At 58.9% G+C, this 57,671-nt stretch carries 54 protein-coding genes and 1 other RNA gene (1 of these 55 running past the window's edge); 13 read left to right on the top strand and 42 right to left on the bottom strand.

The features are described from left to right. Positions 1 to 139, top strand: partial view of a C-GCAxxG-C-C family protein gene (locus tag ACTQV4_RS01865; RefSeq protein ID WP_195838525.1) — the 3' portion only. The gene continues 380 nt to the left of window position 1, outside the view; 139 of the gene's 519 nt are visible here — the last part of the coding sequence; the start codon falls outside the window, past its left edge; its stop codon occupies positions 137 to 139. A gap of 67 nt (positions 140 to 206) precedes the next feature. Here ACTQV4_RS01865 and ACTQV4_RS01860 read toward each other — a convergent pair whose 3' ends face one another. The 3 genes from ACTQV4_RS01860 to rpsA form a co-directional block, all read right to left on the bottom strand. Beyond that, on the bottom strand, positions 207 to 845 hold the full coding sequence (locus ACTQV4_RS01860; RefSeq protein ID WP_195838524.1) for a YigZ family protein: 639 nt from the start codon (positions 843 to 845) through the stop codon (positions 207 to 209). Positions 846 to 1,200: 355 nt separating this feature from the next. Next, positions 1,201 to 1,562, bottom strand: an RNA gene (gene rnpB / locus ACTQV4_RS01855) — RNase P RNA component class A. Between the two features lie 343 nt (positions 1,563 to 1,905). Further along, a complete protein-coding gene (rpsA, locus tag ACTQV4_RS01850; protein ID WP_154515317.1) occupies positions 1,906 to 3,072 on the bottom strand; it encodes a 30S ribosomal protein S1 in 1,167 nt (388 codons plus the stop codon). A 313-nt stretch (positions 3,073 to 3,385) separates the two neighbouring features. Here rpsA and ACTQV4_RS01845 point away from each other — a divergent pair, with 313 nt between their 5' ends. Next, positions 3,386 to 4,144 carry an HAD family hydrolase gene (locus ACTQV4_RS01845; protein ID WP_441016252.1) on the top strand — a complete coding sequence of 253 codons (759 nt, stop codon included), beginning with the start codon at positions 3,386 to 3,388 and terminating at the stop codon, positions 4,142 to 4,144. Here ACTQV4_RS01845 and ACTQV4_RS01840 read toward each other — a convergent pair. After that, positions 4,141 to 5,460 carry an L-cysteine desulfidase family protein gene (locus ACTQV4_RS01840; RefSeq protein WP_441569161.1) on the bottom strand — a complete coding sequence of 440 codons (1,320 nt, stop codon included), beginning with the start codon at positions 5,458 to 5,460 and terminating at the stop codon, positions 4,141 to 4,143. The two genes, ACTQV4_RS01845 and ACTQV4_RS01840, sit on opposite strands and share 4 nt — an antisense overlap. A 13-nt stretch (positions 5,461 to 5,473) precedes the next feature. Between ACTQV4_RS01840 and ACTQV4_RS01835 the strand changes: the two genes are divergently transcribed. Together ACTQV4_RS01835 and rpiB are read left to right on the top strand one after the other, a co-directional pair. After that, positions 5,474 to 5,734, top strand: a complete 261-nt coding sequence (locus tag ACTQV4_RS01835) for a hypothetical protein (protein WP_441569159.1) — start codon at positions 5,474 to 5,476, stop codon at positions 5,732 to 5,734. Continuing rightward, the gene (rpiB, locus tag ACTQV4_RS01830) at positions 5,731 to 6,198 is read left to right on the top strand and encodes a ribose 5-phosphate isomerase B (protein ID WP_427719257.1); all 468 of its coding nucleotides are present in this window, start codon (positions 5,731 to 5,733) and stop codon (positions 6,196 to 6,198) included. Before ACTQV4_RS01835 ends, rpiB begins: the two co-directional genes overlap by 4 nt. A 177-nt stretch (positions 6,199 to 6,375) precedes the next feature. Here the strand turns inward: rpiB and ndk are convergent, their stop codons facing one another. From ndk to ACTQV4_RS01810, 4 genes are all read right to left on the bottom strand, one after another. After that, positions 6,376 to 6,780, bottom strand: a complete 405-nt coding sequence (ndk, locus tag ACTQV4_RS01825; RefSeq protein WP_441016258.1) for a nucleoside-diphosphate kinase — start codon at positions 6,778 to 6,780, stop codon at positions 6,376 to 6,378. A gap of 385 nt (positions 6,781 to 7,165) precedes the next feature. Further along, positions 7,166 to 8,596 (bottom strand): argininosuccinate lyase, encoded by a 1,431-nt coding sequence (argH, locus tag ACTQV4_RS01820; protein WP_441031859.1) that lies wholly within the window; start codon positions 8,594 to 8,596, stop codon positions 7,166 to 7,168. A 118-nt stretch (positions 8,597 to 8,714) separates the two neighbouring features. Continuing rightward, a complete protein-coding gene (locus tag ACTQV4_RS01815; RefSeq protein ID WP_154515301.1) occupies positions 8,715 to 8,885 on the bottom strand; it encodes a hypothetical protein in 171 nt (56 codons plus the stop codon). A 234-nt stretch (positions 8,886 to 9,119) separates the two neighbouring features. After that, positions 9,120 to 10,346 carry an argininosuccinate synthase gene (locus tag ACTQV4_RS01810; RefSeq protein WP_035138001.1) on the bottom strand — a complete coding sequence of 409 codons (1,227 nt, stop codon included), beginning with the start codon at positions 10,344 to 10,346 and terminating at the stop codon, positions 9,120 to 9,122. Between the two features lie 554 nt (positions 10,347 to 10,900). Between ACTQV4_RS01810 and ACTQV4_RS01805 the strand changes: the two genes are divergently transcribed. Beyond that, a complete protein-coding gene (locus tag ACTQV4_RS01805; RefSeq protein ID WP_427795799.1) occupies positions 10,901 to 11,728 on the top strand; it encodes a Cof-type HAD-IIB family hydrolase in 828 nt (275 codons plus the stop codon). A gap of 272 nt (positions 11,729 to 12,000) precedes the next feature. Here ACTQV4_RS01805 and polA read toward each other — a convergent pair whose 3' ends face one another. Then, positions 12,001 to 14,751, bottom strand: coding sequence for a DNA polymerase I (polA, locus tag ACTQV4_RS01800; protein ID WP_441031860.1), 2,751 nt, complete (start codon positions 14,749 to 14,751; stop codon positions 12,001 to 12,003). A 166-nt stretch (positions 14,752 to 14,917) separates the two neighbouring features. Here polA and ACTQV4_RS01795 point away from each other — a divergent pair, with 166 nt between their 5' ends. Then, entirely contained in the window at positions 14,918 to 16,315 is a 1,398-nt protein-coding gene (locus ACTQV4_RS01795) for an aminopeptidase (protein ID WP_441031862.1), read from the top strand. Positions 16,316 to 16,418: 103 nt separating this feature from the next. Then, positions 16,419 to 17,228, top strand: coding sequence for a YaaA family protein (locus ACTQV4_RS01790; RefSeq protein ID WP_441569157.1), 810 nt, complete (start codon positions 16,419 to 16,421; stop codon positions 17,226 to 17,228). Positions 17,229 to 17,268: 40 nt separating this feature from the next. On the opposite strand, the gene ACTQV4_RS01785 is transcribed toward ACTQV4_RS01790, so the two are convergent. Beyond that, entirely contained in the window at positions 17,269 to 17,784 is a 516-nt protein-coding gene (locus ACTQV4_RS01785; RefSeq protein WP_427719236.1) for a hypothetical protein, read from the bottom strand. Between the two features lie 171 nt (positions 17,785 to 17,955). On the opposite strand from ACTQV4_RS01785, the gene thiC reads away from it, so the two are divergent. Together thiC and thiD are read left to right on the top strand one after the other, a co-directional pair. Next, on the top strand, positions 17,956 to 19,290 hold the full coding sequence (thiC, locus tag ACTQV4_RS01780; RefSeq protein WP_441554562.1) for a phosphomethylpyrimidine synthase ThiC: 1,335 nt from the start codon (positions 17,956 to 17,958) through the stop codon (positions 19,288 to 19,290). Positions 19,291 to 19,467: 177 nt separating this feature from the next. Then, positions 19,468 to 20,298 carry a bifunctional hydroxymethylpyrimidine kinase/phosphomethylpyrimidine kinase gene (thiD, locus tag ACTQV4_RS01775; protein WP_427719233.1) on the top strand — a complete coding sequence of 277 codons (831 nt, stop codon included), beginning with the start codon at positions 19,468 to 19,470 and terminating at the stop codon, positions 20,296 to 20,298. Positions 20,299 to 20,371: 73 nt separating this feature from the next. Here the strand turns inward: thiD and ACTQV4_RS01770 are convergent, their stop codons facing one another. Further along, positions 20,372 to 20,533: a hypothetical protein gene (locus ACTQV4_RS01770; RefSeq protein WP_441569155.1), complete on the bottom strand. Its 162-nt coding sequence runs from the start codon at positions 20,531 to 20,533 to the stop codon at positions 20,372 to 20,374. A gap of 1,077 nt (positions 20,534 to 21,610) precedes the next feature. Here ACTQV4_RS01770 and ACTQV4_RS01765 point away from each other — a divergent pair. Then, complete coding sequence (locus ACTQV4_RS01765; RefSeq protein WP_002584949.1) at positions 21,611 to 22,831, top strand: MFS transporter; 1,221 nt, start codon at positions 21,611 to 21,613, stop codon at positions 22,829 to 22,831. 80 nt (positions 22,832 to 22,911) lie between these two features. Here ACTQV4_RS01765 and ACTQV4_RS01760 read toward each other — a convergent pair whose 3' ends face one another. The 4 genes from ACTQV4_RS01760 to ACTQV4_RS01745 form a co-directional block, all read right to left on the bottom strand. Continuing rightward, positions 22,912 to 23,124 (bottom strand): hypothetical protein, encoded by a 213-nt coding sequence (locus tag ACTQV4_RS01760; protein WP_441540647.1) that lies wholly within the window; start codon positions 23,122 to 23,124, stop codon positions 22,912 to 22,914. A 78-nt stretch (positions 23,125 to 23,202) separates the two neighbouring features. Next, the gene (locus ACTQV4_RS01755; protein ID WP_441569153.1) at positions 23,203 to 24,318 is read right to left on the bottom strand and encodes a TIGR02452 family protein; all 1,116 of its coding nucleotides are present in this window, start codon (positions 24,316 to 24,318) and stop codon (positions 23,203 to 23,205) included. 136 nt (positions 24,319 to 24,454) lie between these two features. Further along, positions 24,455 to 25,150 (bottom strand): Bax inhibitor-1 family protein, encoded by a 696-nt coding sequence (locus ACTQV4_RS01750; RefSeq protein WP_154515280.1) that lies wholly within the window; start codon positions 25,148 to 25,150, stop codon positions 24,455 to 24,457. 80 nt (positions 25,151 to 25,230) lie between these two features. Continuing rightward, positions 25,231 to 25,533, bottom strand: coding sequence for a hypothetical protein (locus tag ACTQV4_RS01745; RefSeq protein WP_195838523.1), 303 nt, complete (start codon positions 25,531 to 25,533; stop codon positions 25,231 to 25,233). Between the two features lie 285 nt (positions 25,534 to 25,818). On the opposite strand from ACTQV4_RS01745, the gene ACTQV4_RS01740 reads away from it, so the two are divergent. The 3 genes from ACTQV4_RS01740 (at position 25,819) to ACTQV4_RS01730 (ending at position 28,370) form a co-directional block, all read left to right on the top strand. Further along, the gene (locus ACTQV4_RS01740) at positions 25,819 to 26,868 is read left to right on the top strand and encodes an inorganic phosphate transporter (RefSeq protein WP_427719222.1); all 1,050 of its coding nucleotides are present in this window, start codon (positions 25,819 to 25,821) and stop codon (positions 26,866 to 26,868) included. 66 nt (positions 26,869 to 26,934) lie between these two features. After that, on the top strand, positions 26,935 to 27,558 hold the full coding sequence (locus ACTQV4_RS01735; protein ID WP_427719219.1) for a DUF47 domain-containing protein: 624 nt from the start codon (positions 26,935 to 26,937) through the stop codon (positions 27,556 to 27,558). Between the two features lie 281 nt (positions 27,559 to 27,839). Further along, a complete protein-coding gene (locus ACTQV4_RS01730; protein WP_441569151.1) occupies positions 27,840 to 28,370 on the top strand; it encodes a nitroreductase family protein in 531 nt (176 codons plus the stop codon). A gap of 165 nt (positions 28,371 to 28,535) precedes the next feature. Here the strand turns inward: ACTQV4_RS01730 and ACTQV4_RS01725 are convergent, their stop codons facing one another. The 27 genes from ACTQV4_RS01725 to ACTQV4_RS01595 all read right to left on the bottom strand — a co-directional run bounded on the left by ACTQV4_RS01725 (position 28,536) and on the right by ACTQV4_RS01595 (position 57,465). Then, positions 28,536 to 29,204: a DivIVA domain-containing protein gene (locus tag ACTQV4_RS01725; RefSeq protein ID WP_154515270.1), complete on the bottom strand. Its 669-nt coding sequence runs from the start codon at positions 29,202 to 29,204 to the stop codon at positions 28,536 to 28,538. Between the two features lie 62 nt (positions 29,205 to 29,266). Next, entirely contained in the window at positions 29,267 to 29,512 is a 246-nt protein-coding gene (locus ACTQV4_RS01720; RefSeq protein WP_427719264.1) for a YggT family protein, read from the bottom strand. A gap of 57 nt (positions 29,513 to 29,569) precedes the next feature. Further along, positions 29,570 to 30,298 carry a cell division protein SepF gene (sepF, locus tag ACTQV4_RS01715; RefSeq protein WP_154515266.1) on the bottom strand — a complete coding sequence of 243 codons (729 nt, stop codon included), beginning with the start codon at positions 30,296 to 30,298 and terminating at the stop codon, positions 29,570 to 29,572. 60 nt (positions 30,299 to 30,358) lie between these two features. Next, positions 30,359 to 31,096: a YggS family pyridoxal phosphate-dependent enzyme gene (locus tag ACTQV4_RS01710; protein WP_441569149.1), complete on the bottom strand. Its 738-nt coding sequence runs from the start codon at positions 31,094 to 31,096 to the stop codon at positions 30,359 to 30,361. Positions 31,097 to 31,216: 120 nt separating this feature from the next. Beyond that, entirely contained in the window at positions 31,217 to 32,074 is an 858-nt protein-coding gene (locus tag ACTQV4_RS01705) for a phosphate signaling complex PhoU family protein (protein ID WP_441569147.1), read from the bottom strand. Positions 32,075 to 32,166: 92 nt separating this feature from the next. Next, entirely contained in the window at positions 32,167 to 32,970 is an 804-nt protein-coding gene (gene pstB / locus ACTQV4_RS01700) for a phosphate ABC transporter ATP-binding protein PstB (RefSeq protein ID WP_089571588.1), read from the bottom strand. 12 nt (positions 32,971 to 32,982) lie between these two features. Further along, on the bottom strand, positions 32,983 to 33,888 hold the full coding sequence (pstA, locus tag ACTQV4_RS01695) for a phosphate ABC transporter permease PstA (RefSeq protein ID WP_427727613.1): 906 nt from the start codon (positions 33,886 to 33,888) through the stop codon (positions 32,983 to 32,985). A gap of 3 nt (positions 33,889 to 33,891) precedes the next feature. Continuing rightward, positions 33,892 to 34,818, bottom strand: a complete 927-nt coding sequence (gene pstC / locus ACTQV4_RS01690; protein ID WP_427719203.1) for a phosphate ABC transporter permease subunit PstC — start codon at positions 34,816 to 34,818, stop codon at positions 33,892 to 33,894. A 1-nt stretch (position 34,819) separates the two neighbouring features. Next, complete coding sequence (locus ACTQV4_RS01685; protein WP_154515256.1) at positions 34,820 to 35,656, bottom strand: phosphate ABC transporter substrate-binding protein; 837 nt, start codon at positions 35,654 to 35,656, stop codon at positions 34,820 to 34,822. After that, complete coding sequence (locus ACTQV4_RS01680; protein WP_154515254.1) at positions 35,653 to 36,453, bottom strand: polyphenol oxidase family protein; 801 nt, start codon at positions 36,451 to 36,453, stop codon at positions 35,653 to 35,655. The genes ACTQV4_RS01685 and ACTQV4_RS01680 overlap by 4 nt, the downstream gene beginning before the upstream one ends. A gap of 210 nt (positions 36,454 to 36,663) precedes the next feature. Next, positions 36,664 to 37,815 (bottom strand): cell division protein FtsZ, encoded by a 1,152-nt coding sequence (gene ftsZ / locus ACTQV4_RS01675; RefSeq protein WP_427719199.1) that lies wholly within the window; start codon positions 37,813 to 37,815, stop codon positions 36,664 to 36,666. Between the two features lie 200 nt (positions 37,816 to 38,015). Next, complete coding sequence (locus ACTQV4_RS01670; RefSeq protein WP_441016687.1) at positions 38,016 to 39,050, bottom strand: cell division protein FtsQ/DivIB; 1,035 nt, start codon at positions 39,048 to 39,050, stop codon at positions 38,016 to 38,018. A gap of 187 nt (positions 39,051 to 39,237) precedes the next feature. Beyond that, on the bottom strand, positions 39,238 to 40,149 hold the full coding sequence (gene murB, locus ACTQV4_RS01665; protein WP_154515248.1) for a UDP-N-acetylmuramate dehydrogenase: 912 nt from the start codon (positions 40,147 to 40,149) through the stop codon (positions 39,238 to 39,240). Positions 40,150 to 40,154: 5 nt separating this feature from the next. Then, positions 40,155 to 41,573: a UDP-N-acetylmuramate--L-alanine ligase gene (gene murC, locus ACTQV4_RS01660; protein WP_154515246.1), complete on the bottom strand. Its 1,419-nt coding sequence runs from the start codon at positions 41,571 to 41,573 to the stop codon at positions 40,155 to 40,157. A gap of 96 nt (positions 41,574 to 41,669) precedes the next feature. Then, entirely contained in the window at positions 41,670 to 42,785 is a 1,116-nt protein-coding gene (gene murG / locus ACTQV4_RS01655; RefSeq protein ID WP_441559891.1) for an undecaprenyldiphospho-muramoylpentapeptide beta-N-acetylglucosaminyltransferase, read from the bottom strand. After that, positions 42,775 to 44,268 (bottom strand): putative lipid II flippase FtsW, encoded by a 1,494-nt coding sequence (gene ftsW, locus ACTQV4_RS01650; RefSeq protein WP_441569145.1) that lies wholly within the window; start codon positions 44,266 to 44,268, stop codon positions 42,775 to 42,777. The genes murG and ftsW overlap by 11 nt, the downstream gene beginning before the upstream one ends. A gap of 36 nt (positions 44,269 to 44,304) precedes the next feature. Continuing rightward, positions 44,305 to 45,711 (bottom strand): UDP-N-acetylmuramoyl-L-alanine--D-glutamate ligase, encoded by a 1,407-nt coding sequence (gene murD, locus ACTQV4_RS01645; RefSeq protein WP_441566428.1) that lies wholly within the window; start codon positions 45,709 to 45,711, stop codon positions 44,305 to 44,307. A gap of 9 nt (positions 45,712 to 45,720) precedes the next feature. Beyond that, positions 45,721 to 46,740, bottom strand: a complete 1,020-nt coding sequence (gene mraY / locus ACTQV4_RS01640; RefSeq protein ID WP_441540638.1) for a phospho-N-acetylmuramoyl-pentapeptide-transferase — start codon at positions 46,738 to 46,740, stop codon at positions 45,721 to 45,723. 3 nt (positions 46,741 to 46,743) lie between these two features. Beyond that, entirely contained in the window at positions 46,744 to 48,168 is a 1,425-nt protein-coding gene (locus tag ACTQV4_RS01635) for a UDP-N-acetylmuramoyl-tripeptide--D-alanyl-D-alanine ligase (protein WP_441540637.1), read from the bottom strand. A gap of 124 nt (positions 48,169 to 48,292) precedes the next feature. Next, positions 48,293 to 49,915, bottom strand: a complete 1,623-nt coding sequence (locus ACTQV4_RS01630; protein ID WP_441016675.1) for a peptidoglycan D,D-transpeptidase FtsI family protein — start codon at positions 49,913 to 49,915, stop codon at positions 48,293 to 48,295. Positions 49,916 to 50,175: 260 nt separating this feature from the next. After that, positions 50,176 to 50,646: a hypothetical protein gene (locus tag ACTQV4_RS01625; protein ID WP_427719178.1), complete on the bottom strand. Its 471-nt coding sequence runs from the start codon at positions 50,644 to 50,646 to the stop codon at positions 50,176 to 50,178. Between the two features lie 90 nt (positions 50,647 to 50,736). Then, positions 50,737 to 51,702 (bottom strand): 16S rRNA (cytosine(1402)-N(4))-methyltransferase RsmH, encoded by a 966-nt coding sequence (rsmH, locus tag ACTQV4_RS01620; protein WP_441540636.1) that lies wholly within the window; start codon positions 51,700 to 51,702, stop codon positions 50,737 to 50,739. Positions 51,703 to 51,722: 20 nt separating this feature from the next. Then, positions 51,723 to 52,157: a division/cell wall cluster transcriptional repressor MraZ gene (locus ACTQV4_RS01615; protein WP_035137949.1), complete on the bottom strand. Its 435-nt coding sequence runs from the start codon at positions 52,155 to 52,157 to the stop codon at positions 51,723 to 51,725. 463 nt (positions 52,158 to 52,620) lie between these two features. Continuing rightward, complete coding sequence (gene xerD / locus ACTQV4_RS01610) at positions 52,621 to 53,562, bottom strand: site-specific tyrosine recombinase XerD (protein ID WP_441068155.1); 942 nt, start codon at positions 53,560 to 53,562, stop codon at positions 52,621 to 52,623. Positions 53,563 to 53,564: 2 nt separating this feature from the next. Then, entirely contained in the window at positions 53,565 to 55,226 is a 1,662-nt protein-coding gene (locus ACTQV4_RS01605; RefSeq protein ID WP_441540635.1) for a CTP synthase, read from the bottom strand. Positions 55,227 to 55,406: 180 nt separating this feature from the next. Next, a complete protein-coding gene (locus ACTQV4_RS01600) occupies positions 55,407 to 55,790 on the bottom strand; it encodes a hypothetical protein (protein WP_154515229.1) in 384 nt (127 codons plus the stop codon). A gap of 193 nt (positions 55,791 to 55,983) precedes the next feature. Continuing rightward, positions 55,984 to 57,465, bottom strand: coding sequence for a DUF1846 domain-containing protein (locus ACTQV4_RS01595; RefSeq protein ID WP_154515227.1), 1,482 nt, complete (start codon positions 57,463 to 57,465; stop codon positions 55,984 to 55,986). Between the last annotated feature and the right edge of the window lie 206 nt (positions 57,466 to 57,671).

The raw sequence follows: 57,671 nt of genomic DNA, 5'->3' as shown, positions 1-57,671 counted from the left end.
TAAAACGAAAAACACGACGACCGTCTGCGGCACGCTCAAGGGCATCGGATCGGACAATGGTCCGCTCCGCAGCTGCCCCGGCTGCATCGACGACGCCATCGAGATCGCCTGCGATGTGCTAAAGCAGCTCGCCGAGTAAACGGCGGCAACAGAAAACGACGGCCGGCGTGCTTGGGATTCATCCAAAAGCACGCCGGCCGTCGCCGTTAGAACTCGGCAAATTTGGGAGCGCCGACCTCAATCTCCTCGCGCCCCGCCATAAGCTCGCGCATCTTAGCGCAAAACGGCTCCTGCTCCCCCGCCTTAAACACCAAATGAATCGTCACGGCATCCGCGTAATCGGTATCCGAAACCTTGGCACCCGAATCCTGCGCCAAACGAAGCACCTGCTCATACTGCGGATAGGCCACGTGCACGTCAACAGGCACGACGCTCGTCATCTCAACGACCTGCCCTGCCTCCTGAGCAGCTGCCACCGCCGCCTGCGTCGCCGCGGTATAGGCGCGCACCAAGCCACCGGGCCCCAACAGCGTGCCGCCAAAATAGCGCGTCACCACGCAGCAAACATTTTTGAGCCCAGCGCCGCGCAACACCTCGAGCGTCGGCATGCCGCTCGTGCGGCTCGGCTCACCGTCATCACTCTGACGCTCGCGTCCATCGACCAAAATCCACGCGGGAACATTGTGTCGAGCGTCGTAATGACGCTTGCGAACCATCTCGATGAAGGCATTCGCCTCATCCTCGGATTCAATATGGACCAGCTGGGCAATAAACCGGCTCTTGCGATCCACAAACTCGCCAGAAGCCTCAATATTCGATCGCAGGGTAAAATAGCTGTCCAACAAAGCCCCTCAACAAAACTAAGCGCGGCAACAAACAGCCTCAATAATACGGCAAAGACAGCACCGTTGTCCTCGCCAACAAGAGCGAAAACGCCAATGATGCCGTCACCAACAGCGAGAACCCGTCAGCGCGAGCAAGGTGCCTTGAAAGACGAGATTGCAACAGGAATGAGGCTGCCGATGACCAGGCAAAAACAGCGAGATGCCAAGAACGGAACCGCCGATGATTCCGTCAACGAAAGCGAGAACCCGTCAGCGCGAGCAAGGTGCCTTGAAAGACGAGGGCATTGACCTTATGGTCATGCCCGAAGGCTTGAAAGGCAGATTGTCGCGCTGACGGGTTCGCAGCGTCAACAAAGTGCCGAGTGGGCCTATAAGCCGGGTTCTGTCGTGAACGGTCATTTATCTTGTCTGCACGTTACCGTGCAGCTCCACGCACGCTACCCGAACGCGGACCGGGCCGGCCCATAGCGTTCCTATTCGCGCTTGCTCCGGATGGGGCTTGCCAAGCCGCCGTGTTGCCACGACGCTGGTGGTCTCTTACACCACCGTTTCAGCTTTTCCCTTTACGCCTTGCGGCGCAGGTGGGAGTCTTCTTTTCTGCGGCGCTTTCCGTCGGATCACTCCGCCCGGCCGTTAGCCGGCATCCCGCCCTCTGGAGCCCGGACTTTCCTCACGCGTGCCGCAAGCAGCACATCGCGCGACCGTCTGGCCCACTCAGCAGTGCAAGAGTGTAACACACCGTTGCCGCAGGCAAAGGCACAACACAAGCGTTCGACACGATATACCAAGAACCATGCCATGCGGTACAATAGGGTCGTCGATGGGCAACGTCGCCAGTCGAGACGCGACCGCGCTCCGCACCCCTCCGTCTACTCGGTGCGTTCCCGCCTCCTCCCCGAGGCGGGATGTCGGCATTTTCATGCACCGACAACCCAATAGCCCCCGTGAACAGCCCGGACAGCGTTGCGCACGAGTAGCATTGCGCACCTCACCGGCAAACGCAAAAAGGGACCCGTCCATTGCGGACGGATCCCTTAAAGCAAGTGATCGTCAAACCGATTTACTCGGCGTCGGTCTCCTCGTCCTTCTTCTCGGAAGGCAGCGGGGTAACCTCGATCTCGACACCCAGAGTCTCAGCAGCGGACTTCATAGACAGGGAGATACGACGACGGTCGAGGTCGATCTCCATGACCTTGACCTGAACCTTGTCGCCCACGTGGGTGACCTGAGAAGGCTGGTCGACGTGCTTGTTGGCCATCTCGGAGATGTGCACCAGGCCCTCGATGCCCTCGCCCAGATCGACGAAAGCGCCAAACGGGACAAGCTTGGTCACCGTGCCCTCGACGATAGCGCCGACGGGGTACTTCTTGACCAGTGCGCGCCACGGATCCTCGGTGGTCTGCTTGAGACCCAGGGAGATGCGCTCGCGGTTGAGATCGACGTCGAGAACCTCGACCTCGACCTCCTGGCCGACCTTGACAACCTCGGAAGGATGGTTGACGTGGTTCCAGGAGAGCTCGGAGATGTGGATGAGACCGTCGATACCGCCGAGGTCGACGAAGGCGCCGAAGTCGACGATGGAGGAAACGGTGCCCTGGAGACGCATGCCAGACTTAAGCTTGGACAGGATCTCGGAACGCTCGGCCTTACGGGACTCCTCAAGCACGACGCGACGGGAGAGAACGACGTTGTTGCGGTTGCGGTCCATCTCGATGACGCGGGCCTCGATGCGGGTGCCCATGTAGGAGGTGAGGTCCTTGACGCGACGGAGGTCGACGAGGGAAGCGGGCAGGAAGCCACGCAGGCCGATGTCGAGGATCAGGCCGCCCTTGACAACCTCGATAACCTCGCCCTCGACGTTCTCGCCGGAGTTGAACTTCTCCTCGATGCGGTTCCAAGCACGCTCGTACTCGGCACGCTTCTTGGAAAGGACCAGACGACCGTCCTTGTCCTCCTTCTGGAGAACCAGGGCCTCGATGGAATCACCGAGTGCAACGATGTCTGCAGGGTTAGCGTCCTTGCGGATGGACAGCTCGCGGACCGGGATAACGCCCTCGGATTTGAATCCGATGTCAACGAGCACCTCGTCATGCTCGATCTTAACGACAGTACCGTTAACGAGATCGCCCTCATCAAAGTCGGTAATCGTACCGTCGATGAGGTTGTTCATCTCCTCCTCGTTGACATCGTCAAGAGAGAAAATGGACGAGTTCTGAATCTCACTCAAAGGTGGACCCCTTTCGAACTACGGGGCCCCGATTGCTAGGACCTACAGAAGGGTGCGACAAGCACACAACGTTTAGGAACACTCGGGAGCCGACAGATACTAATGTGACGCTTATGCAATCACGTTCGTATAGGTTACGTGGAAATCACTTCGATTTCAAGCGTGAACTGCGATTTTTTACTCGTATGGAGACTTTTTCGCAATCTTGTGAACGACCGTCTCCATAAGTTGACGATAAGCAGTTGAGTATACGGCTTTGGGGTAAAGTATCCGGAGCCAACGTTCTAAACGATTTTTCGAGAAAGGTGCCCGCGTGCTCAAAGCAGTCGTTTTCGATATGGACGAGACGCTTCTCAGCATCAATCTCAACGCGTTTATCCTTCGCTATTTTAAGGATGTCTCGTCAATGCTCGCGGATATCGGACGATGCAGCCGCGGTGGCACGATGGCACGCCTCGGCACCATCCTGGTCGACCTCAACGCCAATCGCCGAAGCGGCACGGACAATCGCACCAATCTTGAGTTTTACCGCACCGAGGTCGAGCGCAGGTGCGGCATCTGCCTCTCGGACCCACTCATCTACGAGGCGTTTACCTACTATGAACGCGAAGTTCTCCCGTACAAGAATGACGATGCCATCAATGCCCACGCCATGCCGGGTGCACACGCCGCACTCCAGGCTGTACGGGACGCAGGACTGCGTTGCGCACTCTTTACCAACCCCAGCTTTCCCCAGGGGGCCATCGAATGCCGCATGGGTTGGGGTGACCTGGCCGACGCCCCCTTTGAGCTCGTGACGCACATGGGAAACGCCACCCGTTGCAAGCCCGATGCCACCTATTACCTGGAGCAGCTGCAGGCCATGGGGCTCGAACCGCACGAGGTCCTTATGGTGGGCAACGACCCCAAGCGCGACTTCCCCAGCCCCGCCTGCGGTATTCAAACTGCCTATGTTGGCCAGGGAAAACCCAGTCGAGCCACCTGGCGCGGAACCATGGAAGACTTCGCCCGCGACTTTAACGCCGTAATCGATGCCTTCTACGAGCACCAAGTAGCCAACGAACGATCCTAACAAACCTGGGTTTTGCCGATCATGATGTTGAGGATTTCGACGTCGGTGTCCTTCATACCCACGCGACCCACATAGCCCATGCTGGCGATTGTCTGCTCAACGGTATCTTGGATCAGGCCCTCGCCGGCGCGGAAACCGCGGCCCTGCATGGCCATATCGTGGCCTAGAATCGCCGCATCAACGGCTGCGGAAATCTTGGCGGCACAGCTCGCCTTGGCGCCATCGCACACGATGCCGCCCACGTTGCCGAGCGTATTCGAGACCGTCGCGCCGATCTGATCACGCGTGCCACCGCACAGCCAGGTAATCGCAGCGCCGGCACCGCACGCGGCGCAAATAGCACCGCAAAATGCCGAAAGTGCACCAATATAGCTTTTGATATGCACGGCAATAAGATCGGACAGCATCACGGCGCGCACCAGGCGCTCGTGGTCGCAGCGCAGGTACTCGGCATATTCCATAACGGGCAATGCACAGGTAATGCCCTGATTGCCCGAGCCGCACACAATGGCGACCGGCAGTGCGCAGCCGTTCATGCGGGCGTCGGACCCGGCGGCTGCACGGGCACGGGCACGGCAGGCGACGTCATCGGCACGAGCGCCCAGCAGCGTACGGCCCACCTCGGCACCCCAAGCGTGCGCCAAGCCCTCTGCGCTAATGGCGCCGTTCAGCTCGATCTGACGCTCAACGGCAGCGCGAGCACCCTCAACATCGCCGTCCTCAATAAAGTCGATGATGGTCTCAATCGACATGGGCGTGTCGGCGCTATCTGCCGTGCGCTCGGCCACCACGCGTTCGGCGCAGGCGGCACACTCCCCCACCGACTTGCCGCATACCGGAATACCGTCGAGTGTATGGCACGTGACATTGGTGTGGTGGTCGGTAATCTCAACGACCGCGGTATGCCCCCCGGCCGTGGCAGTCACCTTGATGTAGAGGTTGGGCACGCCCTCGACAAGCGACACATCGCAGTAGCCGGCATCGGCGAGGAGCTCGGCCACGCGAGCACGGTCTTTATCGTCAACACTCTCGAGCACCTCGAGCGCGCTCTTGGCGTCGCCGCCCACGGCACCCAGCACGGCCGCGGCTTCAATACCATGCATACCGCCCGAGTTAGGCACGGTAACGCTCTTTACGTTCTTGATGATGTTGCCCGAGCAGGCAACATCCATATGATCGGGTTCGCAGCCGAGCGTCTGGCTCGCCAGCGCCGCTGCATAGGCAACGGCAATGGGCTCGGTGCAGCCGAGCGCACAGACAAGCTCGCGGTTCAAAACATCGCAAAACGCGGTATCACGAAGGGAATCGGCAGGCATAGGTATCTCCTACTTGTATAACGGGCTGGGCTCTCAAAATAGTTCGCTATTATTATTTGATAACAATGCATCAAAAACCACAACCATGGTTCCGGCGGACGGCGCTCAAGCACAAATTGGCGGCATTATTCATGAGAAGCCGGTCTTATTGCATGCTAAAGCGTTTGAGCAAAAAACGCCCGAGCGTTTACACAAAAGTCGCGCTATCATGCAGTCGAACGCGGTAAAACCTTTAGCAATCTCGCCGCACAGACCAGAGAGGAAGCATCCATGAAGATCGGTATCGGTAACGACCACGCCGCCGTCGAGCTCAAGAACATCATCTCCGAGCACCTGAAGGAGCGCGGCTGCGAGGTCGTGAACTTTGGCACCGACACCTCCGAGAGCTTTGATTACCCCATCGCCGGCTACAAGGTGGGCAAAGCCGTAGCCAACGGCGACGTCGATCTGGGCATCCTCATCTGTGGCACCGGTGTCGGGATTAGCTTGGCCGCCAACAAGGTCGAGGGCGTTCGTGCCGTCGTGTGCTCCGAGCCCTTCAGCGCCAAGCTCTCGCGCATGCACAACAACACCAACGTGCTCGCCTTTGGCGCCCGCGTCGTGGGCTCCGAGCTCGCCAAGATGATCGTCGACGAGTGGCTCGATGCCGAGTTCGAGGGCGGCCGTCACGAGCGTCGCGTCAATCTCATCAACGAGATTGACCAGACCCGCGGACTCAAGGTCGTCGACGAGGCTTAAAGACTTACAACACCATACGTTAACGACAGCCCCCGTCCGGAACACACATCCGGACGGGGGCTGTTTAGTAGATTTTTGGGATATACCTAGAAATCTACTGGAATAAAAAGGGCGCCGCGGATGGAATTCCGCGGCGCCAAAGCCACACGCTAACAGCTTTGAGGAGTCAAAGCTGGTTTAGCCAAAGAAGCGCTTGATCTCGATCTCGGCGTTCTCCAGGCAGTCGGAGCCGTGGATCACGTTGGCGTTGACATCGACAGCGAAGTCGCCGCGAATGGTGCCGGGGGCAGCGTCAAGCGGGTTGGTAGCGCCCATAAGGGTGCGCATCTTGGAGACAGCGGAGAGACCGGAAACGACCATCTTGACGACCGGACCGCTCGTCATAAAGTCGCAGAGATCGCCAAAGAAGGGCTTGTCGGCCAGATGGGCGTAGTGCTCCTCGACGGTAGCGCGCTCGAGCGTGGTCATCTCCATGCGCTCGATGACAAGGCCGCTACGCTCAATGCGAGCGACGATCTCGCCGATCTTGCGATCGCGCACAGCGTCGGGCTTAATCATGATGAAGGTCTTCTCGATAGCCATAAGGTAGCCTTTCAAGTAGGTTCGCGCGTGCCCAAGTCCCATTCCGGCACCCGCCTGGACTGCATCGTAACAGAGTTTTAGCTGCAGTTAAACAAAAAGCTGTTTTTTGAAACATTACAATTTATTAAAACGTTCCATATGTGTCACTTCTGTTTCGAAGCCTGATTAGAGTACCATCCGACCGCGCATCAACCGCGCCGAACCGAGCGGACGGTCGGTTGCCGCCCGTGAACGTACCCCCTTCACAACCTGCCCAAAGGTCCTACAGAAGTTCTCGACAAGCCCCTTCCCCATTGCAACAAAATACGGGCGCCCGCAGCAACAGACGCCCGTAAAAGCAAAAACGATTTATCAATAAATGGCCAAAGCCGCTTCAACTAAACCCTTACTTTGCTCCGTGGCCCATCTCGACGACCTTGGTCAGCGATCCAAGCATACCTTCGTCGGCAACGAGTTGTGCCTGGGCACGCTGCAGCTGCACGGCAACGGCGGCAGGGGCGGTACCGCCCTCGGTCGTGCGTGCAGCGACAATCGACGGGATGTCGAGCGCCTCGGTAATGTCGTGCTCAAAGAGCGGGCTTGCCTCTTGGAACACCTCAAACGGCAGGTCCTCAAGATTGCAGCCGCGCTTCTCGCACATCAGGACCAAATGGCCCACCACGGCGTGGGCCTCGCGGAACGGCAGGCCACGCTTGGCCAGGTAATCGGCAACATCGGTAGCGGCAAGGTGCCCCACGCCGCACTCGCGCGCCATGGCATCCTCGTTGACGGTCCAGGTCGAGATCATACCGGCCATAACGGACAGGCACTGCATGAGCGTATGGGCGGTATCGAGCGCGCCCTCCTTGTCCTCCTGCAAGTCCTTGTTATAAGCGAGCGGCAGGCCCTTCATGGTCACGAGCAGCTGCACCAGGTTGCCATAGACTCGGCCGCTCTTGCCGCGGATAAGCTCGGCAAAATCGGGGTTCTTCTTCTGCGGCATGATGGACGAGCCAGTGGAATACGAGTCGGAAAGCGTGATAAAGCCAAATTCGGAGCTCGACCACAGCACGATCTCCTCGGAAAGACGCGACAGGTGCATCGCCATGACGGAGCCGGCGTAATGCAGGTCGAGGAGGAAATCACGGTCGGAAACCGCATCGAGCGAGTTGGGAATCACGCCCGCAAAGCCAAGTTCGGCGGCCGTCATCTGACGATTGAGCGGATAGCTCGTACCGGCAAGCGCGGCAGCGCCCAGCGGGCAGTTGTCGGCAGCATCAAAGGCGGCCTTCAGGCGTGTAAAGTCGCGCGCGAACATCCAAGAATACGCCAGCAGATGATGCGACAGCAGCACGGGCTGAGCATGCTGCATGTGCGTGTAACCCGGCAGAATCACCTTGTCGTACTGTTTGGCCGCATCCACCAGCACGTGGCGCAGCTCAAGATTGGCCTCCATGAGCTCCTTGGCCAGCGCCTTGACGCCCAGGCGCGTATCGGTCGCCACCTGGTCGTTGCGCGAACGCCCGGTATGCAGGCGCTTGCCCGCCTCGCCGATGCGACGGGTCAGCTCGCTCTCGATGGACATATGAATGTCCTCGTCGTTGATATCGAAGGTGAAGTTGCCGGCATCGATATCCTGTTCGATTGCGGTCAGACCCTCGGCAATCGCCTGCTCGTCCTTTGCACTGATAATGCCCTGGGCCGCCAGCATCTTGGCATGTGCCTTAGAGCCAGCGATATCCTGCTTATAGAGATGTTTGTCGACCGGCAGCGACGCGCCAAACTCCTGCGTGACCTCGGCCACGCCTGTCTCAAAACGACCGCCCCAAAGAGCCATGGAACCGTCCCCTTTCTCCAAATACCAAAACAAGCGCCCAAAGCAAAGCGCCATGTCGCTAAAGCGATTTATCAACCGCTAGTTTTGCACATTCCCCGCCGTGCGCGAGACCATGTGGCTAATTTGCAAAGAAGTGACGCACCAGGCACTTGGCGCCCATCGACTCCCGCCAGCCGTTGCTCGCCGAGCCGTCAATCCATGCCTTCAGGCTCATAGGGACATCCTCGACCTTTGCAGCATCGAACTCGGGCGCGAGGGCAAGTAAAGCATGCGCGATAGCATTGAACATAATGGATACTCCTCAGATATATATAGGCGCAAAGCCGCCAAATTGATAGAAGGAGCCCCGCCGGACAACCCCGGCGGGGCTCGGACTCAGCCGCAGACGCGGCATCATATATGCGGGCGGAATGTAGGGGCCACCGATGTTAAGAAGTGTCAGCAAGCATAACGAAAGGTAGGGACCCCATGCGCCCGTTATGTATCACGCGGATGGGCCGCGCGGATACCAAGGGAGAAAGACTTAAGCCTGAGCGGCAGCAGAGCTGGGACCCTGGACCTTGGCCCACGTCTTGAGCGACAGCGTGTCGATCTCGATAAAGCCGGCGCTGGCCTTCTCGTCAAACGTGGTGTCGCGGTCGTAGGTGGCCAGACCGTAGTCATAGAGGCTGAAGGGGCTCTTGCGGCCGACAACATGGCAGTTGCCCTTAAAGAACTTCAGACGAACGGTGCCGGTCACGAACTTCTGGGTATCGGCCATAAAGGCGTCGAGTGCGTTTTTGAGCGGGCTGTACCACTGGCCGTTGTACACGGCGGTGGCCCAATCCTGCTCGAGCTTAATCTTGGTCTTGAGCAGATCGCCCTCGACACAAATATCCTCGAGCGCCTTATGGGCGGTGATAAGCGTCAGGGCGCCGGGAACCTCATAGCACTCGCGGCTCTTGAGGCCCACCAGACGATCCTCGACCAGGTCGAGACGACCAAAGCCGTTATCGCCCGAAATCTTGTTGAGGGCGATGACGATCTCGGAGAGCTTCATCTTCTTGCCGTCGACGGCGACGGGCTTGCCGGCCTCAAACTCAATCTCGGTGTAGGTCGGGGTGTCGGGCGTGTCCTCGGGATTCTTGGTCATAACCCAGGCGTCGTCGAGCGGCTCGTTCCAGGGATCCTCCAGGTGGCCGCACTCAATGGCACGACCCCACAGGTTGTCGTCGATGGAATAGGGGTTGTCGTTGGCACCCTCGGGAACCGGCACGTTGTGGGCGTGAGCATAGGCGACCTCGTCGGGACGGCACTTCAGATCCCACTCGCGAACCGGGGCGATAACCTTAAGCTCGGGGTCGAGGGCCTTGACGGCAGCCTCAAAACGAACCTGGTCGTTACCCTTGCCGGTGCAGCCGTGGGCGACGTAGGTCGCGCCAAACTCGTGGGCGACCTCGACAAGCTTCTTGGCGAGCAGCGGGCGAGACAGAGCGGAAAGCAGCGGGTACTTGTTCTCGTACATGGAATTTGCGGCGATGGCCTTGGTCAGGAACTCATCGGAGAACTCATCGCGCAGGTCGAGCACCTGGCAATCAAGAACGCCCAGGTCGAGCGCTTTCTGTTTCTTGGCATCCAGGCCGGTCTCCTCCTGGCCCACGTTGCCGCAGACGCAAACGACATCGAGATTCTTCTCGTCCTGGAGCCACTTGACACATACGGATGTATCAAGACCACCGGAATATGCGAGAACTACTTTTTCCTTGCTCATGGCTGTTTCCTTTCGCCCTTGGTAGCTAGTTAGAACATCGGTCAGTTGCAAGTCATTTCAAGGTCACGTACCGTGCAATATCAGGTTAAATAGCAAAAATCAGCACATACATGCCCTAGAAACATGCAGCAATGTCGTGCTAAAACCCAACGACCTTAAAATGACTCTGTTGAGGCAATTCGCCCCATGCGGACAGAGACGATTGTTATCGTCGTCGGGAAATTGCGCGCTGGCGTCGGATGGCATTGTCTGCAGTGGTGATGATCTTTACGAACTGCATCTGCCTCTCCTTTCACACATCGCCGGGCGCAATTCTAATATCGCAAACGGTACCTTTTCCTCGGTAAGCGGCTCTTTTGCCGTCTCCGTTTTCGATGGTCGCTATATTACGCTAAAGTGCCCGCTGCACAAGCGACAAATTCAAATTTCTGAAAAGTTTTTTCATTAGTTTGTGAAATGCAGTGCAAATACGCTCCGTTCCTGCGAAAATACGCCTGATTACGAGTTGATGGTTATAACGTCTGAAACAATTTCGAAACGAAAGGCTCGCTTTTATGCAAACTTACGAATCGGACGCCAATATCGGAAACATTAAGCTCATCGCCGTCGACATGGACAAGACGCTGCTGACCGACGAGCGCGTGCTGCCGCAAGGACTTGACGAACGCCTGGACAAGCTCGCCGAAGCCGGCATCGTATTCTGCCCCGCCAGCGGACGTCCCGCCCCCAAGCTCGAGGAGATGTTCGAGGGCATCAAGAACCGCCTCGCCTTTTGTCCCGACAACGGCGCGTGCGTGATATATCGCGGCAACTATATCTATAAGAGCAATATCGATGTGGCGCTGTATCAACAGGTGCTCGCTCGTGCCTCGGAGGATTCTCGCGCCGTTCCCGTCCTGTGCTGCTTCGACGAGTTCTACGTGCTTGCCCGCGACCATCAATACCACGACGAGATCAGCGTCTACTACAACACAATCAACTACGTCGACAGCTTTGAGGGCATTGATTTCGAGTCCAACAAGATTTCGATCTTCTTCCCCGCCTACGACGCTGAGCCTGCGTTCCGCGAGACCTATAACCCCGCGTTCTCGGATCAGCTCTACGTCACCAATGCGGGCCGCGAGTGGATCGACTTTATGAACCTGGGCGTCGACAAGGGCGCCGGCGTCGCGCACCTGTGCGAGCACTTGGGCATCGATATCGCCGATGCCGCCGCCGTGGGCGACACCTACAACGATATCCCCATGCTCGAGCGCGTCGGGCATAGCTTTATCGTGGACAATGCCGAAGAGCATATGAATGCGCACGCCAAGTGGCGCATTCCGAGCAACAACGACGGGGGCGTACTGACGCTCATCGACGCCATCTTGGCGGCTCGGTAATCTATCTCGTCGCCATGCCCGGGGCCGGCCGTTTGATTTTTGCTCGGTCAGGTCCTGGGCTCGCTCGAAGGCCACATTAAGTGGCCTTCGGCTCGTGCGGAATCTACAAAAATCAAACGGCCGGCCCCGGGCATGGCTATGTTGACTTGCTTGCCGCCTAGATGGCGTCTTGGGTGTCTAGATACTTGGCTGATTTTTTGGAATGAAGGGGGCTCCTTGTTGGCAAGGAGCCCCCTTCTGCCTTTAATTACTTTGGAATTGTGGGCGCTTTCCTATTTCGCGTCGGCCCAGGTTACGCCGGTGCTGGCTTCGGCGATGAGGGGTACGCGGAGGTCTACGACGTGCTCCATGACGTCTTGGACCATGGCGGTGAGGCGCTCGACTTCGTCGACGGGGCACTCAAAGTCCAGTTCGTCGTGCACCTGCAAGATCATGTGGGCGGCAAAGCCCTCTTCTTCCAGGCGGCGGCTTACGCGGGCCATGGCGATCTTGATGATGTCGGCGGCGGTGCCCTGCATGGGGTGATTCATGGCCGTACGCTCACCAAAGCCACGGAGTTGCGGGTTTTTGGCCTTGAGCTCCGGAATATGACGCCGGCGACCGTACATGGTCTCGGCGTAGCCCGTCTGCTTGGCGCGCGCCACCACGTTGTCGAGGAACGTGCGCACGCCCGGGTAGGCCTCGTAGTAGCGATCGATCATGCCACGCGCCTCGGCCATCGAGATGTGCAGCGACTGCGACAGACCGTACGCCTGCTGACCATACACAATGCCAAAATTCACGGCCTTGGCGCGACTGCGCAGGTCGGGCGTTACCTCGGACACGGAAACGCCAAACACGCGCGCGGCCGTCTCGGCATGGAAGTCCTCGCCCTCGTTAAAGGCGCGCACCAGGTGCTCGTCACCCGAGAGATGCGCCAGCAGACGCAGCTCGATCTGCGAGTAGTCCACCGCCAAAAAGACACTGCCCTCGCCTGCCGAAAACGCCGTCTTAACGGTACGGCCCAGCTCAGAGCGCGTCGGGATGTTCTGCAGGTTCGGGTCGCTCGAGGACAGGCGACCCGTTGCCGTGATGGTCTGGTTGTACGTGGTGTGCACGCGACCGTCACCACGGCGCAGCGGACCTAGCGTGTCCAGATAGGTCGACTTGATCTTGGACTTCTCACGCCAGTCCAAAATCAGGCGCACGATTTCGTGGTCACGGGCAAGGTCGCTCAGCACCTTGGCGTTGGTCGAATAGTACCCGCGCTTGGTCTTTTTGAGGCCCTTGGTCGGAAGCCCCATAACGTCAAAGAGCACGTGCGAGAGCTGCATGGGACTGCCGATGTTAAACGTCTCATCACCTGCCAGGTCGCGAATGCTGCGCTCGACCTCGGTGATCTGGGTCGCCAGGCCCTCGGACAGGCTGCGCAGCCGGTCGGGATCTACGAGCATGCCCGCGCGCTCCATCTTGGCAAGCACCGGCACGAGCGGCATCTCAATGCCATCGAACACGTTGGCGGCGTTCTCGCGGGCCATGCGGTCGCGAAGCGGCGCCACGAGTGCCAGCGTCAACGCCGCGGTACGGGCAGCAGGAGCAGGAGCGTCCTCGCCAGCACCATCCGCACCGCGCGCCGCAGGCAGCGCCATCTGCAGATAGGTATCGGCCAGATATGCCTCGTCAAACTCGGAGCGGTCGGAATCCAACAGGTACGCGGCAACCACGGTATCAAAGATGCGCACGGAATCGACTGCCAGCGGGTCCATGAGCTCGGGCTCAGAAGAATCGATGGGCGAAAGCTCATGCAGCAACGCCTTCATGTCCGGGCTCGCCACGCGGCCCTCCATAAACAGGCGCGCGAGCACGCCAGCGATAACGCCGTGGGCAGAATTGAAGCCCTCGACAGTGGCAGGCGTGCCGTCATCGGCTTCCTCGAGCGCAAAGAGCCCCTTGGACGTCGCCAGCCACAGCGTACGCGTCAGGCCAAAGAGCGCACCCTCCTCCTTGTCATCGTCCACCACGGCGGCGACCCACTCGCCCGCATCAATCGCGCGAGAGATCTCGGCCGCCACAGCAGCAAGTGCCTCAGCGTCGCCGGCGGCGGCACGCGAAACCGCGGGTATCTCGAACGCGCTGGCAGCGGGCACGACCCCGCCCTCGCCGCCAATCAGCGCCAGGAAGCGGTTCTGCATGGCCGTAATGCCAAGTGCGCCCAGCGCCGCGGACACCTCATCGGCAGAAAACGCTGGGAAGGACGTCGCGTCAAAGTCGAGCTCGACAGGTGCATCGGTGCGGATGGTCGCAACCTTGCGGCTCAGTAGCGCATCGTCGATGTGTGCACGCAGGTTCTCGCCCATCTTGCCCTTGACCTCGTCAGCATGCGCAATGACCTCGTCCAAGCTGCCGTACTGCGCGATGAGCGCGCTCGCCTTTTTGGGGCCGATGCCCGGTACGCCGGGAATGTTGTCCGACGTATCGCCCTTCAGACCGTAAAAATCGGGCACGAGCGCCGGCGTAATGCCGTGATACAGGTCGTCCACGCTCTCGGGCGTCATGATCGCCACGTCGGACAGGCCCTTGCGAGTCGAGACCACGTTGACGTGCTCGGTCACAAGCTGATACATGTCACGGTCGCCGGTCACCAGCAGCATGTCGCAGCCGGCCTCCTCACCCAGGCGCGCCATGGTTCCCAGGATATCGTCGCCTTCCCAGCCCTCGGACTGCAGAATTGGCACGTTGAGCGCCGTGAGCAGCTCCTTAATCATGGGAAACTGCGCATGCAGATCGGGGTCCATGGGCGGGCGCTGCGCCTTATACTGCGGCAGCATCTCCATGCGCACGCGCGGCTTGCCCTTGTCAAACGCCACGACCACACCGTCGGGGCTAAAGGCATCGATCATCTTAAGAAACATGTTCAGAAAGCCAAAGATCGCGTTGGTGGGGCGACCGTCCGGCGCGTTCATGGTCGGCGGCACGGCGTGGAAGGCGCGGTGCATGAGCGAGTTGCCGTCGATAACGGCAAAGGTGCGGCGCTTGTCAGACATATTGAATACCTCGCTTTGGACTGGGCACGGCTTGCTCACTCCAGTTTACACGCTCCCCGCCCCGCGGCCACCGCACATCAAGCTCCCCCGCCACCGCGCGTTCCCGAGTGATACGATGGCTCACGGTACAACAACCAGCACGATCGATCCGAAAGGAGCCTGCGTCATGGAGCGTCCCTGCGCATGGAAAAAGTACACGCCACAGCAAATCGAGGAGCTCGAGGAGCTTTGCCGCGGCTATAAGCAGTTTTTGAGCGAGAACAAGACCGAGCGCCTGTGCGTCAAGACCGGCATCAAGATGGCCGAGGAGGCGGGATACGTCGACCTGGAGACCGTAATCGCCGAAGGCCGCGAGCTCAAGGCAGGCGACAAGGTGTACGCCGCCAACCACGGCAAGGATCTTATGCTCGTCAACCTGGGCACCGCCCCGCTCGAGCAGGGCTTTAACATCCTGGGCGCCCACGTGGACTCGCCGCGTCTGGACCTCAAGCAGAATCCCGCCTTCGAGGCCGGCGACATGGCCTACCTCGACACGCACTACTACGGTGGCGTCAAGAGCTACCACTGGGTGGCCTCCCCGCTCGCACTCGTGGGCGTCATCTGCAAAAAGGACGGCACCACCGTCGACATCAACATCGGCGACAAGGCCGACGATCCGGTCTTTACCATCTCCGACCTGCTGATTCACCTCTCGAGCGAGCAGATGTCCAAGCCCGCCAAGGACGCCGTCGACGCCGAGATCCTCGACGTGATCGTGGGCGGCCGTCCCGTAAAATTTGACGAGGACGACAAGGACGCTCCCAAGGAGCCCGTCAAGCAGATGTTCCTGGATATCCTCAAGGAGCAGTACGACGTCGAGGAGGAGGACTTCCTCTCCGCCGAAATCGAGGTCGTGCCCGCCGGCCCCGCCCGCGACATGGGCCTCGACCGCTCCATGATTTTGGGCTATGGCCACGACGACCGCGTCTGCGCCTACCCCTCCATGCTCGCCCAGATCAATGTGGCCAACGTGGAGCGCACGAGCATCACGCTCATCGTCGACAAGGAGGAGATTGGCTCCGTGGGAGCCACCGGCATGACAAGCCGCTTCTTCGAGAACACCGTCGCCGAGATCATGACGCTCGCCGGCGAGGGCAGCCCGCTGGCCCTGCGCCGCGCACTCGCCCGCAGCCGCATGCTCTCCTCTGACGTGTCCGCCGGCTTCGACCCAGGCTACGCCGGCAAGTTCGAGACCAAGAATGCAGCCTTTATGGGTCGCGGCCTGTGCTTTAACAAGTACACGGGCAGCCGCGGCAAGGGCGGTTCCAACGACGCCGACGCCGAGTATATGGCTCTCATCCGCGACATTATGGACGAGGCCGGCGTGGACTTCCAGACCTGCGAGCTCGGTCGCGTCAACGCGGGCGGCGGCGGCACCATCGCCTACATCATGGCCAAGTACGGCATGAACGTCATCGACTCCGGCGTTGCCGTCCTATCCATGCACGCCCTGTGGGAGGTCGCCAACAAGGCCGATATCTACGAGGCCTATCGCGGCTACAAGGCCTTCATCGAGCGCGCCTAATCAACCCTTCATCAGTTGCGGTGAGATACGGACTAAACTGGCCCATAAACGGCCAAAACAGACCGTATTACACCGCAACTTCCTTTTTGACAGAGGAGAGTCCATGCTGCAGGTCATCATTTCGCCCGCCAAGCAGATGCGCGCGGCCCAAGATGCTTTTGAAGTCCTGGGCATTCCACCCTTTGTGCGCGAGACGGCTCGCCTCCACCGCGCACTGCTAGATATCGAGCGGAATGAAGGCAGCGGCAGCCTGCAGGCGCTGTGGAACGTGAGTGACAAACTGCTGGGGCCCTGCCTCAACACCCTGCATGAGTTCGAGCCCATCTTGCAAAACGGCGATCTCGACAATCCCGCACTCGCCCGTCACCTCTCCCCTGCCGTCATGTCCTATCACGGCATTCAATACCAAAGCATGGCGCCCGAGGTGATGGATTCCGTACAGCTCGCATGGCTGCAAGACCATCTGTGGATCCTCTCGGGCCTTTACGGATGCGTACGCCCCTTTCATGCCGTTGAACCGTATCGGCTGGAGATGGGCGCGAAGCTTGCCGTCGACGATGCCCGAGACCTCTACGCGTTTTGGGGCGACAAGCTCGCACGGGTCATCGCTCCGGCAGGCTCCAACGCCACGATCGTCAACCTCGCCAGCGCGGAATACGCCAAAGCCGTTCTGACCCGCCTCACCACCGACACCACGGTCGTCACATGTCTCTTTGGTGAAGGCATCCGCAACGGCAAGCCCATCCAACGCTCGACCGCCAGCAAAAAAGCGCGCGGCTCCATGGTGCGCTGGATGGCAGAAAACAAGTTCGAGGATGTAAGCGGGCTCACCGCGTTCGACGTTGGTTATCGTTACTTTCCCGAGCTTTCAAATAAAAACACTTTGGTCTTCCTGAACGAACAGGCCTTGTAGGACTACCGCTACTTTTGAATGTGCTGCCTAGGCACGGCGTCTATTCCGCCAGGCCGTCGGCTTTTGCAATCTCGCTCGTCGAGCCATCTTGGTAGGTAACCTTAACGTGCTCCACCTCGGGCGTCTCAACACCCGACGGAGGCTCCAGGCGCCATTCCGTCAGGGCTATATCCATGGTCGTGGGTACATCCCCCTGATCTTTGAGCTCGACCGACAGCGTCCTAAGCGACGCATCGAAGGTCACGCGCTCGATCTCTTCACCAGGAATGGAACCACCGCTCAGCTGCAGTTGCACAAACTTGTCGCGCGGATACCAATAGTCGCCCGGCGCGGCAACGGTATTGCCACCCGCGACCTTCGCCGTCATAATCGGCAGGCTATCGTCCGCCTCAAACGTCCAGGAAACTCCCCCACGCCCGCCAAACGTCCAGATACAACAGGCAATCACCATCACGACAAGAATCGCGAAACCAATTGCGACCAGCCCATGATGGGCGCGGCTCTCCTCGGCCGACACATCCCACTGCGTCTCTCGATACAGATGCTTGTCTTCCATGTTCGCCTCCCCGCGGGCATGCTCGTCGCGTCAATCGTACCCATTCGAGCTATACTTGAGCCCACCACATAAACGGGGAGCTTGCAGGACAAGACGGCAGGCTGAGACTGGGCGCGCCCGCCCTGACCCGCAAACCTGATATGGGTAATGCCAACGAAGGGAGCCGTGCCAATGAGCACACAGACCGAGCCCAAGCTCGTCACGCAAATCGACTTCGCCCGCGCCGGGCAAATCACACCGCAGATGAAGGAGGTTGCCGAGCGCGAGCATCGCGACCCCGAGTACATCCGCGAGCGCGTGGCCGACGGCCGCATCGCCATTCCCGCCAACATCGTGCATATCAAAAAGGGCATGCGTGCCTTTGGCGTCGGCGAGGGCCTGTCTACCAAGGTCAACGTCAACCTGGGCATCTCGGGCGACAAGGCCGATGCCGCCGAGGAATGGAAGAAGGTCAAGATCGCCGAGGACTTTGGCGCCGACGCCATCATGGACCTCTCCAACTCGGGCAAGACGCGCCAATTCCGACAGCAGCTCATCGACGAGACGCCGCTCATGGTGGGCACCGTCCCCATGTACGACGCCATCGGCTACATGGAAAAGCCGCTTGTCAAGCTTACCAAGGACGACCTGTTCGAGGTCGTGCGCGCGCACGCCGAGGACGGCGTGGACTTTATGACCATCCACTGCGGCATCAATAAGTCGGTCACCAAAACCTTTAAGGAGACCGGCCGTCTCATGAACATCGTCAGCCGCGGCGGCTCACTGCTGTTTGGCTGGATGGAGGTCACCGGCAACGAGAACCCCTTCTACGAGTACTTTGACGAGCTGCTCGAGATCTGCCACGAGTACGACGTGACGATTTCGCTCGGCGACTCCTGCCGCCCGGGCTGCCTCTACGACTCCAACGACGCCACCGAGACCGCCGAGATGATCGAGCTGGGCAAGCTGTGCAAGCGCGCTTGGGCCGCCGGCGTCCAGGTCATGGTCGAGGGCCCGGGGCACATGGCGCTCGACGAGATCGCCGCCAACATGAAACTGCAGAAGCGCCTGTGCCACAACGCCCCGTTCTACGTGCTCGGGCCGCTGGTGACCGATATCGGCGTGGGCTACGACCACATCACCGCAGCCATCGGTGGCGCCATCTCCGCGAGCTCGGGTGCCGACTTTTTGTGCTACGTGACACCGGCAGAGCACCTATGCCTGCCTAACGCCCAGGATGTGCTCGACGGCCTCATGGCCACCAAGATTGCCGCACACGCCGCCGACATCGCCAAAAAGGTGCCCCACGCCCGCGACATGGACGACAAGATGGGCCAGGCACGCCGCAAGCTCGACTGGGACGCCATGTGGACGTGCGCGCTCGACCCGGTCACCGGCAAGAAGCGCTACGAGGAATCCCCTGCTGCCACCGAGGGCACCTGCACCATGTGCGGCAAGATGTGCGCCGTCCGCACCGTCAACAAGGTATTCGAGGGCACGACGATCGACCTCGGCATGGAGGACTAACTCGTCACCGGACCCATAATCGGCCACAAGGCGTTCGTCAATTGTTGACGTGTGAACATTTTCTTACATTTACGTAAAGATTGCGCCACCCGCCCGGGATCGGCATACAGCCGGCCCGGGCAACTTTATAATGCGGGCAGGAGACCCATTTGAATCCGACCGAACAAGGGAGCGAACATGGATCGTAGTAAGGTACCTGCCGTCCTGTCCATCGCAGGATCCGATTCCAGCGGCGGTGCCGGCATTCAGGCCGACATCAAGACCATCACGGCGCACCGCCTGTATGCCGAGACGGTCATCACGGCCATCACCGCACAGAACACCCTAGGCGTCACCGCCGTGCAGAACATCTCCCCGGATATTGTCGCGGCGCAGATCGATGCCGTTTTTGACGATATCCGCCCCAGTGCCGTCAAGATCGGCATGGTTTCTTCTGCCGAGATTATCGAAGTCATAGCCGACCGCCTGAGCGCCTGGGACGCACAAAATATCGTCGTCGACCCCGTCATGGTCGCCACTTCGGGCGCTCGTCTCATCGCCGAGGACGCCGCCGAAGCGCTTACACGCCGCCTGTTCCCGCTGGCGACCGTCATCACGCCCAATATTCCCGAGGCCATGGCGCTGCTCGACTACGAGGTCGATTCCGAGCGCACACAGCAAAACGCTGCTATGCTCCTCACCCGCCGCTTTGGCTGCGCGTCCCTCGTTAAGGGCGGGCATTTTGTCAACGAGGCCAACGATGTGCTAGCAGAGCCCGCGCCGCTCGATGACGAGGGCAACCACCTGGGCGATCCGCTCACCACGTGGTTCCGTCACAAACGCATCGAGACCGACAACACGCATGGTACCGGCTGCACGCTCTCGTCCGCCATCGCCTGCGCGCTGGCCCAGGGCATGGATCTTGCCGATGCCGTCAACGCCGGCAAGGCCTACCTAACAGGAGCTCTCGCCGCCGGCCTGAACATGGGCAAGGGCTCCGGCCCCGTCAACCACATGTGGCAGTACTAAAAAGCCAGCAGCCAAAACCACCGCCCAAACCACCACAAAGGCGCCTGTCCCTTTGTGGTGGTTTGGGGTCGCGCTACTGACCGAGCATCTCTTGGAGCTTGGCTGCCACGGCGTGGCCCAGGCTCTCGTGGCTTTCGGGCATCATGTGCAGATAATCGATATCGCCCAGGTCGCGCTGGGCCACGCCGCACCAGCGCACATCGTGCGCATAGCGCACCGCGGTGCCATCGCGCATGCCCGCCGGATCGTAGCCATAGGTATAGGTCAGTTTACAAGGAACTACACGCAGACCGTGAAACGGGCTGCTGACAACAAACGGCGCTATGCTCCCGGCTGGGTGCATAGCGCCGTTTGTTGCGGGGGTTTCCAAAGGGGGCAGCGCCCCATTTGGCACACGACTTTGCGGAGCAAAGTGTAGTGTGTTATACGCTCTGTCGGCGTTGCCCTGAAAATACCGTTGCCGCCGGGGAGGGCAAGGGCATTTGACGCGGCAGGAAAGCAGGGCTTTGTTTGGGGCTGGTAAGCCGGAAACAAAGGGCTGATTTCAGCAGCAGACAGGGCGTATTATGAAAGCCCCCGTCCCTCGTCCTCCGCCCCCGGCCTATGGGACAAAAAGTCCCAAAGCTCTGGACACCGTGACCAGATGTGTGGCCACACTCCGGGAAAAGTAGCAGGACGGCAGGAAACCGTCAAGGCTGAAATGAATGGGCTGACGCCCGGCCTTGACCGTTCCCCGCCGCCCCGCTGGATGGGTGGACAAGGTGGCCAATCCCTAAAAGTGTTTGGCCGCACTCGTTCATTTTGGGGCCTTTCTTCTCCCAAAATTGAAATGGGCGGGAAAGCCCTAAAATGGCTTTCCCGCCTTGATTACCCATTAGCAAAGACGGGCGAGACTGTCAACGGCGGCGCTGAAAGCGCCGTTCATCTTGACCGTTGACTGGCTCGCCTGGCTTTGCTACTGCCCGTAAGAGATGGAAAAACAAGATGGAAAACAAGGTTAAAAATGGTTGACAAGTCTATCGGATGTGTGTTGTACTGTGCGACAGTTTGAGATTGGAAGGAGGCTTACGTGTGTTAATTTGTGTACGCTAATAAGCAATAAAAAGTAGAAGTACCTTTCCACATGATGGTGGGCTTTTTTTGCGTGCGTATGCAAAGGAACACGTAGGTTTGACACGAGCAGTCTTTGAACTGTATCGTGGTGTTTTTTCGTGCTTTGTTGTTATGCAGGCGTCTGCCCTCTCTGTGGGACAACGCCTGCTTTTTATTGCAGAAACAAAGGAACAATGCAATAAAAAAGGAGGTTCGCATTATGACCCAAAACAACAATTCATGGAGAAAAACTTATTTTACACTTCTTGCCGGACAAGCAATATCCTTTATTAGCAGCGGTATTTTGCAAATGGCCATTATCTTTTATTTGGTTGCGAAAACTAATTCTGCAATCATATTGACGGCGGCAACACTGATTGGATTTTTGCCGCAAGCCTGTTTAGGCCCGTTTGCAGGTGCTTTTGTTGACCGGCACAGCCGTAAAAGCGTAATGATTGGTGCGGATTTGATAATTGCCGCCGCTGGCGGTATTCTGGCGCTGGTGGCGTTTTACATGGAATTGCCCGTATGGTCTATTATGGTTGTCCTGTTAATCCGAAGTGCGGGAACTGCTTTTCATTCTCCAGCATTCAGCGCAGCAACACCTATGATTGTGCCAAAAGAGGAACTTACAAAATGCGCTGGTTACACGCAGACCATGCAAGCAGTAAGTGCGATTATCAGTCCAGCTGCCGCAGCGTTTTTATATGCTGTTTGGCCTCTTAATGCAATTATATTGTTAGATATTGTGGGTGCAATCCTTGCCTGTGTGACTGTTGCGATTTCGTCCATACCAACGCCTGAACTATGTCCAGAAACGAAAAGACAACAGTTTTTACAGGATATGAAAGAGGGGTATGTGGTATTAAAGCAAAACAGGGGCCTCTTTGCTCTGCTCTGGATTGGTGTAATTTATATGTTCTTTTATATGCCAATCAGTACGCTTTTTCCTCTCATCTGTATGTCATACTTCAAAGGAACACCGGCCCATGCCTCTGCCGCTGAAATTGCTTTTGCGGTTGGTATGCTGCTTGGCGGAGTCATTCTGAGCATTTGGGGCGGTTTTAAGAAACGGCGGTACACCATCGGTCTTTCCGTTCTCCTGATGGGCGTTAGCAATATGCTCTCCGGGCTTTTGCCGCCAGACGCATTTCTTGTCTTTGTTGTGTGCTGTACTGTTATGGGAATTTCCGCTCCATTTTACGGTGTGCAAAATGCGATTTTTCAAGAAACGGTCAAACCAGAATATCTGGGGAGAGTTTTTTCTCTACTGACAAGCGCCGCTTCCCTCGCCATGCCGTTTGGCCTTGTCATTTCCGGGCCTCTGGCGGAGCGGCTGGGAGTTGAGAAATGGTTTGTCATTTGCGGAATTGGCATTATCATCGTTGCGCTTGCCGTATTTTTACTACCCGGTTTGAGAGAGATTGACAATACGCAATAATCAACTGCACCTTTTTCTATTACTAAACAAAATGCCTGGATGGTGGTTCTGAAAAACCAGAACCGCCGTTCAGGCATTTTTTATCTTCGTCCTCTCTGCGGTTTTGGATTCTTCAGCAAGTCGGATTTTTCCGCAATCTTTTTCAGCCACTTCCGTTCTTCTACTGACAGCTTCCTAAAATTCAGCTTGAGCCGTTTGCAGATAAACGCCAAGTACGCTTGTTCCGTGTCGCTGTCCTGGCTGACGATTTCACCAGCAGTTTTGCTGTCACCAAAGCACAGGACGTTTTTCATCGCAAACCCCTCCTTCAGCAAAAAGCCGACGGGAGCAGCCCCTCCCGCCGGCTCGACCTATCTGTCAGCGCGCACCGATTACAGATACTTGCGCCAGTCGTCCTCGTCCTCATCGTCCTCGGCAGCGGCATGAGCCTGCTCGGCGGCACGGGCGGCTGCGGCACGGGCGGCAACCTGGGCATAGGACTCCTCGTTGCGCTCGGGGAAGCTTGCCAGCACGTGCTCGAACTTGGCAAAATCCTCGTCCCAGCGCGTAGAGGGCACGGCAAAGAAGACCTGCTTGACCTTAAAGTCGCCCGATGCGAGCTCCTTGCGGAAGAGCTCGGCCACGGCCTCGGCGTCAAAGCCGTTGTTGTCACAGCCCCAGGCGCCCAGCACGAGCTTCTCGCGACCAAGCTCGTCGCAGATGGCCAGCACAAAGCGGATACGATCGCGCAGGGCGTCCAGCAGGGCATCGTCACCCACGCGATACTCCTGGCGAGCGCGCTTGGCGTTGGGCGCAGCGGCAACGATCACGTCGGCGTACGCATGCACGTGGTTGCGGTCGAAGCGCACCGCAGGCACCACCAGCGCACGGTTGCGGTACAGCTCACAGTTGATGTTGCGGCGACGGTTCTCGCCGTACCATTTGCGCTGCTTATCGAGCACATTGTACAGATACGAATCGGCACAGAGCGTGGCCTCCTGACCCAGATAGCCTTGGATGTAGCCACCGCCCGGGTTGGTGAACGAGGCAAAGGCGAGCACGGCCATGTCGCAGAACTGCGCGTAGCCTCGGCCGTTATCCAGAATGGCCTGCGTGGCAGAGGCGTCGAGCACGGTGACCTCGGGCAGGACCGGAGCGGGCTCCTCGGCAGCAGGCGCGGGCTCGGTCTTCGTGGCTTCCTCTGCGGGCACAGGCTCGGCCACGACCTCGGTCTCGGCAGGCGCAACCTCGGTGGCCTCAGACTCATCGGCAACCTGCTCTTCGGCAGCAGCCACCTGGGCCTTAGCCTTCATCGCCGCGACAAATCCGGCAGGCATGCCCTCGAACTCGCGCACGCCGGCAAGCGAGCGCTCGATATCCTTTGCGCACGCTTCGGACACAGTCGCCACGTGACGCTCGGCGGCCTTGGCACGGGCCTCGCGCTTGGGATTGGGCTGTCCCGCGCGGTTGGGCCTACGGTTACGGTTCCTGTTGTCGACGTCTGCCATAAGTGGTCACCTTTCTCGGTCGCTGCCGCTATCGGCTTTTCCCATCCATGATACCCCGCCGCGTACAAAAAAGGCGGCCCCGAAGGACCGCCTTTCGCATCGATTTGCGCGCGGCAAGCACCGCTGCAATCTGGCACTAGTCGCGACGACCAAGGATGTTCAGAATGCGCAGGAACACGTTGATAATGTCCACGAACAGGTTGGACGCCATGAGCACGGCGTTGGGCAGCGTGGGCGGCACCGTCGTGGCCACATAGGTGTCGTAGCCAATAAAGCCGGCGAACACCACAATCACGATCAGGTCGGTGATGGTCTGCGAGACGCCCATGAACATCAGCACGATCTCGACCAGAATCGTGGCAAGCAGAATGCCAAAACCAATGCCGTACACACGCTGGAAGAATTTGGGGAAGGTCACGCCCAGTGCGCCAAAGACAAAGGTGATGGCGGCAGTGGCGATAAAGGCGGTGTTGATGGTGGGCAGGTCGTAGTTGGCAAGGCCAAACGACGCGGTCAGACCAAAGGTGCTCGCAAAGATCGCGTAACCCGCGAGCGACAGGCCCACGGACTGCTTGCTGGCGGCGGCCGACATCATGACGATGCCGACAATGGTCAGGATAAACGAGCCAAAGACCAGCGGCAGGGCGGCGCCACTCATCATCATGCGCGCAAACGACATGGTGCCCGTAAAGTAGGCACCAGCGCCCATAGCGCAAAAACCCAAAAAGATCAGGGCAGACATGGCAAGGTTGTACGCGCGCGGCGACATCTCCTTGGCACGGCTTGCGCCGGTCTCGATGGGGCCGTTCTGATAGCCCTGGATATCGTTCATAATTTAGTCCTTTCAAAAAGCGCCGCGACAGCGCCGTAGGTGACAAGATTCCTGCCATTGTACCCGAATGGCGCGCGCTCTTACCCGCGGCGCTCACTCTCGAGTGTGCGGTCGAACGCCCACACCCACCACCGCATCAGATGAGCCTGCGAGCCATCCGGTCGCTCACGCGCCTGGTCTTCCAGATACAGCTCGGTCGTATGTCCGCCAAAACGAACCTTATAGGTTGCCGTACGAATGCCGTGAACCGTCAGGCCAAAACCGGTAGACGAGACAATCTCGTCAATCGTAAAGCAGCGACCGTCGACCCAGCAGACGGTAACCGGCACAACTTGTCCGCCCGCGAGGATGCGGGCCACGACGTCCACATACTGCTTGTGCACGCGCCGAGTTTTGCCATCTGTCTGTCGATATTCCATGCCCCTATTATCGAACGCATGTTTGCATATTGTAAAGCGAACAGACTGTGGTTTTGGGGTGTCGGAGCGAGCGCACGTGTCCTCACGGCGTGTTAGCAAAAAGAACACCCGCGGTCAACAGGGCTAATATTCAATTTTAGTGCCAAAAAATTCACTTCTCCCGTCAGAACTCGGTAAAGAAACCCGCAGGAGGTGATACGATTTATCATGTTTTTGTAACGTTTCTGCAAACTTCGAGAAAGCCCATATATGGACGTAACGTTCTCAGCCTTCCTCGGCCAACTTGTTTCGAACCCAGTCCTTGCCGTCACCGTGTTCCTCGCGCTCGGCGCCATCTTCGTCAACGGATGGACCGACGCGCCCAACGCCATCGCGACCTGTGTCACCACGCGTTGCATGCCCGCCCGCGCCGCCATTCTCATGAGTGCCGCGTTCAACTTTTTGGGCGTGCTCATCATGACGCACTTTAATGCCAGCGTTGCCAACACCATCTCCCATATCGTCGACTTTGGCGGAAACAGCACCATGGCGCTCGCGTGCCTCTGCGCGGCCCTGTTCTCCATCGTCGTCTACGGCGCCACGGCATCGCGTTTTGGCATCCCCACCTCGCAGAGCCACAGCCTCATCGCCGGCCTGACCGGCGCTGCCATCGCCCTCGGCGGCGCCAGCAGCGTCAATGTCCACGAGTGGATGAAGGTCATCTACGGCCTGGCGCTCTCCATCGGTCTGGGCTTTGTCATGGGCTGGGTCCTGTGCAAGCTCGTCTCGATTCTTTTCGCTGCCGCCAACAGGCGACGTGCCAACGTCTTCTTTAAATATGCTCAGATCGCGAGCGCCGCGGCCATGAGCTTTATGCACGGCGCGCAGGATGGACAAAAGTTCATCGGCGTGCTCTTTTTAGGTGTCGCCTTTGCCAACGGACAGACCGGCGTCGGCGACGCCGGCATCCCCATCTGGATCATGCTGCTGTGCTCGGCCACCATGGGCATCGGCACCAGCGTGGGCGGTGAGCGTATCATCAAGTCCGTCGGCCAGAGCATGGTTAAGCTCGAGAAGTATCAGGGCTTCTCTGCCGACCTGGCAGGAGCCGCAAACCTGCTGCTTGCCACGCTCACCGGTATCCCCGTGTCCTCCACGCACATCAAGACCTGCGCCATCATGGGCGTTGGCGCCGTCAAGCGCCTCTCGGCCATCAACTTCGGCGTGGTCAAGGACATGATGTTCACGTGGTTCTTCACCTTCCCCGCCTGTGGACTCATCAGCTTTGTTATGGCCAGGCTGTTCATGATGTTCCTCTAGTCAAACCGAATGTCCATCCGGACCGCATTACCTCGCCCACCCGTCTTCGCCCCGAAAGGATCACTCATGGCAAAGAAACCCGATTCGTTCTACTTTGACAACTACGTCGCCTGCGCCGACTTCGCCGTTCAGGCAGCCGAGCTGCTCACCAAGATTTTTGAGAACTTTGACCCCGCGCAGATCCACGACATGCTCGAGAAGATGCATGCGATTGAGCATGCAGCAGACAAGAAGCACCATGAGCTCGAAGACGCCCTGCTCACGGCCTTTATCACCCCGCTTGAGCGCGAGGACCTTAACCTAATGAGCTGCTCGCTCGATACCGTGCTCGACCGTATTGAGGGCGTCGTGCAGCGCCTCTACTTCACCAACATCCAGAGCATCCACCCCGATGCCATCGTGATCGCCCACAAGGTGACCGACGCCTGCCGCGCCATGAAGGACCTGATGGTCGAGTTGCCCAACTACCGCAAGTCCAAAACGCTGCGCGAGCTCGTCATCCAGATCAACACCATCGAGTCCGAGGCCGACGAACTCTACATCAACGCCATGCGTAACCTGCACGTCAACGGCAAGGACCCGCTCGAGGTCATCGCCTGGCGTGACGTGTACGCCTTCTTGGAGTACTGCGCCGACTGCTGCGAGAATGTGGCCGATGTCGTGGATTCGATTGTCATGAAGAACAGTTAATTGGGGGTACGCGTCCCACCGGCGAAGGCCCGGCACCTATTTGCTTTCTCTCTCCGGCTGCACGGCAGAGTCGTTCGAAAGTAAATAGGTGTCGGGCCTTCGCCTTGCGTACCGCCATTGGGAACCTTGGCTGATGATTTGAATTCAATGGGGGTTTGGCTGATGCGGCCTTTTATACCTGATTGAATACTTTGGAACTGTACCGAGCGTTTGGGTGGATGGTGCTTTGGGTACCCTTTATTTTACTTTGGATTTGTTTGCTGACTTTGGAAGGTTTGGTTATGGGGTATTTGGATCTGGCTCGGTCTCGGTATTCTTGTCGTGAGTTTGAGGATCGTTCTGTTGAGCAGGCTGTGGTGGATACCATTGTTGAGGCTGGGCGCATTGCTCCTTCTGCTTGCAATAATCATCCAACCCGTGTGATGGTGTTGGATACGCCTGAGCTTCTGGAAAAGGCAGCTGCTTGTCAGCCTCGGTTTGCTCGTGATGGGTCCATCTTTGGCGCTCCGCTCATCTTCCTCGTTTGCAGCGTTACCAACGATGCTTGGGTGCGTCCCTATGACCAGATGAACTCCAGCGCTATCGACACCTCGATTGTTTGCGATCAGATGATGATGGAGGCCGAGGAACAGGGCCTGGGAACGTGCTGGGTATGCCATTTTAAGCCCGAGCTAGCCCGCGAGCAGTTCAACCTGCCCGAGGGCGTTTATCCCTACCACATGCTCGTCTGCGGCTATCCCGCCGACCATATCGCCGACCCCGAGCATCGCGAGGCCCGCACCATTCCCCTATCCAATTTCCTCCTCAAGTAGTTTTTTGGCCCATGCCCTAAAATCTACCTTTTACCGCTCAAACGTTCGCCGAGTTCTGCCCTATCGCACGCAGAGCTCGGCGTTTTGTTTCCCAACCCGTATACAGCTAAAAAAAGGAGCTCGCAAGCGCGAGCTCCTTTTAAGAGCTAGATTGTAGTTTTGGCGCTAGTCCAGGTCGTCCGCAGCAAAGTTGTCAATCGGGGCGAAGGGGTCGGCCACGGGGACAACCGGATCAGCGACAGGCAGCGGCTCGGCGGCAGGCATGGTCACGGCAGGAGAAGCCGCGGAACCGACCGGCGTAGAAGCCAGCAGATCGGCCGGGAAGGAATTCTGGGCATCGTCCATAAAGTGCTGAATGAGCTTGAGATACTCGGCCTTGAACTCCTCGCGGGAAGCCTTCAGACGGTCAATCTCCTCGAGCTCGGCCTGCTTCTCGGTCAGGGCCTGACGGATGACCTCGCGGGCCTTGGCGTCGGCCTCGTTGCGGATGCGGTCAGCATTCTCGTTAGCGTCGTTGACAATCGCCTCGGCGGTCTGCTGAGCCGCAATGAGAGCGGCGGAAATCTGACGCTCCTGAGCGGAGAAATCGGGAGCGGGAGTGGCGACAGGGGCAGCCTGAGCGGCAGAATCCTGGGCCTGCGCAAGCTGAGCCTGCGTATCGGCAAGCTGCTGCTCGGTGGCGGTCAGGCGACCCTTAAGATCAACGATCTTGGCAAGCATAGCGTCGACCTCGGAGGACAGGGTCTCCAGGAAGACGTCGACCTCGGCGGGATCGTAGCCGCGCTTGGCCTCAGAGAAGGTCTGAGCCTGGATGTCAGCAGGGGTAATAGCCATAACAAGTTCTCCTTTATCATCGCCTTGGCGCTAAGCGCCCGACATAGGTTACTGAGCCAGTCCTATACGAGTATACCTATAAGTAGCTGCAGAATGAGCTTCTGCACCAACTGCAACGCAATAATCGCAACGACCGGTGAAAAATCGATACCGCCCATCGGCGGCATAAACCGGCGAAACAGGTTGAGCCAAGGGCCGCAAACGCCGTCGAGCACCGCCGCGATATCCTGTAGCAAACCACCCTGCTTCATGGGAATCCACGTCATAAAGCAGTAGACCACAATCAACGTGGAATAAAAATTAAACAGCGTGTTGACAAGCTGAACGATGGTGTAGATGTTGATGGGAATCTCCTCACCTTGTCTTTACTTGAGATAGCCGTCGGCGCGAAGCTTCTTAAGATCCGAATCCTTGACCTCGCAGCCGGCGGGCAGCACCATAAACACGCGGTCGCCCACTTCTTTGACCGAAGCGCCCAGGCCGCAGGCAAAGCCATAGCTAAAGTCCAGGACGCGTTTGGCGACCTCGGTGCGAACGCCCACAAAGATCAGCGCGACAGGCTGCTTGGTACGCACGCGGCGCACGACCGTCTCCACGTCGTCATAACTCTCCGGACGAAGAACGTAGGCCGGCAACTGAGGCGTGGCGTTGATGATATTGCTCGCATAGGCAGAGGCATCGCTCGGCGTTGAAGCAGGAGCGGGCACAGCGGCAGCGCGGACCCGAGCGTTCTCGGCGTAGCTTGACGGCGTGTCATAGGCACCGGGACGATAACCGCCCGCAGCGGCATCCTGAGAGCGCGAAGGCGGATTGTACGTCGTAGCGTGACGGGAGTCGTCGCCGATCAGTTGACCGGAACGCGTGTACACAGCAACCGACTCAGCCTCTCCGCGGCGTGTCTGCCCCAGCAGTCCATTGCTCGGTTCATCTTGCGTGTAGAAGCCCTCGCCCGAAGCACCGCTGTAGCCGTTGTTCTGATAGCCGTCGTCATAGCCGTCATCGTAACCGTAGTCATCATCCTGGCCATAACCCTGGTCATAACCCTGCTGGCCGCCTAGGTGCATTTTATTTTTAATTTCGTCAAGGAAACCCATGGTTGTGTCCTCTCACGGTCTAATGCAGGCGCTCTGATAATCAGCGCGCACTTCAGGCTCTTATTTTACTTCAAACTCCGGGCTAAATACTACCCTGCCCAGGCGAACAAGCGTCGAGCCTTCCTCAAGGGCGGGCTCAAAGTCCTCGCTCATGCCACAAGAAAGCTCAGGCAGACACAGATCGGGGTGTGCCGTCTCCAGCTCATCCCTCAACTCACGCAGCCCGGCAAAGGTGCGGCGCGCCACATCCTTATTCCCCCGGGGTGCCATGGTCATAAGCCCCTGTACGCAAATTCCCTCAAGTTCCGCAAGCTCGCCAGCCGCGGCACGAACCTCATCGGGCGAAAAGCCGCCCTTGGACTCCTCGCCGCTTACATTGACCTCGATCAGCACATGCTGAGGACCGGCAAGCTCGCCCGCCTCAATCTTGCGGACGGCACGGCTCGAGATAGCCTGCGCCAAATGAAGCGACCCCACCGAATGAATCAGCTCGGCCGCACCCAGCACCGCATTGATCTTGTTGGTCTGAAGATTACCGATCATATCGAAGCGCACCTCGGGCAGCTCCGGATGCTCCGCCAACCCCGCAAGCTTGCGAACAAGCTCCTGCGGACGGTTCTCGGCAAAATGACGATACCCTGCCTGGATGGCGGCAACGGTCTCATCGACGCCAACGGTCTTGGAGACGGCAATCAGACGTGCGGCATCGTGAGAACGGCCCGCGCGATCGAGTGCGGCATAAAAGCGTTCGAGAATCTGCTCGCGGCGAGCGCGCATCAAGTCCAAATAATTATCCATTGCCAATCGCCTCCGCTAACAGCCATACAAGTAGTCCCATGCTAACGCAAGAGCGCGGCCCTGCATGTGCAAGGCCGCGCTCACTTAGGTATTTACAATCTTTCGACGAACGGAGCTACCCTACTCCTCGTCATCCTCGGTATCGTCCTCGTCCTCGAGGTGCTCGAGCAGGTAGCGAAGACCCTCGCTCACCTCGTTAGCGGGCACCTTGGCAACAAAGCGCGCATCGACAGCGGGCCTCATGATGACGCCCTCGCCCGAAGGTACGCGCATGCTCTCGAGCTCATCCTCGTCCGTACGGACGATATCGCCGGCGTTCATGCGCTGGCCGGTCAAAAGGAAGGTCAGACGGCAGGCGGCATCGATGGAAATCGAGGCGATGCGATCGAGGTAGCGCGAAACCATGATGGCGCGGCGCAGATCGTCATAGTTGCTGTCGTCGTCCATAAACTCGCCCGCGTCCATGCGGTTGAAGGTACGGAAGAACTTCTCATAGGCCGCATGCACCGGCTCGTCCTCGACGGCCAGATTGCAGATGATGGACATGTCGTTGGTGACGAGCGCGGAAAGCGACGAGCCCAGCACCTGGTATACGGCTTCGGCCTCGGCCTCAACCGTACCGACGAGCTCCTGGGGCAGCGAGATATCGGCCTTGACCATATGACGCGTGGCGCGGCAGATCTGGCGAACCTTATCGGTCATGCGCTGCAGGTTAAAGTCGACGTAGATGATCGTCTGCAGCAAGCGGAAGTCGGAGGCGACCGGCGACTGCGTAGCGATCAGGTTGTAGCACACGGCCTCCAGGTTGGCGCAGCGCGCGTCAATCGAAAGCGTGCGCTTCTTGGTCTTGGTGGCGAGTTTGCGGTCGTCGGTCACATAGGCCTTCACGGCGTCGTGAAGAGCCAGGTCTACAGCCTCGTAGATGCTCAACATCTCGTGACGAGCCTCGACGAGCTGACGGGAAAACAGTTTGCGCATGGTTCACTCCAATCAGTTGGGTGCGGTCATGCCGCCCGCACAGTGAATACGCACCGGACCAGGTCCGATCGGCTTGGGACTAGTCGCACCGATCAGCCAAAGCGGCCGGTGATATAGTCTTCCGTCCGCGAATCCACCGGGCTGGTGAAGATCGCGTCGGTTTGACCATACTCGATGAGCGTGGCGGGCTCGCCGGCAACCTCCTGCAAGAAGAAGGCGGTGTAGTCGCTAATGCGAGCTGCCTGCTGCATTGAATGTGTGACGATAATGATCGTCATCTCGGGCGCCAGCTCGGCCATCAGATCCTCGACCTTGGAGACGGACGTGGGGTCGATGGCGGAGCAGGGCTCGTCCATCAGAAGGACATCGGGCTGCACCGCGAGCACACGCGCGATGCACAGACGCTGCTGCTGACCACCCGAGAGCGCCAAACCATCCTTGTTGAGCTGATTGGATACCTCTTTCCAGAGGTTGGCGCGCTTGAGCGATTCTTCCACGATGTCATCGAGGTCGCTTTTGCTAGTCACGCCCTGCAGACGAGGGCCAAAAGCAACATTCTCGTAGATGGATTTAGGGAACGGGTTGGGCTGCTGAAAAATCATGCCCACGCGGCGGCGAAGGTCGACCGGGTCGACGCCCTCGGCATAGATATCGTTGCCGTCGAGCGTCATGGTGCCCTCGACGCGCGTGCCCTCGATAAGGTCGTTCATACGGTTGATACAGCGCAAAAACGTCGATTTGCCGCAGCCCGAAGGGCCGATAAACGAGGTAATGGCGTTTTTGGCGATGTTGAGGTCGAGCCCCGTCAGCGCATGGAAGTCACCGTACCAAAAGTTGAAATCCTTGGCCGTGATGGCCGCTTGCTCCAGCGTGGGAGCGGACTGATAGACGGACATGGGACTCCTTAACTAGCGGCGTTTGCGCGACAGATAACGCGCAAACAGGTTGAAGGCCAGAATAATCGCCATCAGCAAAAGCGCGGTGCCGTAGGCTGCGTTCATGTTGATGCCGTCATTGGCAAGCAGATAAAGGTGAACGGTCATGGGGCGACCGGAATCGAGCGGCGAAATAGGCAGGTTGATGGCCTGGCCCATGGTGTAGAGCACCACGGCGGTCTCGCCGATGGCGCGGCCGATGGCAAGTACGATGCCGGTGGCGATGCGACCAAAAGCCGAAGGAAGCACGATCTTGGAGACGACCTGCCACTTGGTGGCACCCAGGCCATATGCGCCCCAACGGATATAGCGCGGAACGGCGCGGATTGCCTCCTCGGTGGTACGCATGACAATGGGCAGCATCAGAAGTGCGAGCGCCAGGGCGGCCGAAACCATCGAAAGACCCAGGCCCATGGCCTCGACAAACAAGGCGTAGCCAAAAAGGCCCATAACAATGGAGGGCACCGAGGCCAGGGCATCGGCAGCATAGCGAATGATGTCGACAACCTTGCCCTGCTTGGCATACTCGGCCAGATAGACCGCAGCCAAGACGGCAACTGGCGTGCAGATGAGCATGGCGAGCGCCGTCACGTAGACGGTCGAGACGATAGTGGGCCAAATGCCGCCCTCGGCGTTTACGCCCTGCGGCCAGCCAAAGATAAAGTCGAGCGAGATGTGCGGCAGACCGTTGATAACTACGTAGGCGATGATGGCGACCAGCACCAGCGTGGTGATATAGGCCGCGGCGCGAAACACGCCGAGCATAATCTTGTTGGACAGATCCTTGTTGATGCGGCCCTTCTTACCATGGGAAAGGGCACGCTTGATGCGTTCGCGCGACGAGGTCGTATCGACCGTCGTGTCAACGGAATCGGACATAGCCTACCCCCTCTTCTTCTTGGAAATCAGACGGACGATGCCCACCAATGCGGCGGAAATGATAAACAGGACCACGCCCATGCCAAACAGAGCCGAGCGGTGCAGGCCCGAGGAATAGCTCATGTCGAGCGCGATCTGGCTCGTGAGCGTCGAGATGGGGCTCGAGATGCTGTCCGGGATGACCGGAGCGTTGCCAACGACCATGAGCACGGCCATGGTCTCACCGATGGCACGACCCATGCCCAAGACAATCGCATCGACGATGCCCAACTTGGCTGCAGGCAGCACGACCTTGTAGATGGTCTGCCACTTGGTGGCACCCATGGCATAGGATGCCTCGCGAATGCCCATGGGAATGGAATTGAGGGCATCGATGGTGAGCGTGGTGATGGTGGGAACGATCATGATGGCGAGCACGAACCACGCCGTCAGCGCACCAAAGCCAAGACCGCCGGTCAGCTGCGCGATAAACGGACGGATGATGACCATGCCAAAGAAACCGTAGATGATGGAGGGGATACCCGCCAGCAGGTCAACGGCGGGGCTGATGAGACTGCGCACGCGCTTGCCGGCGATCTCGACCAGATACACGGCCGTGCCCACGCCCAGGGGCACACCCATGGCGAGCGCACCGACCGTCACCAGACCAGAGCCCGCCAGCAGCGACATGATGCCGTAGTGGCCCTCGGAGGGCGCCCACGTAAAGCTAAAGAAGTCCGCCAGACCGATGTCGGTAAAGACGGGCAACGCCGAGTACGTGGTAAAGACAAAAATCAGGATGACGGTGACGACCGCCAAGAACGCGCAAGCAAAGAAAATCCACTGCAGCGCCTTCTCTTTGAGATAGGTGCTGCGCGACACCAACGCCAACTCACGCTTTTTGGGCGCCTGAGCCTCTCGCTCAATCTGGGGGGTTTCCTGTGCTTCCATGCTACTCACTCCCCTTTCCGTCGTTGGTGACGGGAATAAAGCCCGCCTCGCGAATCTGCTTGTCCATCTTCTCCGACGTCACATAGTCAATGTAGTCCTGTGCACGCTGCGAAGGCGTACCCTTCACAAAGAAGTAAAGGTCGCGCGAGATGGGGTAGCCGCCACTTGCGACCGTCTTCTCGGATGCCTCGACATGGTTGACCGAAACAGCCTTAACCGAAGTCTTAGCGTTGAGGCTCTCGACAAAACCCAGCGAGATGTAGCCAATGGCACCACGCGAACGGGACACGACATCGCGTACCTGGCCCGTGCCCGAAAGAACGGCAGAGCGACGATCGAACGGCGTGCCGTCCATCACGATGGTACGGAAGGCCTCGCGCGTACCGGACGCCTCATCGCGGTTAATAACCTGAATCTTCAGGTCCTCTCCGCCGACTTCCTTCCAGTTGGTAATCTTACCGGCGTATATGTCGCGAAGCTGCTCGGTCGAGAGGTTGTCGACCGGATTATCGTCGTTCACGATGACTGCGATGCCGTCGTGCGCGATTACAATCGGGGTCAGGCCCAGGTTCTGCTCGTCGGCATTGAGGCCACGAGACGAGCTGGCGATGTCAGCCGTGCCGTTGCTGACGGCCTCGATACCGGCAGAAGAGCCAAGGCCAGAGACGAGCACGTCGGTGCCGGTCTCCTCCTTAAAGCCCTCGGCCGCAATCTCGGCAATGGGAAGGCAGGTGGTCGAGCCGGCCACGGTGATAGAAGACGTGGAAGATCCCGAGGAGCAGGCACACAGCGTAAGCGTGAGCACTGCCGCGCTTAGGACCGATGCGATCTTTCTCATAGCATCACGCCGATCGCAGCATGGCGCCCACAGGTGCCGCCCTCGTTGCGGTAGGAATAAAAGCGGTCGTTCTGACGAACGGTGGAGAGCTTGGTGTCCACAATGCCGTTCGCTTCGACGCCGGCGTCCATCAGCGCCTCGCGAATGGCGGCGGAAAGATCGAGCATACGAGAAGCGGCAGCATCGATGCACGCGAACTCGGAGGCAAAGCGGTCCATAAGTTCTTGGGACACCTCGTACTCGTCACCCAGGATATGGGGCCCAATATAGGCAGAGATGTCGTCTGGCTTGCAGCCAGCCGCCTCGCAGAGCGCTTGGCACGCCTTGGCGGAAATGCGCGCAATCGTGCCCTTCCAGCCAGAATGCACCACGGCAAAGCCGCCGGGAGCCACCAGCACAACGGGAACACAATCGGCAAAGCAAAGCATCACGGGCACCTCATGCGCCGTGCAGACGAGGGCATCGCAGCCCTCGGCAATCTGCTCGCGAATGTTCTCGAGATCATCGGCACCGTTCGAGGTCACCGTCACGACATTGTCACCGTGTACCTGATTGGGGACAAGCAGGTTGTGCTCGCACTCGGCAATACCCATGGCCTCGAGTACGCGGCGACGATTTTCTTGAACGGCAAAGGGGTCATCGCCAACATGCGAGCCCAGATTGAGTGAGGAGTACGCATCTTCGGAAACACCGCCAGTGCGTTCGGTGAAGGCAAAGCGGACATCGTGCGTCGCGCCCTCTACCAACGTAACTCCATCATGGTCGACACGCGAAACGTTGTCCGCACGTGCTGCCATACTAAAGCCTCCTAATAACACGAGTATCGCGGCCAAGCCGCGGCAGTCCGTGCCATACGGCTGCCATACTTCTACAAAAGGATACCCGCAGCGGTAGGGACCAAACGTAAGGGGAACGTAAAGAGATTGGAGACTTTCGTTTACAAACGAGAAACAAAACGGGGTGCATCCAAATGGACACACCCCGTGCAGGTTGTTGAGAAAAACGAACTAGAAGCTACCACGCTTAAGGAAGTCGGGAAGCTCAAACTGGTCGTTACCAAAATTGGGAAGCTCCGTACCGCCGACATTGCGGGTCGGGGCAGACTGAGCCGAGCTTGCAGCGGGAGCGGTACGCTGAGGCTCGACAACGGAAGCCTTGCTCTGGGACTGCTGGGCAGCGAAGAGCTCGTCCTGACGGTTGACATTAGAGTCGGAGAAGCCCGTAGCGATAACGGTGATGCGCACCTGATCGCCCAGGGACTCGTCGACAACGGTACCGAAGATGATGTTGGCCTCGGGATCGACGGCGTTGGCGACAACGTCGGCAGCGTCGCTGATCTCCTGGATGCCCAGATCCTTGGAGCCTGCGATGGAGAGCAGGACGCGCGTAGCACCATCGATAGAGCTCTCGAGCAGCGGGCTGGAAATAGCCTGCTGGGCGGCGTCGACGGCACGGGTGTCCCCAGAAGAAGTACCGATACCCATCATGGCGGTGCCGGCCTGCTTCATGATGGTCTTAACATCAGCGAAGTCCAGGTTGATGATGCCCGGGACGGTGATGAGGTCGGTGATACCCTGGGTGCCCTGGGAAAGGACGCCATCGGCAATCGCGAAGGCCTCGAGCATGGTGGTCTTCTTCTCGGCGATGTCGAGCAGCTTGTCGTTAGGGATAACGATCATGGTGTCGACGCAATCGGAAAGGGTCTTAATGCCCTCTTCGGCGCTCTTCTTACGCTTGCGGCCCTCGAAGGTGAAGGGCTTGGTCACGACGGCGACGGTCAGCGCACCGACCTCGTTCATCGCGATATCGGCAACGATGGGAGCGGCGCCGGTGCCGGTGCCACCGCCCTCACCGCAGGTGATGAACACCATGTCGGCGCCAGCGAGTGCCTCGGCGATGTCATCGCGGGACTCATCGGCAGCCTTGCGACCAACCTCGGGGTTGGCGCCAGCGCCCAGGCCGCGGGTAAGGTCGGTACCGATGTGGACCTTGATATCGGCATCAGAGATCGCGAGCGCCTGAGCATCGGTGTTGATGGCAACAAACTCGACGCCACGAATGCCCTCTTCGATCATTCGATTGACCGCGTTGGTACCGCCGCCGCCGACGCCGACCACCTTAATGACGGCAAGGTAGTTGTTGATCTCTGTCTCGTGCATGTCGGTCCTCCGAACAAAGGTTATAGCCATAGCATGGGTTGACCCCTGCGCACATTAACCTTCAGGTTGAAAGTAAATGCAAAGGTAAACCGTATTATGTTTGCACATTATGAACGTATCAGTCAAATAATTGACCGTGAAAACCAAACAAACCAGATAAACGGCGTGGTATGGCCCCTCAACAAAGCCACGCACCGACGCTAAGCGGTCGGTGCGTTTCTAAACGTATAGTTGCCGGGAGACCGAACGTTAATGTAGGTTACGCCCTCTACCTGCGACAGAAGCTTGGTCACGACGCGTTCCTTCTTGGCGATATCATCAGAATCGCCCAGCGAGACCTCAACGCCATTATCAAGATTCGCCGAGATGGCCTCGACCGAAGGTATAGAAATATCCTTGATCTGCGCCAAGAATTCGCCGGAAAAACCACGCACGTAATCCAGGCCCGCTTTAACGGCCTTGGAAGAAACAGCCCGCCCCGAGACCGGCTCGACATCAGCCGAGACATCGGTAAGCAGCACGGCCCCGTAGTGCTTGGCCAGCGCCAACGCAGCATCGATACCGCTCAATGTGTTGGCGCCCTCACCCGAAGTGACGACATTTCCCTGGTCGTCCACCTCCACAGAGGTCGAAAGCGGTGCGATCCAGGTGTCATCGTCGCCGATGGCCCAGGCAAGATCGTCGGAACTTATATAAGCGATCGCGGTGACCTTGCGCTCCGTCGGCGTAATGACGAGCGTGTGGGGAAACTGCCGTTGAACGTCCACGCCCGAAACCCACGGGTTCTGCTTGAGATCTTCGGTAATCTGGTCGGGATTTACGTTGAAGAGCGATGTGTTCTCGGGCAGACTGATCAGCTGCATGGCATCGTGCTTGGTCACATGCTCGCTGCCCTCGATCTGAATATCGGTAGCGGCAAACAGGCCGGAATTGATAACGACGATGGCAACAACGGCAAGCACGGCCACAGCCGCCAAGATTCCGCCCACGATTTTGCCCTTGCCCTTAACGGCAGAGGCGGCCTCGGACGTCTTACTCGCCATGGCGCCAAGCGACGACAGCGGATTGATACCCTTATTGGTCGCAGGTGCCTTAGTGGCGGGCACCGACGTCAACGAGCGCGGCTTGGCAGCGCCCAACGTACGACCGGGATGCGTCGCTTTAGCCCCCAGCGAGGGCTTGGGCGTCACTATGGGGCGAGAGGGCTTGGCACCCATCGCCGACTTAGACGTCACCGAGGGGCGCGGAGCCGGGTGAACCGTCTTTTTTGCGGCAGTGCGTCCACCAAGTTGCGAGCCGACGACCGGACGTTTGGCGGACCGTACGGATCCAGCGGGCTTGGGGGACACAGGGGGCTTGCGTTGAGGCTGGACGGGTGCGCCGGAACGCCCTCCGGCGCGGCGGAAGGTGGGTTTCGATGCTCTAGAAGCCGAGGAATTTGACTTCCGGTCTGAGCTCGATGCCATACGCCTCCCTCACCTTTCCGTGCACATGCCTGATAACCGCGGCCACATCATCGGCCGAGGCGGTACCGTTATTAACGATAAAATTAGCGTGTACGGGCGAAACTTCCGCACCGCCAACCGAAAAACCCTTTAATCCACAATCCTCAATCAGCTTGCCAACGCTCGCGTCGGGTGGATTGCGAAAGACCGACCCGCAAGAAGCGCGACCCATGGGCTGCGTGCGTTTGCGCCTCGTCAGGTACCGCTCCATACGCTCGCGAATGTCGGCCTTAGGCGCAGGCTTGAGCTTAAGCACGCACTCGAGAATAATCTCGTTACGCGGCAGGCTGCACTCACGGTAGCCCCAGGCAATCTCGGACCCCGCATAATGCTTAATGCCGGATGCCGGGTCAAACGTGACCACATCCTCGACAAGCGAACCTATCCACTCGGTACGCGTACCGGCGTTCATAGATACGGCGCCGCCGACCGAGCCGGGGATGCCAACCGCAAACTCAAGGCCCGAAAGCCCGCGCGACAGGGCATCGTTGACCAGACGTGCGAACATAACGCCCGCGCCAACGGTCAGCGTGCAACCGTCCTCGGCAACAACGGTGCGCTGAAACTCACGCCCCAGCGAAATGACGGCGCCGCGATAGCCCGCATCGGCAACGAGCAGATTAGATCCCTTGCCGATAATGACCCACGGCACCTGCTCACGGTCGAGCACTGCCACGGCACGACGAAGGGCATGATAGCTATGGCACGTCACGAAGAGGTCGGCCTTGCCGCCGATACGATAACTCGTATGACGCGCAAGGCGTTCATCCTCGACTACATCCGTGTCGATCATGCCCGAAAGCGCCATGACGGCGTTAAACAGACCCATAGGGGCTAAGCGTCTTTCTTGGCAGTCAGATACTCGATGAACTCAGGGCCAACGGTCGTAACGTCGCCGGCGCCCATAGTAAGCAGCAGATCGCCCTCACCTACCATCTTCTCGAGCTCACGATTGAGCTCGAGACGGCTGGAGCAGTACACGACCTCCTTGCCAGGGTGCTTGGCGCGCACAGTATCAGCGAGCATCTTGGAGGTTACGCCCGGAATCGGCATCTCGCCGGCAGAGAACACATCGATGAGCAGCAGCTTATCGGCATTGGCGAAGGCATCGGCAAAGTCATCGCACAGCGCCTGCAAACGCGAATAGCGGTGCGGCTGGAACACGACGTCAACATGCTTATAGCCCAGCGACGAGGCGGCGGCAAGCGTCGCCTTGATCTCGGTGGGGTGATGGCCGTAGTCATCGACCACGGTGATGCCGTCAATATCGCCCACATGGGTAAAGCGGCGGCGGACGCCCTCAAAGCTCGAAAGCGCCTCGGCTGCGGCATCGACGTCGAGACCCAGGACATGGGCAACGGTTAGCACTGCCGTGGCGTTGAGCATGTTGTGGCGACCGGGGTTGCTCTTGATCTCGACAGCATGCTCGGTCCCATCCTCAAAGCGAACGATAAAGTCGCTCTGAATGCCCTTGACATCCGGATGCACGCAGACGACGTCGTTGGTTTCGGCAAAGCCATAGGAAAGCACGTGGCGACCCGTCGACTTGGCGAGTTCGACCAGATGCGGGTCCTCACCGCAAACGATGACGGTACCGCTCTCTCCAACCAGGCCCATAAACTTGGCAAAGGTGGCCTCGATCTCCTCGATGCCCGAGTAGTGGTCGAGATGGTCGGCCTCGACGTTGGTCACGATGACCACGTTGGGGTTCAGGAACAGGAACGAGCTGTCGGACTCATCGGCCTCGGCGACAAAGTAGTCACCCGAGCCGTTCTTTCCGTTGGTATCGTAACCCTCGACGATACCGCCGATCAAAAAGCTGGGATCCAGACCCATGCGGTCGAGCATAGTGGCACACATCGAGGACGTCGTGGTCTTGCCGTGCGTACCGGCAACAGCGATGGTGGTGTAGCCGTGGCCCAGAGCCGAGAGCATCTTGGCGCGGGGCCACACAGGAATACCGAGCTCGCGAGCACGCACAAGCTCGGGGTTGGACTCAGGAATAGCGGTAGAGACCACGACCACGTCGGGCTTGACCTCATCGATCGTGGCGGCCTCGTGGCCCACATGAACCTTCACGCCAGCACGGGTAAGCTGACGAATGTAGCGCGAGGTCTTAAGGTCGGAACCGGTAACGGCATAGCCACGCTCGTGCAAAACGAGAGCGATGCCGCTCATGCCGGCGCCACCGATACCGATAAAGTGGGCGCTCTTGAACTCGGGCGCGGAGGTTGCAGTCTGGGAATCAGCCATGTGCTCGTGTACTCCTTGCGTAAACACTGCCTGTAACCCGTTAACTGTACCGCACCTACCTCATCCGCGCGAGCGCAAGCTCGATATCCCGTCTAACTAACGCAAACCCTCTACCGCATCGGCCAAAAGTGCGGCGGCGCGGTCCTGAGCCAACCCGCGCGCCGCCTGACGCATGGCATCGCGCGCTGCGGCGTCATCGACCAGATGCAGCAGCTCCTCGGCAAACGCCGGAGCATCGATATCGGCATCGGCACAAAGCACGCCGGCGCCGGCATCGACCAGATAACGCGCATTGGTCGTCTGGTGGTCGGCCGTGGCATGCGGATACGGCACGAGCACCGAAGGCACGGCGAGGGCGGCAATCTCGGCCACGCTCGAGGCGCCGGAGCGCGAGAGCACCAGGTCAGCTGCAGCTAGCATGTCGCCCATGTTGTCAATGTAGGGCTGGACGCGATAGCGCTTCATCTCATCGGACGTCAGCGCCAAAGCACGCTCGGTGTCCTCAAAGCCGTCGGCTCCCGTCGAATGCAAAATGTAGAGATTCTCGCGGGTCAGCAGCTCACTTTTGAGCGAGGCTACGCGCTCGTTGAGATGCTGGGCACCGAGCGAACCGCCAAAGACGAGCAGAAGCGTCGCATCCTCGGGCACGCCAAGTGCCTCGCGGCCGCGGGCGCGATCGCCCTCAATGACCGAGCGGCGCACCGGATTACCGGTCATGAGCACATGCTCGGGGTCGCCCTCGCGCTCAAAGACAGAGCGCGCAGCCGGCACCGAGATACACACGCGGGCGGCATGGGAGCTCATCATCTTATTGGCCAGGCCCGGAACAGAGTTCTGCTCGTGCAGCAGATACGGAACGCCCGTATCCTTGCACCAGCCCAGCAGCGGGACCTCGACGTAGGCACCAAAACCGATGGCAGCATCGGGCTTGCCAACCTTTGAGAAATGGCTGGCGAGCGAGCGCTTGGCCTTATTGACGCGCCACAGCGAGCTCAGCGCGGTCCAAGGACGGGAACGGTCGAAGCCCGTGACCGTGATAGGTACAAAATCGAACCCGGCCTCGGGAACCAAACGACCCTCGAGCTTGTGCGACTGGCCCACGAACACAACATGATGTCCGCGGTCGCGCAACTCCTCAGCCAAGGCAAGCGCAGGGTTGATATGTCCCGCCGTGCCGCCGGCTGCGATAGCAACGGTCATCTTATCGGTCATGAAAATCCCTTCGTACGCGCGGTCCCTGATCGTCGGTGCGCAGACGCGCCGACGGGTCCGAATTCAAATTGATTCGATTATATCCGCCGCCCGAGCTTCGGGGGTTCGGGCGTTGGGGACGCCCCTGCGGAGCCGTTCGCGGGCGCGTACGAGCCGCCGGCTCGGACGCAGAGCCATCCAAGACGGTAAAACCGTTGCGCGAAGGGCGATCGCCGCGCACATGGGGCACGCCGGCGGTGCTCTCGTCCATAACGGCAAAGCTCTCGCGGCGACGGTCGTACTCATCACGACGGGCGCTCTCGTGCGAGACGCGCAAGATCAGCCCCGCAAGCATAAGCGATACGATAATCGACGAACCGCCGTAGCTGATAAATGGCAGCGGCTTACCCGTCATGGGAAACACGTTGAGGATGCCCAGCGCATTGATCAAAAACTGTACCGCGAGAATGACTGCGGAACCCGATGCCATGAGCGCTCCGCGACGGTCCGCAGCCTGTTCGGCAATGCGAAACGCTGAGTAAATCAGCATCGCAAAGACCAGGAAGAGCAGCGCGGTCCCGACAAAACCGACCTCCTCGCCGATAATGGCCAGAATATAGTCGTTGTGTGCCTCGGGCAGATACGAATACTTCATGGTGGAGTTACCGATGCCGCGGCCGAACAAGCCGCCCGAAGCAAACGCCATGATGGCAAGCGTTGCCTGATAGCCATCGCCATACTCGTCGGCCCAAGGGTTCAGGGCAACCTGAACACGCACCATGCGGTACGGCTCTGCAACAAGCGCAAACACACTCATGACAATGACGAGAATGATCACGCCGATGATAAACTTGGGGTCTAGGCCCGCAAATAACGCCATACACATGAGGGTCAGCGAGATGATCAAGACGGTGCCATAATCGGGCTGGATAAAGATCAAAAAGAGCGAAATGCCCAAGTAGACGACCATCTTACGAAGGAACTCGTTGATGTTGCCACCGGGCGAAAAGAAACGGTCGAGTATGATGGCCGAATACGCGATGGCAAGCGGCTTTAAAAACTCAGACGGCTGGAACTGAATACCGGCGATGTTGAGCCAGCGCGTGGCGCCACGGCTGCCACTGCCGACAAGAAATACCGCAAACAGCAAGAGAATCATGCCGATAAGGAAGACCCTAAGTACATCTTCCCCAAACCAGCTGTCCGGCAAGACGCGAACGATCGCAACCATGGCAAGCACGCCAACCCCGGCAAAGGTAGCCTGTCGAACCAGGAAAAACGTCGCCGAGCCGTTCTCGTGCAATGCCTCGACCGATGACGCCGAGTACACCATCAGCAGACCAAAGCACACTAAAGTAAACAGGCACGCCATGAATATCAAACGAGGGCGCATGATGCGGGCGGGGACGCCGGCAATATAGCGTTCGCTGAGCGTCTGCCCGCCGCGACCGGAACGCGGCGTACTGCGCTGCGAGGAAGCACGGTCCGAGTCGGGCCTCCTCATACCTTGTCGGGGGCTCTCCTCTCTCACCGGCGGCCCCTATTCCATTTGCGATTTCGCTGCGGCGGCAAGCTGGGCCACGTAGTCCTTAAACACGCGGCCGCGCTCCTCGTAGCCCGAGAACTCATCGAACGAAGAACAGGCAGGAGAAAGCAGAATCACGTCGCCTCGGCTCGACAGCGAACGGGCAACGTCGACGGCGTCGCGCAGGTCGTCAGCCTGAGCGATATCAACGTCACCATCGACATCGGCCTCGTCCATAGCGGCGGTAAAGCGCTCGCGCGCATCGCCAAAGCAGACGACCGATCGCACGTTGTCCATGACAACGCGGGCGAAGGACTCGAGTGGCGTGCCCTTATCGTGACCACCGAGCAGCAAGATAACGTCGTCGTCGGGAAACGCCGTCAGGGCCTTTTCGACCGCATCGGTGTTCGTTGCCTTGGAATCGTTGACGTAGCGCACGCCATCGATCTCGCCACAGGGCTCAACGCGGTGCTCCAGCGGCTGGAACGAGGCCAGGCCGCGACACACACCGTCGACATCGGCGCCGACAGCCAGGGCAGCCGTGGCAGCGCACAGGGCATTGATGACATTGTGATGTCCGGAGATTTTGAGCTCGGACGTGGCGATGAGCGGGGTCTCGACGCCCTTCAGGCGAATGACCATCTTGCCATCGCGCACAAATGCGGCGTCCTCGCCCGCAGGCTCGTCAAAGGCGACCTTGCAGATGCGACGACCCGGCGTGTAGACATACTCATCGAATTCATGGATACCGGCATCCTCGACGTCGATAACCACAAGGTCATCATCGACCATATTCTCGAAGAGCTTAATCTTGGCGAGCGCATAGTTCTTATGGCTCTTGTGCCAGCCCAGATGGTCGGGGGTGATGTTGAGCAGCACCGCCACACGGGGGTGGAGTTCCTGGGTCGTTGCGATCTGATAGCTCGAAAGCTCAGCTACAAACCACTCGTTATGCGCGCGGTCGTCGATTTCGTTCACCGGAGGCTCACCGATATTACCGACAGCAACGCTCGCCTCGCCCGCTGCCTTAAGCAGGTAGTCGGTCAGCGACGTGGTGGTTGTCTTGCCGTTGGTGCCCGTAATGGCGATCCAATTTTTGGGAGACAGGCGGTAGGCAAACTCGGGCTCACCCATGATCTGGGCAGCGTGATCGCGGCCAGCCTTAAAGAATGCCGAGAACTCCGAGATGCCCGGACACGTCACGCATACATCAAACGCGCCCTCGACCTGCTCGGTTCCGTAGACAAACGATACCCCGCGCGCCTCGAGCGAGCGCGTGGCATCATTGGGCTCGGACGTGCCGCCGCCGTACACGGTAACGGTACTCACGCGCTCGGGGTGCGCAAGCGCCCAGCGAGCGACATCTAGACCGGACTTACCCTGGCCCAAGACGAGCAGGCTAAAGGAATCTGCAAGAGGCATGAAAAACCACTATCCCAACTGAAAAAACAGGGCAAGGCCCAGAGCGCCAAAAGCGGCAGCGACAATCCAAAAACGGATGACGACCTTAGTCTCGGCCCATCCCTTCTTCTCGAAATGATGATGAATGGGCGCCATAAGGAAGACGCGCTTATGCGTAAAGTGGAAGTAGACGACCTGAATCATGACCGACAGGGTCTCGACGATAAACAGGCCGCCGATGATGAGCGAGACGACCTCGGTGTTGGTCATAATGGACGTGCAGGCAAAGGCCGCACCCAAGGCAAGAGAGCCGGTATCACCCATAAAGATGCTCGCCGGATAGCAGTTGAACCAAAGGAAGCCCAGGCAAGCACCAGCACATGCGGTACAGAAGATAGACAGGTTTACGTCACCGTGCAAAAACGCCATGGCAGCCATGGCAAGCATGGCAATCATGGAGGTGCCACCGGCAAGGCCGTCCAGGCCATCGGTCAGGTTCACGGCATTAGAAAGACCGGCGATCATCAGCCAGCAAAAGACGATGTAGAGCCACGGAAAGGTAAGGCCACCAATGGTGGTCGAGAAGATACCGAGGTCAATCGTCAGACCGCCAGGAAAACGAATCTCGGGGGCAACGCCGCACCAGCTGACGGCAAGTACGGTAAACGTGACGCAGATAATGGTGAGACCGATCATCTTGGCGTGGGGCGTCAGGCCGAGCGAACGACCGTGCGTGACAGAGGTCAAATCGTCGATAAGGCCCAGAACGCCGGTTGCAAGCGTGGCAAGCAGCACGAGCACAAGCTCGGTGGTGAGCTTGCCCATCAAAAGGCACGTCAGCGAAACGGCTACGAGAATGACAACGCCGCCCATGGTGGGCGTGCCCTGCTTAATCAGGTGGCGTTTGGGTCCATCGGCGCGGACCTGCTGGCCGATACCCTCGACCTTAAGAAGCTTGATCCACCACGGCATGAGCAGCAGCGCAATGGCGGCGGCGAGGCCAAGTCCCAAAAAGGCCTGGTATGTAGGATACGCGGGGTTCCCGAACATGGGCTAGCACACACCTTCCACAAAGCGGTCGAGCTCGACAAAGCGAGAGCCCTTGACCAGCACAACGTCATGTTTCTCAAGTGCGCCGGCCATACGGTCGAGCACCTGCTGATAATCGGAGAACACCTGGATGCGGTCCTCGTCCATGCCCATCATGCGCGCGGCTTCGGCCATACGAGCGGCCAGCTCACCGCCCACGCACGCCAGCATATCGAGCTTCTTAGCCGCGGCATAGGCGCCCACCAGCTCATGCATGCGGGGGGCCTCGTCGCCCATTTCGCCCATCTCGCCCAGAATCGCCATTCGAGAGCCAGAACACGAAAGCGAGCACAGCAGGTCAAGGCCAGCAGCCATGGATTCGGCGCTGGCGTTATACGAGTCGTCGATAATGCGGGCACCGCTCTTGGCGTGTTTGATCTCCTGACGATGACCGGTAATCGCGATACCCCTAAAGGCAGCATCGATCTGCTCGGGGGTCACACCCAAACGATAGGCAACTGCGGCGGCCTTAACGGCATTGGGAACGGACTGGACGCCGGGAATGGCGAGCATGGTGTCAACGGACTCACCCATACCAAAGTCAAGCGTAAAGACCGGGCGGCCCTCATCATCAATGTGAATGCCGCGGGCGCAAACCTCATCAACATCCGAAACACCCGCCAGCATCACGTCGATACCCGCGGGCTCGGCAAACGTCTCACGAATGAATGGGGTGAAGTCGTCTTCGCCGCCCAAAACCAGCAACGGGAGAAGGTCGTCGGCGGCACACATGCCCCCAACAATCTCGGACTTAGCGCGGGCGATATTCTCGCGACTTCCCAGGATTCCAATATGAGAGGTGCCGATCTTGGTCACGATGGCAAGGTTGGGATTGGCGGACCGAGAAAGGCGCTCGATCTCGTGAAAATGGTTCATACCCATCTCGAGAACCAGCACCTCGGTGTCGGCAGGAGCGGCCAAAACCGTGAGCGGCATACCGATCAGATTGTTAAAATTACCCTTGGTGGCCCAAACGCGATAGCGCTTGGCAAGCACTGCCGCAAGGACATCCTTGGTCGTCGTCTTACCGATAGAGCCGGTAATACCAACCACTAGGCAGCCAAGCTGCGTGCGATAGGCATGTGCCAGGCGCAGCAAAAATTCCTCGGGATCATCGGTGTGTAGGATGGCGCAGCCCTTACGCTGAGCCAGCGATACAAGCTCGGCGTTGGGCTCGCGCGTCATCACAACAGCGCCGGCGCCCGATTCGATGGCGCGGGAAGCAAAGTCGTTGCCGTCGACTTTTTCACCCGGAAAGGCAACAAAAATCGTGCCTTCCTCAACCTGGCGCGAGTCGATAACGCACCCATGGCATACCCGATCGGCTTCTCCCGTCACGGTTCGGGCCCCTGTTGCGGCCGCGAGGTTGTTGACGGCGATCTCTATCATTGCAGCTCCCCTGTAAACCTAATAATGCTATCGGCGTATTGTATCCCAGCGCCGCGCATGCGTGGTGCAGGGCATGTGAACACCCTCCAGATTAATCGACAGCCCTTTTCAGGATTGTAACCCCCTACTTGGTGCGTGGGATACCCAACACATCGAGCGCGTTAGCCATAATGACCTGGAACGGCACGGCAGCAGCATCCGAACCGCTCGGCGTTCCGTCGAGCGTGATATAGCACAAAACCTTGGGTGCTTGCGCCGGGGCAAACCCCATAAAGGACGACATATAGCTCGCTTTGAGGTAGCCGCCTTTTTCATCGGCGCGCTCGGCCGTACCGGTCTTACCCGCCACGTCGTAACCGTCGACGGCGCCCCCGACACCCGTGCCCTCGGAAACGACCGTCTGCATGCACGATATCACCTGGGCGGCGGCGTCCTCAGAAATCGCCTGCTCGCCCTCGCCCCAGTCCTTCTCCTCGCCTTTGCTGGATTTATAAAAGTGCGGCGTCATCATCACGCCGTCGTTGGCAATGCCACCCACGGCGCGCGCAATCTCGATCGGCGAGACAGACAGCGCTTGGCCAAAACTCATCGAGCCCAACGTGGCACCGTCATACTGGTCACGCTCCTTGACAATGCCAAGGCTCTCGCCGGGAAAATCGATGCCCGAACTGTGTCCAACGCCCCATTTGTCCACGTACGCGGCAAAATCGTCCGCGCCGATCTTATGCCCGACCAATACAAAGCCAACATTGGATGAGCGGCGCATCATCTCGCGCACATCCATGGTCATGGCGTAGTCACGCTTATCGGCATCGGTGACGGTATCGTCGCCGACCTTAATGCTCGCCGGCACCTCAAACGACGTACTCGAGCGCACGACGCCCAAGTCGAAACCCGCACCTGCAACGAGCGTCTTAAAGACCGAACCGGGTTCATACGCATCGGTGACCAAGCGCAAGTTCATATCCTCGGTCTTGGCGTTCTCCAGATTGGTCGGGTCGTAGGTCGGATACGAACAGGCGGCCAGAATCTCGCCGGTAGTAGGGTCTGTCACCAAAGCCGAACCGTTCTTGGCTTTGGTCTTCTCGACCGCCTCCGCCAGAGCGTCCTCTGCTGCACGCTGGATATTGACATCCAGCGTCGTCACGATGTCAACGCCATCGATGGCGGCGACTTTTTTATAGGCGCCACCCGCAATATAGCTATCGTCCCTCGCACGCTCTCGTACCAGCGTGCCGTTTGTTCCGGTCAGCAATTTGTCATATTGCTTTTCAAGGCCCGTTAGGCCCACGTTGTCAACGTTCACCACGCCTAGAACCTGCGAAGCCAGATTGCCGTATGGATACACCCGCTTCATCGCCTGCTCAAAGAGCACGCCGGGCAGATTTTTCTTCTTCAATGCCGCGGCATCGTCCTCGTCCACCTGGCGCTTGATATACACCCAGGTGCCATCGGACTGAACCAGCTTGCGGCAAGTCTTCTTATCGATTCCAGTCGCCTTAACCAAGGCCGATACCGTTTTATCGACATCCTCGATCAACTGTGGATTCACGGCGACATTGCTGCACTCGACCGACGACGTCAGCACGTTGCCGTTTCGGTCGTAGATCGTGCCGCGTTTGGCGTAAAGCGTCTCCGCAAGCAGGCGTCGAGCATCGGCGCGCCCGCGCAACTCATCGGCATTTACGATCTGGTAGTCGGCAAGGCGAATGGCGCCCGCAGCCAGGCCCAAACCGATACAACCCATGACGGCATTACGGCGAGGCAATGGCGTCCCCGTAAGCCATTCGGTCGAAGATCGTCTATTCGATCTGCTATTGCGTACTTGAGGGTCATCCGAGCCGCGAAGGCGCGACGTTGGGTCGTTGCCACGATTCGACCCCAAGTTGTAAGATGACCGACCCGATCCTTGATAACCAGAACGTCCCCGCGAAGAGGGACGTCCCTGCCCGCGACTCCCGTCTGGACCGCGGCGATAATCATTTGTCATACTCAGCTACCGTCTTATTACTGGACAGCCGCAGCCGAGCTAGCGCCCGCGGCTGCATCCTGCGAAAAATCAAGCGTAACGCTCTCGCTGGGCTCCACCATGCCATAAGCGCCCGCAAGATCGCGAATGCGTGTATCGGCACCATAAACAGAGTGCATGACCTCAAGGTCAGAGCTCTCATCGGTCGCCTTCTCGAGCGTGTTGGTAAGCTCGGCGTTGCTGTTGAGCACCTGGGCCGTAACGCTTGCAAGCGCCACGCGGGCGACGCCAATCGTCATGAAGATAGCCGCAATGATGCAAAACGTTTTAAGAACGCTCATGAAAACCGGGCTTACCGCCTGGTTTGCCTGACGGCCCGCGCCCGTGTAGACATCAAAGCGCGGTGTGCGCTGCTCACGAGGAGCAGCGGGCGCCTGCGGTGCCTCGCGGTAGGCGGGCATGGCGTTCATATCATAGGCGAGCGCTGCGTTTGAGGTGTTGTAGCCCATGATATGCCGCCTCCCATCCCGAGTACGTTGGTAGTGTGTTTAAGCTTCGTTTATGGTGCGAGCGGGAGGTCCAATATCGCGCGCGTAACGCTACAAGCGCTCCGCCACGCGGATTTTGGCTGATCTCGCCCGAGGGTTGCGCGCAACCTCATCGGGTTGGGCAACCAAGGGTTTGCGGGTGATGACCTTGAGTATCGGCACGTTGCCGCACACGCACACCGGAATCTCCGGCGGACACGTGCACCCCTGGCTCATCTCCTTAAAGTGGTTCTTTACGATACGGTCCTCGAGCGAGTGATACGAGATGACGCAGATGCGTCCGCCCGGGTTGAGCCACCTGGTGGCGGCGTCAAGTCCTCTCTCGAGCACATCGAGTTCATGATTGACCTCGATGCGAATGGCCTGGAAACTTTTCTTGGCCGGGTGTCCGCCATGCCGACGAGCGGCAGCCGGAATGCCAGCCTTGATGATCTCGACAAACTGACCGGTGGTTTCAATCGGTTCGGACTCGCGTCGACGCACGATCTCGCGTGCGATCTGCGAGGCGAACTTCTCTTCACCATAGACGCGTAGAATCCGGGCGAGGTCGTGTTCGTTATAGGTGTTGATGACCTCAGCTGCGTTTAGGGTGTTGTTACCCGGATCCATCCGCATGTCCAATGGGGCATCTTCGTTATACGAAAAGCCCCTGCCAGGGATATCGAGTTGCGGTGACGAAACGCCCAAGTCGAACAGGAAGCCATCGACCCCGGGCACCTCGGCCGAGCAAAGCAGCTCGTCCAAGTCGCCAAAGTTGCCCTTCAGCAGCTGATGCGAGACGCCGGGGACCTCGCGGTCCAGACGGGCACCAGCGGCCTCGAGGGCCATGTCGTCCTGATCGACGCCAAGCAAAAGACCCGTCTCCCCCACCTGCGCGGCCATCTTTACCGAATGACCGGCACCGCCAAGGGTGCAATCGCAGACGACAGATCCGCTCTTTAGCTGCAGCGACTCAAGCACTTCGCCGAGCATGACAGGTTCATGCCGATATTCTTGTGTCAAGATCCCACGCTCCATCCGTTACTCATGCCTTGCCCTTACGAGAAGAAGAGGTCCAGCAGAGCCTCATCGTCATCGTCCTCATCGGCCGTAGCACGGTCCCAAACCTCGAGGTGGTCGTAGTTGCCCACAACCGTGACCTCGCGGTCGAGGTTCGCCTGCTTGCGGAGAGACTCAGAAAGACCGATACGACCGGCGCTGTCCACATCCATCGAGGTGGTGCGCTTGTTGATCGCCCTCATGAGTTTCTGGTCGTTGATGTCACGCGGGTTAAAACCCTCGTGGCCCTCACGACCCGCGAAGAGTCCTTCGACCCACTTATCGAAGGCCTCGGCAGAGAACACGTACAGAGCATCGACATCCAGGGCTTTGAACACGCGAACATGCTCTCCAAGCTCCTCGCGAAGGGGTGCAGGCAGGGACAGACGACCTTTTGCATCGAGATTGCGCTCGTATGCACCCGTCATTCCCATGTGCGCCCTCCCCTCGGTTACTCAGATGGCACGTACGCGGGGAACCACCCCGCCTGTCGACGTCATTAATAATATGGGGAACTGCCCCATTTTTCAACATCTTTCCCCACACCTTCCCCCACAACACCCCACCACTCCACCCTCTATATGCTGTAAAACACCCTCGTTCATATGTTCGAAAACACAATATGTTGTGTTTACAGCAAAGCCGGGATGCCATCTGTAGCAGCCCGGCTTTCAACCTCAACCTTCAAGTTGACCTTGAGGCGAATTTTGTGTCCCTTTACGCGCCGTTCACATCGCCCCCCAAACTTCCCCACCAACGTCACGCGCGACCCACCGGCGCATCGGCGCAAGACAAAAGATGGGGCGGACCCCAGATTGCCGATACGCGCACAAAACCGCGTCACGACAACCTGGGGTCCGTCCCCCATTAGTTGTAAATATGCAGGTCAAAGAGTCGCTAGCGATGCGCCAACGGATGAGCCGCCAGGTAGACCTCGGTCAGCTGCGTGCGGTCGACATGCGTGTAGACCTGTGTGGTCGAAATGTCGGCATGTCCCAAAATCTCCTGTAGCACGCGCAGGTCGGCACCGCCCGCAAGCATATGGGTCGCAAAGGAGTGACGCAAGGTATGGGGATGAAGCCCCACCAGTCCCACCTGACGCCCGTATCGCTCGCATATGACGTGAACACTCTGACGCGACAGGCGACCACCGTTCTTATTTAAAAAGACTGCCGGCGTCTTTGACCCGCGGGCATGAGCGGCCAGGCGCCGACGCCCATCAGCAATATATTGAGCCATAGCCCGTGCGGCACTTCCCACGAGTGGGGCAAGCCGCTCCTTCGAGCCCTTGCCGCGCACCAGCACAAAGCCGTCGTCAAAATGGACGTCGCCCACATCGAGCCCCACCAACTCGCTCACGCGCAGGCCACATCCATAGAGCACTTCCAAAATGGCATGGTCCCGCAAACCCATCTCCCCTTCCGGGAAATCTTGGTCGAGGAGCGCCGAGACATCCCCTACCGAGAGATACTCCGGAAGGCGCTCCGCCTTTTTGGGCAGGCGCAGTGCAGCCGTCGGGTTTTGGGCGACGATCCCATCGCGAACCAAAAAGGCATGCAAACCTTTCACGGCCGCAACTGCACGCTCCACCGAGGCATCGGAGTAGCCCCCGTCGCGCCGATCACCGACAAAACCCTCTATTATCTGACGGTTCACGCCTTCAAAGGACTCAACACCGGCCCGCTCCAGGTAGGAACAGTAAGTCGTCAAGTCACGACGATATGCCGCGATCGTATTGCGCGCCAAGCCTCGCTCGACCGCAAGGTAATCAAGATACTCCCCCGTCACCGTATCGAGCAACGAGGGAGTATCTTCGGTATGTCTTTCGTTCGCTGGCACCCTTAGTCCGTCGCGAGGTTCATGGGCGTCACCTGCAGGCGATCGACACCCTCGTGCTGGCCAATCGAGGCGCGCACGAACTCGCGGAACAGAGGCTGCGGCTTGGTCGGACGGCTCTTAAACTCGGGGTGGGCCTGGGTGGCCACATACCACGGATGCACGTCACGCGGCAGCTCGACCATCTCGACCAGACGCTCGTCAGGCGAAAGACCCGAGATAACCAAACCCGCGTCCTCGAGCTGGTCGCGGAAGGCATTGTTGAACTCAAAGCGATGACGGTGGCGCTCATAGACAAGCTCCTCGCCATAGGCCTCGCGCGCAAGGGTATCGGCGGCGAGCTTGCACGGATAGGCGCCCAGGCGCATGGTGCCGCCCTTCTCGGTCACGTCCTCCTGCGAGCTCATCAGGTCAATTACGCTAAACGGACCGTCCGGATCGAACTCGGAGGAGCTAGCGCCGGCAAGGCCGACCACGTTGCGGGCAAACTCGCACACGGCGACCTGCATGCCCAGACAAATGCCCAGATACGGAATCTTATGCTCGCGAGCAAACTCGGCAGCAAGAATCTTGCCCTCCAGGGCACGCTTGCCAAAGCCGCCGGGCACCAAAATGCCCGATGCGTCGCCCAGCACCTCGTAGACGTTCTGCTCGTCGAGGCTCTCGCCGTCGACCAGCTGCACGTCCACATGACGATCATAGAAAACGCCTGCATGATGCAGGGCCTCGATGACCGACAGGTAGGCATCGGGGAGCTGGGTATACTTGCCCACAACGGCGATCTTGACCTTGTCGGCATGGTGGTTGGCATGATTCTGTTTGCGCAGGAACTCGTTCCACTCGCTCATGTCGCGCTCGCGCGGGTCCAAGCCCAGGCGCTCGCAAATGCGCAGGTCAAAGTCCTGCTCGGCGAGCAGCTGCGGCACGTCGTAAATACTCGCGCAATCTTCGTTGGTAAAGACGCAGTCGGTATCGACGTCGCAGAAGCTTGCGATCTTGCCACGGATGGCATCGTCGATATGGTGATCAGAACGCAGCACAATGATGTCGGGCTGAATGCCAAAGCTGCGAAGCTCCTTGACCGAATGCTGCGTGGGCTTGGTCTTGACCTCGTGCGCGGCGGCGATATAGGGGACGAGCGACACGTGGATGTAGCAGACGTTCTCGGGACCGGCCTCTTTACGGTACTGGCGGATGGCCTCCACGAACGGCTGCGACTCGATATCGCCAATCGTGCCGCCCAGCTCGGTGATGACCACGTCGGAACCGGTCTGCTCCTCGATGCGGCGGAATTTATCCTTAATGGCGTTGGTGACGTGCGGAATCACCTGAACGGTGCCGCCTAAAAAGTCACCGCGACGCTCGCGGGCAATCAGGCTCTTGTAGATAGCGCCGGTCGTAAAGTTGGAATCACGGGTAAGATTCTCGTCAATAAAGCGCTCATAATGGCCCAGGTCCAGGTCGGACTCGTAGCCATCCTCGGTCACGAAGACCTCACCATGCTGAAACGGGCTCATGGTGCCGGGGTCGACGTTCAGATACGGGTCGGCCTTCTGCATCGTCACCTTGTAGCCGCGTGACTTGAGCAGACGGCCCAACGAGGCCGCGGTGATGCCCTTACCCAAGGACGAAACTACGCCGCCGGTTACAAACACATGCTTGGTCATATTGAATTACCTGCGCTTCCCGTAGAAGTTTTCCATTCACATCTTACGGGTCTTCATTGTAATACTCGAAAAGCAAGCCGCTCGCTATTTTTCACCCGCATGCCCGCATTTCTCCATCTCGAAACAAAACACCGCCCAAGTAGCTTTGGGCGGTGCAGGCTCGTCGAAACTGCCGTGTTGTTACCGATCGGCAGTCTCATCCTTCAACATATCTTGAACAAGCATGCCGGCACGAACACCCTTAAGGTACCACTCGCCTCGCCCGGTCAGGCATATGCCGTTTGCAAGCTGGCCGCCATCATCGTTATAACGAGAAACGACCTCGATAAGGCCATCAGAATCCAAACGGTCGATTGCAGCGCGGGCACGATACGGCGAAACCCCTACGCACTCGGAGAGTGTCTTGCGCGAGAAACCGTACGGCACACCGTTTCCCTTAGATTGCCGAGCAATCTCCATCAGCACCAGCACCTCGACACGCTTCATATCGTTGACACTCGCACGACCCTTGCCCGCCATGGCAGCCTCCTCAAACCGAGCACGAGCATCAAAAGCACCGCGCATGACCGGCGCATCCCTCGATGGCCGGTAACATCCATCATGGGTAGCCCCGCAAAGGATGTATCCACTGAGGTAATTGTATACCGCGCAAATCGCTTTTGGGCAGGTAAACGGCCTAAATTTCGGCAAATATAGCCCTAAAACCCCCTAAGCGCCGCATCGGGTGCGCACTCCGATGCGGCGTCTCATCTCAATCTTAGCGATGGAAGAAACCGCGGCGCTCAAACTTGGGCTCACAGCACACGTTAATGCCCAGCTTGCGCAGCACCGTCTCGTCCGTAGGCGAGATAATCACGCTAAAGAAGGCGTCGCAGCCGCGCAGCTGCTCAAGACCCGAAAGAACACGAGTAGCCGTCTCGCTCGTGGCCGAGGTGATAGAGAGCGCCATGAGCGTCTCGTCGGTGTGGAGACGCGGGTTTTTGCTGCCAAGGAAATGCGTCTTGAGCTTGCTGATAGGCTCAATCGCCTCATCGCTGATGACCTCGAGCTCAAGATCGACGCCCGAAACATGCTTAAGCGCGTTCATGATGAGCGAGCTCGCGGCACCCAGACGCGTTGAGGTCTTTCCGGTCACTACCGAACCGTCCGGCATCACCATGGCACCCACGGGACCGCCCGTCAGTTGCTCCCTGGTGAGAGCAGCCGAGCGTGCCGGCGAATAGTTCTTGTCGATGCCGGCTTTTTTCATAATGAGTTTGAGACGGTCGACCTGCTCATCGCCCACGCCAGTACGGCGCACGCTTTCAACCGCGGCAAAATAGCGGCGCACGATCTCCATCTTGGAGGCATCTCGGCATGCATCGTCATCGGTAATGGCAAAACCGACCATATTGACGCCCATGTCCGTAGGGCTCTGATAGGGGCTCTCGCCCAAGATCTTTTCCATCAGGGCGCGAACAACCGGGAACGCCTCAACGTCTCGGTTGTAGTTGACCGTGGTCTTGTTATATGCCTCAAGGTGGAACGAGTCGATGATGTTGGCGTCATCGAGGTCTGCCGTGGCAGCCTCATAGGCAATGTTCACCGGATGCGTGAGGGGGAGATTCCAGACCGGGAAGGTCTCGAACTTGGCATAGCCGGCAGCGGTGCCATGCTTGTGCTCGTGATACAGCTGCGACAGGCAGGTGGCGAGCTTACCCGAGCCAGGGCCGGGCGCCGTCACGACAACGAGCGGACGCGTGGTCTCGACAAACTCGTTCTTGCCGTAGCCTTCATCAGAAACGATCAGGTCAACATCGTGCGGATAGCCCTCGATGGGATAGTGCAGCTTGGCGGGAATGCCGAGCGCGTTTAGACGATTGCGGAAGACGTCGGCAGCGGGCTGACCGGCATACTGCGTGATGACCACGGCGGCAACGGCAAATCCGTTCCCGCGGAACAGATCGACCAGACGCAGGACGTCCTCGTCATAGGTAATGCCCAAGTCGCCACGGGCCTTGTTCTTCTCGATATGGTTCGCATTGATTGCGATGATGACCTCGACGTCGTCGGCAATGCTCTTGAGCATGCGGAACTTGCTGTCCGGTTCAAAACCCGGCAGCACGCGGCTCGCATGATAGTCATCGAACAGCTTGCCGCCAAACTCCAAATACAGCTTGCCGCCAAACTGCGAGATGCGCTCCTTAATGTGAGCAGCCTGCAGCTCGATATACTTCGCGTTGTCGAAACCCTGGCGCATGTATGGCTCCCGTCCCGTTTCCATTTAATGTCCTAGGCGATTATAGCGGAGCAGACCCTCCCCCACCGACGAGGCCGGAGCAGCTAATTTGGGACGGGGCTTTTTTGACTACCCCCACATAAAGGGGGAGGCAAAAAAGCCCCGGCCCAAAATATCAGCCCCCACGGCCCATCCCCCGGCCCCCCCTTCGGCACATCCCCGGTTGG

It is taken from the genome of Collinsella sp. LCP19S3_B11, assembly GCF_052121915.1.
GTDB lineage: Bacteria > Actinomycetota > Coriobacteriia > Coriobacteriales > Coriobacteriaceae > Collinsella.
This window is presented reverse-complemented; position numbering and strand designations above follow the sequence as displayed.

Coding starts and splice junctions, on each gene's coding strand:
- ACTQV4_RS01840 (WP_441569161.1), bottom strand. CDS start 5,460: ATGCCTGCCGATTCCCTTCGTGATACCGCGTTTTGCGATGTTTTGAAC.
- rpiB (WP_427719257.1), top strand. CDS start 5,731: ATGAAGATCGGTATCGGTAACGACCACGCCGCCGTCGAGCTCAAGAAC.
- ndk (WP_441016258.1), bottom strand. CDS start 6,780: ATGGCTATCGAGAAGACCTTCATCATGATTAAGCCCGACGCTGTGCGC.
- argH (WP_441031859.1), bottom strand. CDS start 8,596: ATGGCTCTTTGGGGCGGTCGTTTTGAGACAGGCGTGGCCGAGGTCACG.
- ACTQV4_RS01815 (WP_154515301.1), bottom strand. CDS start 8,885: ATGTTCAATGCTATCGCGCATGCTTTACTTGCCCTCGCGCCCGAGTTC.
- ACTQV4_RS01810 (WP_035138001.1), bottom strand. CDS start 10,346: ATGAGCAAGGAAAAAGTAGTTCTCGCATATTCCGGTGGTCTTGATACA.
- ACTQV4_RS01805 (WP_427795799.1), top strand. CDS start 10,901: ATGCAAACTTACGAATCGGACGCCAATATCGGAAACATTAAGCTCATC.
- polA (WP_441031860.1), bottom strand. CDS start 14,751: ATGTCTGACAAGCGCCGCACCTTTGCCGTTATCGACGGCAACTCGCTC.
- ACTQV4_RS01795 (WP_441031862.1), top strand. CDS start 14,918: ATGGAGCGTCCCTGCGCATGGAAAAAGTACACGCCACAGCAAATCGAG.
- ACTQV4_RS01790 (WP_441569157.1), top strand. CDS start 16,419: ATGCTGCAGGTCATCATTTCGCCCGCCAAGCAGATGCGCGCGGCCCAA.
- ACTQV4_RS01785 (WP_427719236.1), bottom strand. CDS start 17,784: ATGGAAGACAAGCATCTGTATCGAGAGACGCAGTGGGATGTGTCGGCC.
- thiC (WP_441554562.1), top strand. CDS start 17,956: ATGAGCACACAGACCGAGCCCAAGCTCGTCACGCAAATCGACTTCGCC.
- thiD (WP_427719233.1), top strand. CDS start 19,468: ATGGATCGTAGTAAGGTACCTGCCGTCCTGTCCATCGCAGGATCCGAT.
- ACTQV4_RS01770 (WP_441569155.1), bottom strand. CDS start 20,533: ATGCGCGATGGCACCGCGGTGCGCTATGCGCACGATGTGCGCTGGTGC.
- ACTQV4_RS01765 (WP_002584949.1), top strand. CDS start 21,611: ATGACCCAAAACAACAATTCATGGAGAAAAACTTATTTTACACTTCTT.
- ACTQV4_RS01760 (WP_441540647.1), bottom strand. CDS start 23,124: ATGAAAAACGTCCTGTGCTTTGGTGACAGCAAAACTGCTGGTGAAATC.
- ACTQV4_RS01755 (WP_441569153.1), bottom strand. CDS start 24,318: ATGGCAGACGTCGACAACAGGAACCGTAACCGTAGGCCCAACCGCGCG.
- ACTQV4_RS01750 (WP_154515280.1), bottom strand. CDS start 25,150: ATGAACGATATCCAGGGCTATCAGAACGGCCCCATCGAGACCGGCGCA.
- ACTQV4_RS01740 (WP_427719222.1), top strand. CDS start 25,819: ATGGACGTAACGTTCTCAGCCTTCCTCGGCCAACTTGTTTCGAACCCA.
- ACTQV4_RS01735 (WP_427719219.1), top strand. CDS start 26,935: ATGGCAAAGAAACCCGATTCGTTCTACTTTGACAACTACGTCGCCTGC.
- ACTQV4_RS01730 (WP_441569151.1), top strand. CDS start 27,840: ATGGGGTATTTGGATCTGGCTCGGTCTCGGTATTCTTGTCGTGAGTTT.
- ACTQV4_RS01725 (WP_154515270.1), bottom strand. CDS start 29,204: ATGGCTATTACCCCTGCTGACATCCAGGCTCAGACCTTCTCTGAGGCC.
- sepF (WP_154515266.1), bottom strand. CDS start 30,298: ATGGGTTTCCTTGACGAAATTAAAAATAAAATGCACCTAGGCGGCCAG.
- ACTQV4_RS01710 (WP_441569149.1), bottom strand. CDS start 31,096: ATGGATAATTATTTGGACTTGATGCGCGCTCGCCGCGAGCAGATTCTC.
- ACTQV4_RS01705 (WP_441569147.1), bottom strand. CDS start 32,074: ATGCGCAAACTGTTTTCCCGTCAGCTCGTCGAGGCTCGTCACGAGATG.
- pstB (WP_089571588.1), bottom strand. CDS start 32,970: ATGTCCGTCTATCAGTCCGCTCCCACGCTGGAGCAAGCGGCCATCACG.
- pstA (WP_427727613.1), bottom strand. CDS start 33,888: ATGTCCGATTCCGTTGACACGACGGTCGATACGACCTCGTCGCGCGAA.
- pstC (WP_427719203.1), bottom strand. CDS start 34,818: ATGGAAGCACAGGAAACCCCCCAGATTGAGCGAGAGGCTCAGGCGCCC.
- ACTQV4_RS01685 (WP_154515256.1), bottom strand. CDS start 35,656: ATGAGAAAGATCGCATCGGTCCTAAGCGCGGCAGTGCTCACGCTTACG.
- ACTQV4_RS01680 (WP_154515254.1), bottom strand. CDS start 36,453: ATGGCAGCACGTGCGGACAACGTTTCGCGTGTCGACCATGATGGAGTT.
- ftsZ (WP_427719199.1), bottom strand. CDS start 37,815: ATGCACGAGACAGAGATCAACAACTACCTTGCCGTCATTAAGGTGGTC.
- murB (WP_154515248.1), bottom strand. CDS start 40,149: ATGGGTCTGTTTAACGCCGTCATGGCGCTTTCGGGCATGATCGACACG.
- murC (WP_154515246.1), bottom strand. CDS start 41,573: ATGGCTGATTCCCAGACTGCAACCTCCGCGCCCGAGTTCAAGAGCGCC.
- murG (WP_441559891.1), bottom strand. CDS start 42,785: ATGACCGATAAGATGACCGTTGCTATCGCAGCCGGCGGCACGGCGGGA.
- ftsW (WP_441569145.1), bottom strand. CDS start 44,268: ATGAGGAGGCCCGACTCGGACCGTGCTTCCTCGCAGCGCAGTACGCCG.
- murD (WP_441566428.1), bottom strand. CDS start 45,711: ATGCCTCTTGCAGATTCCTTTAGCCTGCTCGTCTTGGGCCAGGGTAAG.
- mraY (WP_441540638.1), bottom strand. CDS start 46,740: ATGTTCGGGAACCCCGCGTATCCTACATACCAGGCCTTTTTGGGACTT.
- ACTQV4_RS01635 (WP_441540637.1), bottom strand. CDS start 48,168: ATGATAGAGATCGCCGTCAACAACCTCGCGGCCGCAACAGGGGCCCGA.
- ACTQV4_RS01630 (WP_441016675.1), bottom strand. CDS start 49,915: ATGGGTTGTATCGGTTTGGGCCTGGCTGCGGGCGCCATTCGCCTTGCC.
- ACTQV4_RS01625 (WP_427719178.1), bottom strand. CDS start 50,646: ATGGGCTACAACACCTCAAACGCAGCGCTCGCCTATGATATGAACGCC.
- rsmH (WP_441540636.1), bottom strand. CDS start 51,702: ATGGAGCGTGGGATCTTGACACAAGAATATCGGCATGAACCTGTCATG.
- ACTQV4_RS01615 (WP_035137949.1), bottom strand. CDS start 52,157: ATGGGAATGACGGGTGCATACGAGCGCAATCTCGATGCAAAAGGTCGT.
- ACTQV4_RS01605 (WP_441540635.1), bottom strand. CDS start 55,226: ATGACCAAGCATGTGTTTGTAACCGGCGGCGTAGTTTCGTCCTTGGGT.
- ACTQV4_RS01600 (WP_154515229.1), bottom strand. CDS start 55,790: ATGCGCGGTGCTTTTGATGCTCGTGCTCGGTTTGAGGAGGCTGCCATG.
- ACTQV4_RS01595 (WP_154515227.1), bottom strand. CDS start 57,465: ATGCGCCAGGGTTTCGACAACGCGAAGTATATCGAGCTGCAGGCTGCT.